Raw genomic sequence first — 57,671 nt, forward strand, 5'->3', positions numbered from 1 at the left:
TGGGTGTTGAACTGGTCGAAGGCAGGGACCTCATCTGCCGCGGAAACCGGGTGTACATGCGCACCACGGCCGGCGAGCAGCGCGTGGATGTGATCTACAAGCGGATTGATGACGATTTCCTGGATCCGCTGCAGTTCCGCTCCGATTCCATGCTCGGCTGTCCCGGACTGGTGAACGCGGCCAGGGCAGGCGGGGTGACGATCGCGAATGCGGTGGGCAACGGCGTCGCCGATGACAAACTGGTCTATTCCTACGTGCCCGACCTGATCAGGTACTACCTGCACGAAGAGCCGGTGATCGCCAACGTAGAGACCTTCAGGCTCGAGGAGAAGGAAGCCCGTGAGCAGGTCCTCGACCGCCTCGAGGAACTCGTGGTCAAGCCGGTGGACGGTTCCGGAGGCAAGGGCCTGGTGATCGGTCCGGATGCTTCACGGGAAGAACTCGATGCTTTGCGGAAGCGGGTGCTGGCGGACCCGCGCGGCTGGATCGCACAGCCGGTACTGCAGCTTTCCACGGTGCCCACGCTGTCGGGGGACCGCTTCGGGCCCCGGCACGTGGACTTGCGCCCGTTCGCGGTGAACGACGGCGACGACGTCTGGGTGCTGCCCGGCGGGCTGACCCGCGTGGCACTGAAGGAAGGCTCGCTGATCGTGAATTCTTCCCAAGGCGGTGGGTCCAAGGACACGTGGGTGCTCTCGGACTCCCCGCAACTGCCCGCCGTCGAGCTGCCCCGTTCAGCCATCACGTTGCGCGAGCAGGTCTCTGTGTGGCCCGTCGAAAGCAACTGGCGGGACCGCCAATCGGACCAGCAGCAGTGATCCGCCACGCACATGGCGCCGGAGCAGGTTACATTCATCGTCACAACGCAGGACCCGAAGGAGGCACAGCCCCATGCTGAGCCGTATTGCTGAATCCCTTTTCTGGATCGGCCGTTACGTGGAGCGGGCCGACGGAACGGCCAGGATCCTGGACGTCCATCTCGAACGCCTGAACCACCTTCCGCTCGAGGAGCAACGCAGTGTGGCGAGGGAGCTCCTGGCTGTCATGGGGGCCAGGCCGCAAAGCGAGGAATTCGGCTTGCCGGAGCTGCTGCACGCCCTCGCGTACGACAAAACGAGTGCCACGTCGATTGCCGGCTCGCTGGGCGCCGCCAGGGAAAATGCGCGGCGCGCACGCGAGACCGTGTCTTCGTCATTGTGGGAGAGCCTCAACACCACGTACTACGGGCTGAACCAGCACCGCAAGGACGTCGTGGGTACGTACCGCTTCTGCACCTGGGTCCTGGAACGCACCGCGATGGTCAGGGGACTCGCGGACACCACGGTGAGCCACGACGAAAGCTGGCTATTCCTGGTGCTCGGCCGCTCGCTTGAACGTGCCGACATGACCGCGCGGATGCTGTCCACCAGGGACGTCCTCTCCGCGGGAATGTCCTGGGTGAACATGTTGCGTTGCGCCGGCGCTTACGAGTCATTCCTGCGAACCCGCCGTGCGGCCTTCGGAGACCAACACGCCGCCGAGTTCCTGCTGCTGGACCGCCTGTTCCCGCGCTCGATCGTCTTCGCGCTGCGCGACGCCGACGAATGCCTCGCCAAGCTGGATCCTTCCGCACAGCGGGTGGGCTTCATCAACGACGCGCGCCGGATCGTCGGCCAGGCCCGTACCTTCCTCGAATTCCATCGCACCGACGATCTCATGTCCGAGCTGCCGGAACATATGGACCGGGTGCAAAAGGCCGTGACGCAGGCTTCCGACGCGATTTCCCGTAAGTACTTCAATCAGGCGGATGAACTGGCCTGGGTGGGAGAAGTTTCATGACCCGGCTGAGCATCGTCCACAAGACGGCCTACAAGTACAACCGCAGGGTCACCCTGTCGTACAACGAGGCGCGCATGACGCCGTTGACCGACCCGCAACAGGTGGTGCTTGAATCCTCGCTGAAGATCACGCCGTCGCAGGCTGCAGTGAGCACCTACCGCGACTACTGGGGCACCCGCGTCACCTCTTTCGATATGCAGATGCCGCACGAGCGCCTCGAAGTGGTCGCAACCACCACAGTGGAGGTCCACCGGGTGGAACGGGTGGCCCTGGACGAAGAGATCGTGGACTGGGATGTGATGGCTTCGGACGAGATCCGGGACCAGTACAGCGACTGGCTGCCCCAGTCGCAGCTCACCGGTCCGGGGGACGAAGTCCTTGGCATCATTCCCGGCGTCGTGGCCGGCAAGAACCCGCACGAGACGGCCATGGCCATTTTCGACTGGATGCGCGGCGAAATGAGCTATGTCAAGGGCACCACAGGTGTCACCACCAACGCCGAGGAAGCGTGGAACCAGCGCCAAGGAGTCTGCCAGGACCTGGCCCACCTGGCCATCGGATCACTCCGCAGCTGCGGCATCCCGGCCCGGTACGTGTCCGGTTACATCCACCCGCGTCCCGCGGCCGGGATCGGTGAAACCGTGGCGGGCCAATCCCACGCGTGGCTGGAATGGTGGGACGGCGAATGGCGCAGCTGGGATCCCACCAACCACAAACCTGCCGGAGACCTTCACGTCACGGTGGCTCGGGGTCGTGACTACCGCGACGTTCCGCCCTTGAAGGGGATCCTGTCCGGAGGTGGCGGCTCAGGCCTCACCGTGACTGTCGAGATCACGCGGCTCAACTAGCCGGGCCGCGGCCCTCCGCCGGACTTACCAAGGGGAGGGCTTGTAGTCCTTCAGGAAGACGCCGTACTGGTCTTCGCCGTTTTCGCCCATGACAATCGGATCGTAGACCCGTGCCGCCCCGTCCACGAGGTCGAGCGGCGCGTGGAAGCCTTCCTCCATGAGCCGGACCTTGGTGTAATGCGGGCGTTCGTCAGTGATCCATCCGGTATCGACGGCGGTCATCAGGATCCCGTCGCTGTCCAGCATCTCTTGGGCGCTGGTCCGGGTCATCATGTTCAACGCGGCCTTTGCCATGTTGGTATGCGGGTGCCCGGGGCCTTTGTAGGCGCGGGAGAACTGCCCCTCCATGGCCGAGACGTTCACGATGTACTTCCTGCGCGCGGTGGAACGCTTCATGGCTCCCCGGAGCCGGCTGACGAGGAGGAACGGCGCCGTCACGTTGCAGAGCTGGACCTCCAGCATTTCCAGCGGATCGACTTCGTCCACCACTTGGGTCCAGCTGTTGATGGTCGCAAGGTCCGGAACCAGTCCGCCGGCGTCGATCGCGGTACCTGTCGCAATCCGCTCCAAAGACGCGGAACCCGTGGACAGCGCAAGCGAGGTAATCGCATCTCCGGCAAGCACGGGATGTTCGGTGACGCTGTGGGTGAGGGCCAACGGGTGTTTGTCGTGGGCATGGCCGAACGTGACCAGCTCCGGCCCGCCGTTGGCGGCCTGGAGGGCCTCCGGCAGCGGTTCGTCCTCGGCATCTACCAGCGGTTTGTACGCATTCCCCGAACGACGGACGGTCTGGGCCGCATTGTTGATGATGATGTCAAGGGGGCCGGCTTCATTGAGGGAATCCGTCAGGGCCATGACCTGTGAGGGGTCACGAAGGTCGATGCCCACGATCCGGAGCCGGTGCAACCAGTCCGCGCTGTCCTCCATAGCGGCAAAGCGGCGAGCCGCGTCCTTGGGAAACCGGGTGGTGATCGTGGTGTGCGCGCCGTCGCGGAGCAGCCTGAGCGCGATGTACATGCCGATCTTGGCGCGCCCGCCCGTGAGGAGGGCGCGACGCCCGCTGAGGTCGGTGCGGGCATCGCGCTTGCTGTGGCTGAAGGCCGCACAGTCCGGGCACAGCTGGTGGTAGAACGCGTCTACCTGCGTGTAGTGCTGCTTGCAGATGTAGCAGGGCCTTGAGCGGATCAGGTGGCCCGCGATTTCCCCCGTGGCCGAAGTCGCCAGCTTGTTGCCGCGGGTTTCGTCGTCGATCCTGTCCGGAGCCGCTGTTGCCGTCAGTGCAATGACAGCGCGGTCGGCTTCTGCGATTTCGTCCCGCTTGGTGACCCGGCGATGGCGCTTCACTGCCTTGAACATCTTCCCCGTGGCACGGCGCACGGCGACGTAGTCGGGGTGCTCCTCGTCGTAGGCGTGGATAGTGTTCAAGACTTTGAGGCAGGCCTGGATCTCTTCAGGCGTCAAATCGGCGGGGCTCATTGTGTCGATTTTACAGGGTCGGACACAGCAAAGCCTCCCGGGCGGCAGGGGCTGGAGGCCTGCTGCCGCCTGGGAGGCCGGGGGCTGTCCGGGTCCGGGGTCCGGGTCAGACCTCTATGGAGGAAGCCTGGATTTTGGTGACCTGCTCAGCGGAGTCCCGGATGTCGGGGAATTTCTCCGTGGCGGCCTTGATGGCCTCCGGCACCGAGTGGCGGTGCTCGGCAGCCAGGGCGAGCTCGGCAGCGTCAGGCTCCGGTACCACTTGACCCTTGGAGAGGACGGTGATTCCGGATTCGGTGACCTTGAAGCCGCGGGCACGGTCCAGATCGGCGTCCAGGCCAATGGCAGCCCCGGCGGGAACCTGCACGTTCTTGTCGATGATGGCCCGCTTGACCACGGCGCCCTCTCCGATGCGGACCTTGTCCATCAGTACCGAGTCCTGGATCCTGCTGGCCGGCGCAACGTAGACGTCGTTGGAAAGGACGGACCCTTCAACTATTCCTCCGGAGATCACCGAGCCGCTGGCCACGATGGAATCCAAAGCGGTTCCGACAGTGTTGTTATCGCCGCGGACAAACTTGGCCGGCGGGGAGATGCTCTGCCGCGTATAGATAGGCCATTCCGAGTTGTACAGGTTGAACACCGGCACCGGGGAGATCAGGTCCATGTGGGCGTCGAAGAACGAATCAATGGTTCCTACGTCGCGCCAGTAGGTGCGGTCGCGGTCCGTGGACCCGGGAATGTCGTTGAGCGTGAAGTCGTACACGCCGGCCTCGCCCTGCGACACGAAGTAGGGGATGATGTCGCCGCCCATGTCGTGCTTGGTGTCGAGGCGCTCCGCATCGATGCGAAGTGCTTCCACCAAGGCGTCGGCGTCGAAGACGTAGTTGCCCATGGAGGCAAGGAATTGTGAGGGATCGGCCGCGAGGCCTTCGGTTTCGGCAGGCTTTTCCACGAAGGCCGAGATCTTCTGCGGATCGTTCTTGTCGACCTCGATCACGCCGAACTGGTTGGCCATGTGCAGCGGCTGGCGGACGGCCGCGACTGTGGCCTTGGCTCCGCTGGCGACGTGCTGTTGGACCATTTGCTGGAAGTCCATGCGGTAGACGTGGTCAGCTCCGACAACCACCACAATGTCCGGGTTGGCGTCGTGGATCAGGTTCAAGGACTGGTAAATGGCATTCGCGCTGCCGAGGAACCAGCTCTTGCCGACGCGCTGCTGGGCCGGGACCGAGGCGACATACCTGCCCAGCTGGGTGGACATCCGCCAAGTCTCGGAGATATGGCGGTCAAGGCTGTGCGACTTGTACTGGGTCAACACCACGATCTGGAGGTACCCGGAATTGACCAGATTCGAGAGAGCGAAATCGATCAATCGATACCCCCCCGCAAACGGCACCGCAGGTTTTGCCCTGTCTGCCGTCAGTGGCATGAGGCGGTTTCCTTCGCCGCCAGCCAACACAATTGACAATACTTTCTTCAACGCCATGGTTTTTGCTCTCCCTGTACGTCTTTGTAGCCCCCGAAAAAAGCCCGGGTTGCCGGACCCTTTCACACTAGAACACATACTCCGGAAGGACTACGTTAGGTAGCGTGCGCGTAGATATTGTGACTAAAGAGTTTCCACCCGAAATCTATGGCGGGGCCGGTGTGCATGTTGCCGAGCTCAGCCGCGTCTTGGCGAAGCACGTGGATCTGCAGGTGCGCGCTTTCGGCGCGCCCCGTGAGGCGGACTACCACGGCGCAACGGTGACGTCGTATTCCACACCGGATGACCTGGGCGAGGCCAATGCCGCCGTCCAGACCCTCGGCGTGGATTTGCGCATCGTGCCGGACATCGCCGGAGCGGACCTCGTCCACTCCCATACCTGGTACGCCAACATGGCGGGCCACCTCGCATCGCTGCTCCATGGGATACCCCATGTGCTCAGCGCCCATAGCCTGGAGCCGCTGCGGCCTTGGAAAGCCGAACAGCTGGGCGGCGGCTACGCATTGTCTTCGTGGGTTGAAAAGACAGCCTATGAGGCCGCCGCGGCTATCATCGCTGTCTCGGAAGGCATGCGGAAGGACATCCTGCGCAGCTATCCAAACGTGGATCCCGCAAAGGTCCGGGTTGTCCACAACGGCATCGACGTGGACATGTGGCAGCCGGACGAGGGCGAGGACGCAATCCGCGCCCTCGGGATCGACCCCGCCAAGCCGAGTGTTGTCTTCGTGGGCCGTAATACGCGGCAGAAGGGTGTTCCGTACCTCCTGAAGGCTGCCGCCAGCCTGCCGGAAGATGTGCAGCTTGTGCTTTGCCTGGGCGCGGCGGACACGCCGGAGCTCGCAGCCGAAACAGCCCGCCTCATCGAGGACCTGCAGGGCAAGCGCGAGGGCGTGCTTGTGATTGAACGCATGCTTCCGCGGCACGAGCTCATCCAGGTCCTCAGCCATGCCACGGCCTTCGCCTGTCCGTCGATCTATGAGCCCCTCGGCATCGTCAACCTCGAAGCCATGGCATGTGGAGCAGCAGTGGTGGCGAGCGCGACGGGCGGCATCCCCGAAGTGGTCCGGCACGGTGAAACAGGACTGCTGGTGGAACTGGAGCAGGTCACGGACGGAACCGGCACCCCGCTGGATCCCGAAAAGTTCGTGGCGGACTTCGCCGCCGCCCTCAACGAGGTTGTCTCCGATCCTGCGCGGGCAAAGGCCATGGGTGCGGCGGGCCGCGTCAGGGCGGAGGAACATTTCTCCTGGGAGTCGATCACGGAAACAACCCTCGACGTCTACCGATCGGTTCTCGGAAACTAGCAGACGGGCGGGAACGACGACGGCGCCGCATCCTCGCGTGAGGGTGCGGCGCCGTCGTCGTTAGCGGAGTGGGCGGATATCCACCTGCAGGGTGCTAGCGCGACTTTCCGCCCTTCAAGGCGAGGAGGCTCTTCTCGGCGGCAGGTGCGTCGCCGCTTGCCCGTTGCGCCTGGAAGTAGCCGCGGGCTTCGTCCTGGCGCTGCTCTTCCGCTCCCGAGGCGATGGGGGCCCGCAGGTGTTCGGGGCCGTAGCCGAAGGAATCCACCAGGTCCAGGGCATGGGGACGGATCTTGACGAGCAGCCTGTTGATGTAGGTGCCCACGGTGCGTCCGCGCTGCATCGAAAGGCGGCCGTTCATGAGGTACCAGGATAGGTGCTTCTCAATGAGCGAGAGCCCGAAAAGATCGCGCAGCCAGGTCAGCACTTGCAAGGTGCCCGGATCGCCGACCTTGCCGAGGGCTTCCGTGAACGCTTCCCACTGCAGCAGTTCGGCGTGGGCCTGGGCGGCTTCAATCAGATCGTCCTGGTGCTGGTTGAACAGCGCGGCGCCCTGGTGCTGCGGAAGCTTGTTCGCACCCTTCAGCGCGGAACCCACCTCCGCCACCATGGACTGCACCCGGTCCGTCAGAAGGGCTCGTTGGCCTTCTTCGTCGCGCAAGGCCAAGGCGGCTTTCTGGACTGATCCGGTGTCCGCAACGAACTGCGCCACTTGCCGCAGGCCGGTCCGGTGGATGGCGACGTCGGCAGCCTGGGCGGCCACGAAGCGGGCCAGCACGCCGAAGCCGACATTGCGGAACTCCTTGGCGTAGTCCGCCAGCAGGCGCTTGGCCACGAGCTGCAGTAGCACGGTGTTGTCACCCTCGAAAGTGGCGTAGACGTCCAGGTCCGCGCGCAGGGAGGCGAAACGGTTCTCGATGAGGAATCCTGCACCGCCGCAGGCCTCGCGGCACTCCTGGAGCGTGTCCAAGGCGTGCCAGGTGCTCATGGGCTTGAGGGCTGCCGCGAGGGTCTCGAGGTCCTGGCGGTCGGCGTCGGTGTCGTGCCGGCCGGAGAAGACGTCGTCGAACTTTTCGAGCAGCTGCTCGTGCGCGAAGCTCGCCGCAAAGGTGGTGGCGAGCCGGGTGAACAAGCGGCGCTGGTGGCGCTGGTAGTCCAGCAATACTTCCTCGTCGGTCGAGGAAGAGGCGTTGAATTGGCGCCGCTCGGTGGCGTACCGGATGGCGGTTGTCAAGGCCACTTTACTGGCCGCGACCGCGGCGCCGTCGAGGGAGACCCGCCCCTGTACCAAGGTGCCAAGCATGGTGAAGAAGCGGCGTCCCGGGCTGGCGATCGGCGAGGTGTACTCGCCTTCCGGAGAGACGTTGCCGTACCGGTTGAGCAGGTTGGTGCGCGGGACGCGGACTCCGGTGAAGTGCAGTCGGCCGTTGTCGATACCGTTGAGGCCGCCCTTGACGCCATCGTCTTCGCCGCCGATCCCGGGCAGGAACTCTTTGGTGTCCGGGTCCCTCAGTTCGACATAGAACGCGTGGACGCCATGGTTCACGTTGCGGGTCACGAGTTGGGCGAACACGACGGCGGCGAGGCCGTCCTCGGCGGCGTTGCCGATGTAGTCCTTCCACGCGGCGCGAAACGGAGTGTTGATGACGAACTCCTCGGTGGCCTCGTCATAGGTGGCCGTAGTGGCAATGCTCGCGACATCGGAGCCGTGTCCGGTTTCGGTCATTGCGAAGCAGCCCGGAATCTCCAGGCTCATGATCCCGGGTAGCCATTTTGCCTGGTGCTCTTCCGAACCGAGGTGCATCACTGCTGAACCGAAAAGTCCCCACTGGACGCCGGCCTTGATCTGAAGCGACGGATCGGCGGTGACGAGTTCCTCGAAGCCGGCGATGTTGCCGCCATGGTCATCCGAACCGCCGAGGCTGGCGGGGAATGCACGGTGTACGGCGTTGTTCTCCACGAGGTACTTCAGCTGGCCGAAGACACGCTTGCGGTGCTCGGTGTGCGTCAGGCCCTCAATCTTGTGTACCTCGGGGCGGCCCGCGAGCTCGCGCGCCGTGCGCCGGGTTTCGGCCCACTTGCCGAGCAGCAGCTCGCCCAGGGCCGCCACGTCCACGGCGGGGGCGGGCTCAACCGGCTGGGCGGGTGCAGGTGTTCCCGCGGCGACGCGGTTGGCGGAGGAGGTGCGGTCCACTACTTCAGTCATGGTGATTCCTTCTTTGGTTCCGGACAAAGTGGGGTCATTGCTGATATTCAGGGGCGTTGATTTTGAGTTCCGGGGCGATTCCGACGCACAACCAATCGGTGATCCGGGCCGCCATCGTTTTTTGGTCGGGTTTTGCAGGAGAGTCGGGACTGCCGAGCCACCTCTCGCCGGCGTTCCGGACCAGCCCGATCGCGGCGGTGGGCCAGTAGTCGATCAGCGCTTCCTTTTCCGCCCCCAGGTGTTCCCGCATGGGCCGGGCGATCATGGCGCTGACCGACTCGAAGAAGTTGCCAAGGGCTTCCGAAGCGGCGATGGCGTCTTGCGCCGACGGTTCGCCTTGCGAGAGCCGCGTGATGAACGCGTAGACGGCGGGGCTTGACTCCGCCATCTGCAGGTAAGCGGAAACCATGGCGAACAGGCCTTCGCGGGGAGTCTGAGCGCTTTCCGCCGCTTCCTGCATCCGCCGCTGCATCTGTGCAAGCACCACTTCGCCCATGGCTTGCTGGAGGCCGGCTTTGTCCCCGAAGTAGCGGTAGTAAACCGACTTGGAGGTGCTCGCCGCGTTCGCAATGTCCTCCATGGAGGCGTCGCTTCCCAGCGCATGGACGGCCTTGCGGGCGGCCTTGATGAGATCGCGGCGGCGCTCTTCGCGGTGGATCTGCCAGCGGGCGGCGCGGCCGTCGACGGCGGGAGCATCGCCCTCCGCAGGGGGCAGGGTGCCGGCCGGGGGATCGGCCGGAAGTCCTTGGTTGGGGATGTTCACGATACTCAGCGTATCAGGTACGCTGGGTATCGGTAACCCGATGTGATCCAAGGAGAAACGCATGCCTGCAGCAGCACATTCCGCGAGCGAACCACACGAATCCCGAGTAGCCCCAGGCACGGTCCGCCGGGCAGTGGTGGTTGGCGGGAACAGGATTCCCTTTGCCCGTACCGGCGGCGCCTACGCCAAATCCTCGAACCAGGACATGCTGACAGCCGCGCTGGACGGGCTGATCGCCCGCTTCGGCCTTCAAGAAGAACGGATCGGTGAAGTCGCCGCCGGGGCCGTCCTGAAGCATTCCCGCGACTTCAACCTGACACGTGAAGCGGTGCTTGGTTCGGCCCTTTCCCCCGAAACACCTGCCTACGATCTCCAGCAAGCGTGCGCCACCGGTCTGGAGACCGTTTTGGGCCTCGCCAACAAGATCAAGCTTGGCCAGATCGACTCGGCGATCGCCGGCGGCGTCGACTCCGCCTCGGATGCCCCGATTGCCGTCAGTGAGGGCCTCCGCGAAGTACTCCTCGATCTCAACCGCGCCAAGTCCCTGCCGGAGCGGCTCAAGATCCTTGCGCGCCTGCGTCCGAAGGACCTGGCACCGGATGCTCCGAACACCGGCGAGCCGCGCACCGGTCTTTCGATGGGCGAGCACCAGGCGCTGACCACGGCGCAATGGAAGATCAGCCGCGAAGCCCAGGACGAGATCGCGTTCAACAGCCACCACAATCTCGCCGCGGCCTACGATCGCGGGTTCTTCGATGACCTCGTGACTCCATACCGCGGGCTGAGCCGCGATTCGAACCTCCGGCCCGATACGTCCATGGACAAGTTGGCCACCCTCAAGCCTGTCTTCGGAAAGAGCCTGGGTGCGGAGGCGACCATGACGGCCGGCAACTCCACTCCGCTCACGGATGGTGCCTCCACGGTGCTCCTCGGCAGCGAGGAATGGGCCGACGCCCGGGGCCTGCCCAAGCTCGCCGTGGTCGTCGACGGCGAGGCAGCCGCCGTCGATTTCGTCCATGGCAAGGACGGACTCCTCATGGCCCCGGTGTTTGCGGTGCCGCGGCTCCTGGCGCGCAACGGCCTGACCTTCGAAGACATCGACTTCTTCGAAATCCACGAAGCCTTCGCCGGCACCGTCCTGAGCACGCTCGCCGCGTGGGAAGACGAGGAATTTGGCCGGACCCGGCTGGGATTGGACGGCGCCCTCGGCAAGATCGACCGCGCCAAGCTCAACGTCAATGGTTCGTCCCTCGCCGCGGGACATCCCTTCGCCGCCACCGGCGGACGGATCGTCGCTTCACTGGCGAAGATGCTCCACGACAACGGCCCGCTGGACGGCCGTCCCGCCCGCGGACTCATCTCCGTCTGCGCCGCAGGCGGGCAGGGCGTCGTCGCGATCCTCGAGGCCTACTCCGCTCCGGAAGGTCGGTAGCCGGCATGACGGACAAATACACGCAGTTCGTCAGCCACGGATTTGGAAAGGATCTGGCCAAGAAGCTCGGCCTGCCCCAACCTGCCGTGCTCCGGAGATACAAAGCGGGCGAGCCGCTGGTTCCGGGCCCGGTCCTGGTCATCGGGAGCGGCAATGGCAAAACCGCCGGCTCCGACGACTTGGCTGCCGCCCTTGCGGGCTGGGGCCTCGACGTCCGGCGTTCAGCATTGCCCAAGGAAAAGCTGGGTGCGATCGTCGTGGTGCTTGACGCCGTCGAGCACCCGGATGAGTTGGCCGGCCCAGTCCTCACCGCGGCTCCATCGCTCCGGGACTTGGCCGCCGGGGGACGGGTGGTCACGGTCTCCCGCACCTCGGCGTCTGCCGCGAATCCGGCTGTTGCCGCCGGTCGCCAAGGAGTGGACGGGCTGCTGCGTTCGCTCGCCAAGGAGCTCCGCGCGGGTGCCACGGCCAACGGCATTCTCCTCGGGGACGGTGCCGGCACGACGAGCCCGAGCACGCTGGGCGCACTGCGCTTCTTCCTGTCCGGCCGGTCTGCGTTCGTGGATGGCCAGTTCCTGACTGTCGGCTCAGGCGCAGGGCAACTTTCCGCCGACGCCGACAAGCCGCTCGCAGGGAAAGTCGCCGTGGTGACGGGAGCCGCGCGCGGAATCGGCGCGGCAATCGCGCGGACCCTGCACAGGGACGGCGCCGGGCTCGTGGTGGTGGATATTCCCGCTGCGGGGGACCACCTCGCCGACGTCGCCAACGAGGTCCACGGCACTGCCCTGCAATTGGACATCACAGCCGAGGATGCCGGTAACCGGATCATCGACCACGCTGTGGAACGCCATGGCGGGCTGGATATCCTCATCCACAACGCCGGGATCACGAGGGACAAGCTCCTGGCCAACATGGATGAAGGCCGTTGGAATTCCGTCATTGGCGTCAACATCGCCTCGCAGTTGCGGATCAACGAGGCGCTCCTCGGCGCGGAACAGCTCCGGAACACCCCGCGGATCGTGTCCGTGGCCTCGACGAGCGGCATTGCAGGCAACCGCGGACAGACCAACTACGCGGCTTCGAAGGGGGGAGTGATCGGCATGGTCAGGGCCACGGCGCCCTTGCTGGCTGAACGCGGCAGCTCCATCAACGCCGTGGCGCCCGGCTTCATCGAGACCGACATGACCGCACGGATCCCCTTCGCCACCAGGGAAGTGGCCCGCCGGCTGAATTCGCTGCAGCAAGGAGGCCTGCCCGGGGACGTGGCAGAGGCTATCGCGTTCCTGGCATCGGACGCGGCCGGTGGAATCACGGGAGAAGTGCTCAGGGTCTGCGGACAGAACCTGGTGGGTGCATGACTACGGAACAACAACCGCTCATCCTGGGGGAGTTGCCGTCCCTCTCGAAGCTGTACATGAATGCGGCGGCCACCGCGGCCCGGCGGAGGCTGATGGGGTTCCAGGCGGCCAGCGCCCTGCCCCACGGAAGCCATGAGGTCCGCGGCGTGCGGGCCGACGTCGCGAACCTCACCGCCTACCAGCACCTGATCGGCGAAACGGCAAGTGATGTGCTGCCGGCGGGCTTCATCCATGCCCTCGCGTTCCCGGTTGCCATGAGCGTGCTGAACCGGGACGACTTCCCGCTTCCCTTGCTGGGGATGATCCATTTGAAGAACCGCGTGGAGCAATTGCGCGCAGTCCAGTTCAGCGAGCCGCTCGACGTCCGGTCCTGGGCCGAGGACATGCGCGGCCACAGGGCGGGCACCCAGCTGGACGTTATCGCCGAAGTCCGGTCAAGCAAGGACGGGGCGTTGCTCTGGCGCGGCGTTTCGACGTATTTGGCCAAGGGGGTCTTCCTCCCGGGAATCGATAAGGCCTCCACGGCCGCTGCTCCGACCGCGTTCACCCCACCGGCACCAACGGCCGTCTGGCAGCTCGGCGTGGATACAGGCCGCCTCTACGCTGCCGTATCCGGAGACTTCAATCCGATCCACTTGAGCATGCTCTCGGCCAAGGCGCTTGGCCTGCCCCGGTCGATCGCCCACGGGATGTACCTGGCATCCCGGGCTTTGGCGGACGTGGGCTCGGTGAAGTCGGAAGCGTTCCGGTGGGACGTTGCTTTCGAGGCGCCCGTGTACCTCCCGGCGCGGGTGGCGCTTGAAATCGGCACCGTTCACTCCGCCTCAGGCTCGTGGGAGCGTTCGGACTACGTCGCCTGGCATCCGCGAAGCGGCAGGAAGCACTTCAGCGGATCCGTGGCGGCGCTGTAGAGAGCCGGCCTGGGGTTTCAACACAGCTGCGAACGACGACGGCGGCCACCCACCCGGGGGCCGCCGTCGCCGTGCTCGCGGGGCCCTCTTGGAGGGCAGGCCGACCGCCTCTGGGAATTGGCGGTAATGCAATTTAATAAGTGTGATGAACGCCTCATTGGCGCTTGAAAAGGGAAATTGGAATTAAACAAACAAGGCCTGGAATTGTTCTAATTCCAGGCCTTGCATTTGTGCGCGGAGGGGGACTTGAACCCCCACCCCCTTTCGAGGACTAGCACCTCAAGCTAGCGCGTCTGCCATTCCGCCACCCGCGCAGGTGGTGTCCGGAGTGTCCGTTCTGCGCCTCTCGGCGCTTCTCTTTCCTCCGAAGCAGCGAGAAAAACTCTAACACGGTTTCCGGGAAATAAAAAAACGGGAGCCGGGGGCAGTGCCGGCAATCGTAATTGGGCCCCGGCAATCCGCGCCAAAGCCCGGGAAAGCACGCGGCCAAACGGGCTTGGGTGGGTAGGCTGGTGGAAGTGCAGGAGTGTCCGAACTATGTGCCTCCCCGCCGGAGTACGCCATCCCAGCCAAGTCCCAGCCAGCAAGGAGAGTTCAGTGACTGATATCCGACCCGAGGACGAAGTAGTCAGGATCTGCCAGGAACTCATCCGCATAGACACCTCGAACTACGGCGACGATTCCGGTCCCGGGGAACGTGCCGCGGCGGAATACACCGCGGCACTGATCAGCGAAGTGGGCTTGGACGCGGAAATCTTCGAGTCGGCGCCGGGCCGGGCCAATGTGGTCGCGCGGATGGCGGGGGAGGACCCCTCAGCCGATGCCCTCGTGGTGCACGGCCACCTCGACGTCGTTCCGGCGCTTAAGGACCAATGGTCGGTGGATCCCTTCAGCGGCGAACTCAAGGACGGGCTCATCTGGGGACGAGGCGCCGTGGACATGAAGGACATGGACGCCATGATTCTCTCGGTCCTGCGTGACTTCGCCCGCACAGGACGCAAGCCCAAGCGCGACATCATCTTTGCCTTCTTCGCCGACGAGGAAGCCGGCGGCAACTACGGCGCCCGCTACGCCGTCGAGCACCGCAGGGAGCTCTTCGACGGCGCAACGGAAGCGATCTCCGAAGTCGGTGGATTCTCGGCCACCATCGGAGGTCAGCGCACCTATCTCCTCCAGACCGCGGAGAAGGGCCTGTCCTGGCTGCGGCTCGTAGCCCACGGGCGGGCCGGGCATGGCTCGCAAATCAACACCGACAACGCGATCACGCGCCTGGCCGGTGCAGTCACCAGGATCGGCGAATACCCCTGGCCGGTCGAGCTGACGCCCACCACCCGCCAGTTCCTTGACGGCGTGACGGAACTGACCGGCGTCGAGTTCGATCCGGACAATCCCGAGGTGCTGCTGAAGGAGCTCGGGACCGTTGCCCGCTTCGTCGGAGCCACCCTGCAAAACACCTCCAACCCCACGTTGCTCAGGTCCGGGTACAAGCACAACGTCATCCCTGAATCGGCGGAAGCGCTGGTGGATTGCCGTACTCTGCCCGGCCAGCAGGAGCTTGTGTTCGAAACCATCAAGAAGCTTGCGGGGGACGGCGTCGAGGTCAGCTACGTCAACCAGGACGTCTCGCTCGAAGTGCCGTTTGCCGGCAACCTGGTTGACGCCATGATCGATGCCTTGCACTCGGAAGACCCGGGCGCCAAGGTGTTGCCCTACACCTTGTCCGGCGGTACGGACAACAAGTCGCTCAGCAAGATCGGCATCACTGGCTACGGATTCGCCCCGCTGATGCTTCCGGAGGAGCTCGACTTCACGGGCATGTTCCACGGGGTGGACGAACGCGTTCCGGCCGAGTCACTCAAGTTCGGATCCAGGGTACTCAGCACCCTGCTCAGCAACTACTAGGGAGGACGGCCTTGACCCCCGAAGAGATCCTGCCTGACGAGCTGCTCGAGCGCATCCGGGGCCGCGCCGCGGGGTACGACCAGAACAACTCGTTCTTCCACGAGGATCTGGAGGAGCTCGCCTCAGCGGGCTGCCTGAAGATTTTCGTTCCGGAGGCCGACGGCGGCCTCGGGCTTGGTCTCGAAGCCGCGGCGGCGCTACAGCGCCGGCTTGCCACCGCTGCCCCGGCCACGGCGTTAGCCGTCAACATGCACCTTGTCTGGACCGGCGTCGCGCAGGTCCTGGCTGCCCGCGGCGACAACAGCCTCGGCTTTGTCCTCAAGGAGTCCGGGCAGGGCGAAGTCTTCGCCTTCGGGATTTCCGAGCCGGGCAACGACTCCATGCTCTTTGATTCAGGCACGACGGCGGAACAGCAGCCGGACGGCGGGTACAGCTTCACCGGGCGCAAGATCTTCACGAGCCTGTCGCCTGCATGGACCCGCCTCGGTATCTTCGGCAAGGACACCGGCGCGCGGGAAGGCAGCGGTGAGCTGGTCTTCGGGTTCATCCAACGCGACGCTGCCGGCCACGAGACATTGAATGACTGGGACACCCTGGGAATGCGGGCCAGCCAGTCGAACACCACGCTCCTCCACGGCGCTACGGTGCCACCCGAGCGAGTCTTCCGGAAACTGCCGGTAGGACCCAATCAGGATCCGTTGATTTTCGCGATCTTCGCGTGCTTTGAAACACTCCTCGCCGCGGTCTACACGGGCATCGCCGAGCGGGCATTCGCGCTGGCGGTCGAGGCGGCGAAGCGCCGCACCTCGGCCAAGTACGGCGGCCGGAGTCTCGCCCAGGACCCGGACATCCGCTGGAAGATCGCCGACGCCGCCATGGCAATGGATTCCATCCAGCCGCAACTGGCGTCCGTGGCCCGCGACGTGGATGCCCAGGCCGATCACGGGGCGCAGTGGTTTCCCAAGTTCGTGGGGCTCAAAGTGCGTGCCACGGAGAACGCGCGGACCATGGTGGACGTGGCGGTCCGGGTCTCTGGCGGCGCCAGCTACTTCCGCGGCTTGGAGCTGGAGAGACTGTACCGCGATGTCCTGGCCGGGATCTTCCATCCCTCCAACGATGAATCAGCGCACACCACGGTGGCCAATGCATGGCTTGGGCCGCTCGAAAGCTGAGAGGCCCGGACCACCGAAAACCAAGCCCCGCGGCTAAACGGTGCGCTGTACGTTGAGTACTCTTCGGCGCAACCAGAACCGGCGGCCGCCGCCGGTGTAGAGGATGCTCCGCTCCAGTTCCCACTTGCCGTATTCGGAGTGCTCCACGAGCCGGCGTCGTGCTTCGGGCAAGGAATCGTCAGGGCTGACAGTCAGCACGAGATACTCGTACTGCCTCGCGTAGTCCCGCTGACGCTCCACTGAACTGCTCAGAAATTGTTCTCTCATCCCTCTCCATTTTCGTCTTTTTCGGGCTAACGTGAAGTCATGAGCATCGATCCGCGTGTCGCGCTTCAGTCATTGACAGCCGCCTTGGAAGAGCACCTGATTGCCGCTTCAGCCCGCCGGGGCGAAGGAGATCCCGCCGTGGAGGCAGCGTTTTTTGCCGTCGCAGATGCCTTCGAGGTTTATGAGGACTCACTCTACGAGGCTTACTCGGAAGTCACACCCCTCCAGGTGTTCGACGACGATGAAGAAGATGACGACGAGGACAGCAACGAGCTCCTCGACGAGGACGAACTCGAGATCCTGGATCAGTAAAGCCAGCTCAATAAAGCCAGCTCAGCAAAGCCAAGTCAGTAGCGCGGTTTCGGCCGAATCAGATTGTCGAAACGTCTTCGAGCGCGCGCGAAATTTCGGTGGGAAGCGGCGAAAGCTGCGCATCGAGCAGTTCCTTGAGCTGGACCGCATTGCGTGCACCCACGATGGCCGTGGATACCCCCGGGCGGGAGAGCAGCCAGCTGAGGGCAACGTCCACCGCGGACCGTCCCAAGCCGCGTGCGGCCATGGCTGCAGCTTCGACGATCCGTGCGCCCCGCGCGTCGAGGTACTTTTCGACGTAGCCGCTGAGCCGGCTCTCGGCCGCACGCGATTCGGCGGGGATCTGTCCACGGTATTTTCCGCTCAGCACTCCGCGGCCAAGGGGTCCCCACGCCATGAGGCCGAGGCCGGCGTCTTCGATGGCGGGCACCAGTTCGTCTTCTGGCCTCCTGTGCAGGAGCGAGTATTCGGACTGGTTCGCAACTATGGTGAATCCCGCGATTGCCGCTGCCTTGGCGGTCTGCCAGCCGTTGTAGTTGGAGATCCCGACGTATCGTGCGCGTCCGGAGCGCAACGCAAGGTCCATTGCGGACAGGGTTTCATCCAGCGGAACGTTGCCGTCCCAGGCGTGTGCGAACCAGATGTCGACGTAGTCGGTTCCCAGGCGGGCGAGGCTGGCGTCGAGTGCGGACAGCATGGAACCCCGGGAGGCATCGACGCTGCGCCGGCCGTCCGACGTCGAGACGCCCGCTTTCGTGGAGAGGACGACTTCCGACCGCGCCACGACGTCCCCGAGCATGGAACCCAGGAGGGCTTCGGCCCGTCCCTCCGCGTAGGAGGCCGCTGTGTCGATCATGGTGCCGCCGGCTGCGATGAACGTGTGGAGCAGTTCCCGTGCATCCTGCTCGTCCGTTTCTTCCGCCCAGGACATAGTGCCCAGGGAAAGGGTGGACACCCTGAACCCGCTGTTGCCGACGTAACGCTGCTGCATAGCAGATAGCTTACGGGGAGATCGGAAAGATCATGACGTAGGGTCTATTGACGTGAACTGGATAGAAGCAGCCTTCCTTGGCCTGGTGCAGGGCCTGACAGAATTCCTTCCGATTTCTTCAAGCGCGCACCTGCGGATTGTCGGCTCGTTCCTGCCCAACGCGGCGGATCCCGGCGCTGCTTTCACCGCCATCACCCAGTTGGGCACGGAGACCGCCGTCATCGTCTTCTTCTGGCGCGACATCGTCAGGATTGTGCGCGCCTGGTTCGGATCGTTGCGCGGCAAGGTCTCCAGGGACGATCCCGACGCGCGGATGGGCTGGTTGGTCATCCTCGGCAGCGTGCCGATCGTGGTGCTCGGCCTGCTCTTCCAGGACCAGATCGAATCCGTTCTGCGCAGCCTGTGGATCGTCGCCACGACGCTCATCGTCTTCGGCATGGTCCTCGCGGTGGCCGACGCCGTGGGCAAGCAGGAACGCGAGCTGGACCAATTGACCTTCAAGCACGGCATCCTTTACGGGCTGGCGCAGGCCATGGCGCTCATCCCCGGCGTCTCCCGCTCCGGCGGCACCATCACCGCCGGGCTCTTGATGGGATACACCCGTGAAGCCGCCGCACGGTATTCGTTCCTTCTCGCCATTCCCGCCGTCTTCGGCAGCGGCCTGTACCAGCTGTACAAGGTGGTCTCGAAGGAAGGTATCACCGGACCCTTCGGCCTTCCGGAAACAGCCTTGGCCACGGTGATCGCCTTCGTTGTGGGCTTAATCATCATTGGCTGGTTCCTCAAGTTCATTTCCACCCACAGCTACCGTGCATTCGTGTGGTACCGGATTCTCCTTGGACTGGCCCTCTACGTCTTGCTCGGTTTCAATGTCATCAGCGCCTAGCACTATGGTTGAGGCTGTGAAATCGTGGATCTCCCGCCCTGTGCCTGAACTACCCGGCAGCATGCCTCCGTTGCGGCTGTTCGATACCTCCCGCGGGGCCCTCGTGGAGGTCGAACCACTAGCGGAGCAATCCATGTATGTCTGCGGCATCACGCCCTACGACGCCACCCACATGGGCCATGCAGCCAGCTACGTCGCCTTCGACCTGCTCAACCGGGCATGGCGGGACAGCGGCCAGCGGGTTGCGTACGTCCAGAACGTCACCGACGTCGACGACCCCCTCTTGGAGCGCGCCACGGCCACCGGCGTTGACTGGCGGGAATTGGCCGCGAGCCAGATTGAGCTTTTCCACACCGACATGGACGCCCTCAACGTGCTGGCCCCAAGTCACTACATCGGAGCGGTCGAGGCGATCCCGATGATTGTCCCGGCCATCGAGAAACTGATCGCGGACAAGCTCGCCTACCGCGTGCCCGGCACCGGCGGGGAACCCGACGGGGACGTCTATTACGACGTCGAGGCAGCCGGCAAGGCTTCGGACAGCCCGGACGCGTGGACGCTCGGTGACATTTCGGGGCTCGGCGAGGTGGAAATGCTGGAGCTCTTCGCTGAACGCGGTGGAGATCCCGGCCGGTCCGGCAAGCGGAATCCCCTTGACCCTTTGCTGTGGCGCGTCGCCCGCGACGGTGAGCCGAGCTGGCCCGGCGCGAGCCTCGGTGACGGGCGCCCCGGCTGGCATATTGAATGTACGGTCATCGCCCAGAAGTACCTGCCGGCTCCCTTCACCGTGCAGGGCGGCGGATCGGACCTTGTTTTCCCGCACCACGAAATGGGCGCCGGGCACGCGTATTCGCTCAGTGGCGTTCCCTTGGCGCGCCACTACGCCCATGCGGGAATGGTGGGCCTGGACGGTGAAAAGATGAGCAAGTCCAAGGGCAACCTGGTGCTGGTGTCCAAGCTGCGTGCAGCCGGCGAAGAGCCTGCCGCGATCCGCCTCGCGATCCTGGCCAACCACTACCGCTCGGATTGGTCCTGGACGGATGAAGGTTTCGCCCAGGCCAAGGAACGCCTCAAGACGTGGCGGGACGCTCGGGACATCGCTCCCGAAGGAACAGCGGCCGAGTTGCTGACGCGGATGCGTTCCGAGCTTTCCAACGACCTCAACGCTCCCGGTGCCGTCGCCGCCGTCGACGCCTGGGCCATTGCGGCGCTCAGCAGCCCGGGTGTCGCCCAGCCGTGCCCGTTGGACGGCGCGCTGGTGAGCGACGCGATCAACGCCCTGCTCGGGGTTGAGCTGTAGCCGTCAGGGCTTGTCCTTGCCCCTGCGTTTGAGATAGCGCTCGAACTCGCGGGCTATGGATTCGCCGCTAGCCTCCGGCAGGTCGGCCGTGTCCTTGGCCTCTTCGAGCTGCCGGACGTAAGCGGCGATCTCCGGGTCTTCAGTGGCCAATTCGTCCACGCCGCGTTCCCAGGCCTCGGATTCCTCGTTGAGGGCGTGTGTGTCCAGCGGCACCTGGAGGAGGTCCTCGATCCTGTTCAAGATAGCCAGCTGTGCCTTGGGGGAGGGAGGCTGGGCGACGTAGTGCGGCACAGCCGCCCAGAGCGACACCGTGGGCAAGCCCGCAAGCATCGCGAATTCCCCGAGCACGCCAACGATGCCTACCGGCCCCTCGTATTGCGAAGCCTCAAGGTTCAAGCGCTGCCGCAGTCCGCTGTCGTCCGAGGTGGTGCTCACGGGGATCGGGCGGCTGTGCGGGACATCGGCCAGCAGGGCGCCGATCAGCACGACGTAGTCGACGCTGAGGGTTTCGGCATGGACCAGAAGCTCGGCCGTATAGGCGCGCCAGCGGTAGGAAGGTTCGGTCCCCAGCACGAACACCACGTCGACATTGCTGTCCGGGACGCTGGCCTTGTACAGGCGGGTCGAGGGCCATTTCACCTTGCGGGTTCCCGCTGCCGTCCGGCGCACAGTCGGCCTTGTGAACTGGAAGTCGTAATAGTCGTCGGCATCAACTGATGCCACTTTCTTTCCTTGCCACAACTTGTTCAAGTAGTGCAGGGAATCGCTGGCCGCCTCGCCGGCGTCGTTCCAGCCTTCGAAAGCCGCGAGCATCACGGTGATGCGCTGGCCTTCGGCTACAGGCTGGAGAAGGCGCTCAGGCTCGGGTGTCGTGGCCTGTCCGTCAGGGGCTCCGTCCAAACTGTTCATTCACTCACCCTACGTCCAACACCGCACCCATGCATGGCCCCGCGGGTACGGCGTAGCCACACTTCGCCCCGGGCGTACAACGGTAATTTCCCTCCCTCGTTCCCCCGTAGACTTTAGGCATGCTTGCTTCAGCCACCCAGCCCTCTGTCAAAGCCGAGCTCAAAGCCGCGCTGTGGGACATGGATGGCACCCTGGTGGACACGGAACCATATTGGATTGCCGCGGAGCGCGCCCTCGTGGAGTCCTACGGCGGCGCCTGGAGCCATGAACAAGCCATGCAGCTCGTGGGGCAGTCGTTGATGCACTCGGCCGGCATCCTCCAGAAGGCCGGAGTGGGCCTGGGAAAACGCGAGATCATTGACACCTTGAGCGCCAAGGTCATCGACCGCCTCCGCGTCGAGGTTCCGTGGCGGCCCGGTGCCAAGGAATTGCTTGACGAACTCCATCAATCGGGCGTCCGGTGCGCGCTCGTGACGATGTCCGAAGGTCCGATGGCCCGGGAAGTGGTCGCCAGCCTCCCCAAGCCCTACTTCGAGTTCCTCATTACCGGAGACACCGTCAGCCAAGGCAAGCCCCACCCCGAGGCCTACCTTGCCGCCGTCGAGCGGCTCCAAGGCGCGGATCCCGGACTGACCGCCGATCACTGCGTCGCCCTCGAGGATTCCGTCCCGGGCGTTACGTCCGCGATTGCCTCCGGTGTGGTCACGGTGGGAATCCCGCACCAGATGCCGCTGCCGGAGGACCCCCGCCGGGCAACCTGGGACACCTTGCAGGGACGGACGGTCGCCGACCTTGAAGCACTCGTCGCGGCCCGGGCCCTCGCGAATGGGCCGGCCCAGGCCGCCCTCCTTGGACAGGCCAACTAAATGAGCACGTCCCGGCATGGCGGCCATAGCACCCGTAGCGGCGGCAGGAAGGACGGGATTCCGCTCGGCCGCATCGCGGGCATCCCCGTGTATCTTGCCTACTCCTGGTTCATCATCGCCGCGTTCACGGTGATCGCGGTCGGCCCAGTCGTATTCGCGCAGCACCCCTCGTTGGGAAGCGGTGCGTACTTCGTTGCCTTTGGCTATGCAGTGCTCCTGGCCCTTTCCGTGCTCGTCCATGAGCTCGCCCATGCCTTGAGCGCCAAGGCCTTCAAATGGCCCACACAGAAGATCGTGTTGAACCTCTGGGGCGGGCACACACAATTCGAGAGCTTCATCGCGTCCCCGGGCCGCTCGGTGATCGTCGCCATGGCAGGACCAGCCGCCAACTTTGCACTCGCGGTGGCTGCCTGGCCGCTCGTGGTGACGCATGTCTTCAGCGGCGTGGCGGAGGCATTGACCAACAGCTTCATGTGGGCCAATTTCCTCATCGGGATCTTCAATGTGCTCCCCGGCCTGCCTCTTGACGGGGGGCGCCTGGTGGAATCCGCGGTGTGGAAGGTCACCGGAAGCCAGGAGAAGGGCACAGTGGCGGCCGGCTGGGCCGGAAGGATCGTCGCAATTGCTTTGGCTATTGGGTACTTCGCCTCGTCGTTTATGAGCGGGAACGAGCCTAACCCCAGCCACATACTCATCACCCTCCTCGTCTGCAGCTTCCTCTGGATGGGTGCCTCCGGCGCCATCCAGCAGGCTACGCTCCGCGGACGCCTCCCGTCGGTGAGCGCCGCCGCGTTGGCCGAACCCGCCGTCGGGATTCCGAACTCGGCCACCGTCGCCGACGTGTTGCGGGTCGCCCCCTACGGAACTCCCGCGGTGGTGATCTGCGCACCGGACGGCCGGCCCCAAGGCGTTGTGGATCCGGGAGCTGCCGCAGCCGTCCCCGCCTCCCAGGTATCCACGACCCTCGTGACAGCGGTTTCCACTCCGCTTGCCGACGGGGCCTACGTGCCCTGGACGTCCAGCGGCCAGGAGCTGATCCAATATTTGGCGCAGCTCAGCGGCGCTGAATACGCGGTGGTGGACGAAGCAGGTACGGTCACGGGCCTGCTGCGCCAGCAGGCGGTAGTGACAGCCATTACAGGTAAAGTAGCCCGGCGGAGCGGACGCCCATAGGACCTTCCCGGTAGAGTTACCTGCCGGCTGTGTAAAAAAACCGGCCGGCAGTGCGCATCACCGAGCAGTAACTGCGGCAACAAATGACGGCCCAGCCGTACAGGAGCGAGGAAACACCCATGAGCAGCGAAACCGCCGCCAACGACACGGCCACCGGCGCCCCCAACACCGCCACCCAGCCGACTGGTGCGGCCCGGCGTCGAGGACCGTTCCGTGTGGGCGAGCGGGTTCAACTCACGGATGAGCGCGGCCGGATGAACACCATCACCTTGGAAGAAGGCGGCGCCTTCCACACGCACCGCGGCTTCCTGAACCACGACGAAATCATCGGCCAGGTTGACGGTTCCGTTGTGGCCAACAACATTGGCCAGCAGTACCAGACGCTCCGTCCCTTGCTCTCGGACTTCGTCTTGTCCATGCCCCGCGGTGCCGCGGTGGTCTACCCCAAGGACGCCGGGCAGATCGTCACCATGGCCGATATCTTCCCCGGCGCCCGGGTGGTTGAAGCGGGCGTCGGCTCCGGCGCGCTTTCGATCTCCCTGCTTCGGGCAGTGGGAGACAACGGCTACCTGCACTCTTTCGAGCGCCGGGAAGAATTCGCCGACATTGCCCGCGGCAACGTGGAAACCATTTTCGGCGGTCCGCACCCTGCCTGGAAGATTTCGCTCGGTGACTTCCAGGAGGAAGTGGTCCGCTCCGAAGAACCGGGATCGGTGGACCGTGTGGTGCTGGACATGCTCGCTCCGTGGGAATGCCTCGACGCCGTCGCGACTGTCCTGGCACCCGGCGGAGTGTGGATCAACTACGTGGCCACCGTCACCCAGCTTTCCCGTACTGCCGAAGCGATCCGCGCCGACGGCCGCTTCACCGAGCCGGACGCCTGGGAGTCGATGGTCCGCGGTTGGCACCTCGAGGGCCTGGCCGTCCGCCCCGACCACCGCATGGTGGCCCACACCGGATTCCTCCTTGTCACCCGTCGCCTCGCTGACGGTGTCACCGGTATCTCGGTCAAGCGCCGGCCGTCCAAGACGGAGTTCAGCGAGGAGGACCTGAACGCCTGGACGCCCGGAGCGGTGGGGGAGCGGTCCGTTTCGGACAAGAAACTGCGCCGCGCGGCACGTGACGCGATTGCCGGCACCAACGTCAAGGACGGCCCCTCGCCCGCTCAGTAGGCAAAGATCACAAACTGGTCCGCATTCCGGATGTCACAGGTTTCCCGACGCTTTTGAGGGCTATGGTCTATTTATAGAAAGCGGGAAGGAGCTGATGCTTCGTGGATACGTCGAACAATGACTTCGGGCGGACAATGCCCGAGGAGCCATCGAACAAGGCGGTGGCCGGGGGAAGCGCGGGACACGGTGGTGGTGCAATCCCACCGGTGGACGACTCCGCGGAACTTACCGTCGCGGAACGCCAGATAAACATCCTTCGAGACAAACTGCGCCACATCGACCGTCAGCTTGCCGCCGCCACCCAGAACAACACCAAGCTCGTGACCATGCTGGAGACGGCGAAGGCCGAAATCCTGCGGCTCAAGGGGGCCCTCGAGCAGGACGGCCAACCGCCGTACAGCTTCGGGACCATCCTGCAGATCAATCCGAGGCGCCAGCCGACGGCGGGCAGCACCGGCCAGGCGGCCACCGAGGAATCGGTGGACATTTTCAATGCCGGCCGCAAGATGCGGGTGGGCGTCAGTCCGCTCGTGAACATCAACCAATTGGCCGTTGGCCAGGAAGTCCTCCTCAACGAGGCCCTCCTCGTGGTAAGCGGCCTCGGCTATGAACGGGCAGGCGAACTCGTCACGCTCAAGGAGATGCTTGGCGCAGACCGTGCCCTGGTAGTGGGCAGGGCCGATGAAGAACGCGTCGTCAGGCTTTCGGGCGCCCTGCAAAAAGTGCACTTGCGCGTCGGTGATGCCTTGTCCCTGGATTCCCGCACGGGCTATGCCTTGGAGAAGGTGCCCCGGGCAGAGGTGGAAAACCTTGTCCTCGAGGAAGTCCCGGATATTACCTACGAAGACATCGGCGGCTTGGGCCCGCAAATCGAACAGATCCGCGACGCGGTCGAACTCCCGTTCCTGCACCCGGACCTGTACCGCGAGCACGGGCTCAAAGCGCCCAAGGGGATTCTGCTGTACGGCCCTCCGGGTTGCGGCAAGACGCTGATCGCCAAGGCGGTTGCCAACTCCCTCGCGGCCCGGGCCTCCGAGCGGGCGGGCAATCTGGACCTGAAGAGCTATTTCCTGAACATCAAGGGGCCGGAACTCCTTGACAAGTACGTCGGCGAAACCGAGCGGCACATCCGCCTCATTTTTGCCCGCGCCCGGGAGAAGGCCTCCGACGGCAGCCCTGTAGTGGTGTTCTTCGACGAGATGGACTCACTGTTCCGCACCCGCGGCACCGGCGTGTCTTCCGACGTCGAAACAACCATCGTCCCGCAGCTCCTCAGCGAGATCGACGGCGTCGAACGGCTGGACAACGTCATCGTGATCGGCGCCTCGAACCGTGAGGACATGATCGATCCGGCTATCCTCCGTCCCGGCCGGCTGGATGTGAAGGTCAAGATCCAGCGTCCGGACGCCGAAGCGGCCGCGGACATTTTCGCCAAATACATCACCACCGACCTACCGTTCCACGCGACGGACCTGGCCGAGCATGGCGGAGACGTCCAAGCGACCGTGGACGCCATTATCCAGCGCACCGTTGAAGCGATGTATTCGACGGAGAAGTCCAACGAGTACCTCGAAGTCACCTACGCGAACGGCGATACCGAGATGCTCTATTTCAAGGACTTCAACTCGGGTGCAGTCGTCCAGAACGTTGTGGACCGGGCCAAGAAGTACGCCATCAAGGACCTCCTGCTGACCCAGCAGAAAGGCCTGCGGATCGACCACTTCCTGCGGGCCGTCGTCGACGAGTTCCGCGAACACGAGGACATGCCCAACACCACCAACCCGGATGACTGGGCACGCATCTCAGGCAAGAAGGGCGAACGCATCACCTACATCCGCACCATCGTCCAGGGCAAGGCCGGCCAGGAGCCCGGGAAGTCGATCGAAACGACTCCCAACACCGGCCAGTACCTGTGACGGCCCGGCCGGAAGGCCTGCCTTCGGACAAGCTTCCCGTGGGCGGGGCCATGCGGGTCATGGGTTCGGAAACTGAATACGGTATCCACGCGCCCTCCGCGCCGGGGGCGAACGCCACGATGATGTCCGCACGGATCATCCAGGCCTACGCCAACCTCACGCGGCAGCGGGCGGCCGGGGGCGCCGAGACCCGTTGGGACTACACGGACGAAGAGCCCCTGCACGATGCGCGCGGTTGGACGGTTGAGCGCAGTGCGGCCGACCCGAGCCAGCTGACCGACAGGCCTCCCGTGCTCGACGCCGAGGCCGTCGCCTTGGCGTACGGGCGGCAGGAGCTGGAAGCCGACGGGAGCGACGAATCAGGATCGCTGCTGATGAACATGGTCCTCGGCAACGGCGCCCGCCTGTACGTCGACCATGCCCATCCGGAATATTCGAGTCCTGAGGTGACGAATCCGCGCGACATCGTCGCGTGGGACGCGGCCGGCGACCTCGTCGCTTTGGCGACGGTGCGGAAGGTGGCCGCCGATCCGGAGCTGCCGTCGATCAACCTGTACAAGAACAACACCGACAACAAATCGGTGTCGTACGGTTCCCACGAGAACTACCTCATGCCGCGCTCGGTGCCTTTCGGGGACATCGTCCGTGGGCTGACGCCGTTCTTCGTCACCCGCCAGATCATTTGCGGTGCCGGGCGCCTCGGCATCGGCCAGGACGGTTCCACGCCCGGATTCCAGATCAGCCAGCGTGCGGATTTCTTCGAAGCCGAGGTGGGGTTGGAAACCACCATCAGGCGTCCGATCATCAATACCCGCGATGAACCGCACGCCACCGCGGACAAATACCGGCGCCTCCATGTGATCATCGGCGACGCCAACCTGAGCCAAGTGTCGAACTACTTGAAGTTCGGCACCACGGCTTTGGTCCTGAGCCTTATCGAAGCCGGCCAGGCTCCGAAGATCGAAGTACATGAGCCGGTTGCGGGCCTGCAGGCAATCAGCCATGACACCTCCCTGACTGCAACGGTCAGGCTTCTCGATGGACGGCGCGTCACAGCGCTGGATATCCAGTGGATGTACTACGAGGCGGCGGCCAAGCTTGCCCAGGAAACCGGAGTCTCCGACTCCTTCAGTGGAGACGGCCACACCCGGGATGTCCTGGAACGGTGGGAGTCGACCCTGGGGCTCTTGGGGAGCAACCCGGCAGGTGCCGCGGGTTCCGTCGAATGGCTGGCCAAGATGTCGCTGCTTGATGGCTACCGGAACCGTGACGGCGTCGAGTGGAACGACGCACGCCTGGGCCTCGTCGACTTGCAATGGTCGGACGTGAGGCCGGAAAAGGGCCTGTATTACCGGATGCTTTCCCGCGGGCGCATGCAGACGATCGTCGACGATGCCACCATCAGCCGGGCCGTCGCCGAACCGCCGTCGGACACCCGCGCCTATTTCCGCGGGAAGTGTGTTTCCAGCTTCGGCAAGGACGTGGTCGGCGCCAGCTGGGATTCGGTCATTTTCGACGTTCCGGGCATCGGGAAACTGCAGCGTGTGCCCACCCGGGAGCCCCTGCGCGGCACGGAAGCACTCACGGGACAGCTGTTCCGGAAACACGCCACAGCGGGCGCATTCCTTCGTGAATTGCTTGGCCTGGACCCGGCCCCGCCGCCTGGACCGCAAGCCGGCTAAACGCCGTCAAACGGGTCCCCAAAACCGCAGCGTGGCGGCCCGCCCCGTGGCAGTATGGCATTACAGGAAGTCCCCGTTGCCGGGGATGGACAGAATGGAGAAGGAAATGGCAGCTCAGGAGCATCAGCAACCGCAGTCGCGGGACGTCGAGGTAGACACCGACGCCCCCGAGGCACCGCCCGCAGCGCCAGAGGCCCAGGCCTCAGTAGCCACGCAGGGCGTGGACGATCTCCTCGACGAAATCGACGGCGTGCTTGAATCGAACGCCGAAGAGTTCGTCAGGGCATTTGTGCAAAAGGGCGGCCAATAGGCGGCCGCCAGATAAGCCAAGGCCCGGCCGGCGCGAGGCCGCCGGGCATCGGATGTCAGAGTCGAAGGAGCGCAGCAATGCAGGATCCATCAACCGGCCACCTGGCCACCCAAGCAACGTCTTCGTTCATAGAGCATCTGCAACGCTCTCGGCCTGAACTCCTTCCCTTTACTCAAGCGCTGCCCGCGGGTCAGGTTCCCCCGGCGCCCCATGCCACAACAATCGTCGCCCTGAGCTACCCCGGCGGTGTCCTGATGGCGGGGGACCGGCGTGCCACCATGGGCAATGTGATCGCCAGCAGGCACATCGAGAAGGTCTTCCCGGCCGACGAATACTCCGTCATGGGAATTGCAGGCACAGCGGGCCTGGCCGTCGATATCACGCGGTTGTTCCAAGTAGAGCTGGAACACTACGAAAAGATCGAGGGAACGCTCCTGAGCCTTGACGGTAAAGCCAACAGGCTAGGAGCCATGATCCGGGGAAACCTGCCGATGGCCATGCAGGGCCTCGCGGTCATCCCGCTCTTCGCCGGCTTCGACCAGGCAGCCGGCGTGGGACGGCTTTTCTCATACGATGTCACCGGCGGGCGCTACGAGGAATTGGAGCACCATTCGGTCGGCTCCGGTTCGGTCTTCGCGCGTGGCGCCTTGAAAAAGTTGTGGCGCCCGAACCTCACCGAAGACGAGGCGGTCGCGGTCGCGGTGGAAGCCCTCTACGACGCCGCCGACGACGACTCCGCCACGGGCGGTCCGGACCCCGTCCGGCAGCTGTGGCCGGTGGTCTACACCGTCAACCGCGCCGGTGCCCGCAGGGTGTCGGAACGGGAGCTGGCGGCGATCGCGGGGACCATTGTTGAATCGCGCGCGGTTGCCGGACGGGAGGCCTGAGATGACCCAGCAGTTTTATGTCTCGCCCGAACAACTGATGAAGGACCGCGCTGATTTTGCGCGGAAGGGCATCGCCCGCGGCCGTTCCGTCGTCGTGATCAGTTGCGCTGACGGCATCGCGCTGGTTGCTGAAAACCCTTCGCCGTCGCTCCATAAGATCGGTGAGATCTACGACAAAATCGCGTTCGCGGCCGTTGGAAAGTACAACGAGTTTGAAAGCCTTCGGCAAGCCGGCGTCCGCTACGCCGACGTCCGCGGCTACTCATACGACCGCGAGGACGTCACAGCCCGAGGGCTGGCCAGCGTCTACGCGCAGAGCCTGGGTGCCGTGTTCACCGCGGAACAAAAGCCGTTCGAAGTCGAGCTTGCCGTGGCCGAGGTGGGGCACACGCAGGCGGACGACCATCTTTACCGGTTGACTTTCGACGGTTCGATTGCCGACGAGCACGGCTTTGTGGTGATGGGCGGTTTGGCCGAGCAGGTGGCAGAGTCCGTGGCCCGCGAATGGAAAGCCGACCTTGACTTGGCCGGCGCTCTGCGGCTGGCCGTCAAGGCGCTGGCCGCCGACAAAGAAGTGGACGCCTTGCCCGGCAGCGCCGTCGAGGCAGCGGTGCTCGACCGCAGCCCGGAAAGCGGGCGCGGATCCCGGCGGGCTTTCCGGCGGCTCAGGGCAGAAGACATCACGCAGCTGCTGGCAGGGGAGGCCTGAGATGGACAAAAGGATATTCGGGATCGAAACGGAGTTCGGAATCTCGTATTCGAGCCCGGATTCACGGCCATTGGCTCCCGAGGAAGTCGCCAGGTACCTCTTTCGCAAGGTAGTGAGCTGGGGACGTTCCTCCAACGTCTTCCTGACGAACGGCTCGCGCCTGTACTTGGATGTCGGATCGCACCCGGAGTACGCTACGGCGGAATGCGACGATCTCGCGCAGCTGATTGCCCACGACCGGGCCGGGGAACTCATTCTCGACGACCTCGTCGACGAGGCACAGGCGCGGCTCGCGGCGGAGGGATTCAACGGCACCGTCTACCTGTTCAAGAACAACACCGATTCCGCCGGCAATTCCTACGGAAGCCACGAAAACTACCTGATTCCGCGGCGGGGTGAGTTCTCGCGGCTCGCTGAAATCCTCATCCCCTTCCTCGTCACGCGGCAGCTGATTGCTGGTGCGGGCAAGGTCCTGAAGACACCACACGGGGCCACGTTCGCGTTCTCCCAGCGTGCGGACCACATTTGGGAAGGCGTGTCCTCCGCGACCACGAGGTCCCGCCCCATCATCAACACCCGGGATGAGCCACACGCCGACGCCGAGTTCTTCCGCCGCCTGCACGTGATTGTCGGCGATTCCAACATGTCCGAGACCACCGCACTTATGAAGGCGGGAACAGTCGATCTGCTGCTGCGCATGATCGAGGCCGGAGTGATCATGCGTGACATGCGGATGGAGAACCCCATTCGCAGCATCCGCGAAATCTCCCATGATCTCAGCGGCAAGGCCTTGGTACGACTGGCCAACGGGAGGCAACTGACCGCCCTGGACATCCAGCGGGAGTACCTTGCAAAGGTCACCGCTTTTGTGGCCTCGAACGGAGCCCACAATCCGCACGTACCGCTCATCCTGGATCTCTGGGAACGGACGCTGGACGCGATCGAGTCCGGCGACACCAGCGGAATAGACACGGAAGTGGACTGGGCCATCAAGAAAAAGCTGATGGACGGGTACATGCGGCGCCACGGGATCGGCCTCGACTCCCCGCGGATCGCGCAATTGGACCTGACGTATCACGATATCTCGCGCAAGCGCGGGCTCTTCTTCCTCCTCCAGTCCCGCGGCGCGGCCCGGCGCCTCGTGGCCGACACGGACATCAAGGATGCCGTGGATGCGCCGCCGCAGACCACCCGGGCAAAACTCCGCGGCGACTTCGTCCGGCGGGCCCAGGAACTCGGCCGCGACTACACCGTGGATTGGGTCCACCTGAAGTTGAACGACCGGGCCCACCAGACAATCTTGTGCAAGGATCCGTTCCGCAGCGTCGATGAGCGAGTGGATGCCCTCCTGGACTCAATGAGCTGACTCCCAGCTTCACCAGCTAATCTGGAGGTTGGCCTCTTAACCGGGCCTCTACGCGCATGGCCGAGCCTGGCCCGTCCATGCCCTCCTTTTGCCCCGACGAAAGTTCAATTTGTGCGACGTCTACTAGCAATTCTTATCCCCGGCCTCTTGCTGATCACCGGCTGCGGCGGAAGTCCAGCAACAACAGCAACTCCGGAGCCCACCAGCCAGTCCGCCGGCGAAGTCGCCAAGCTGGATTCCCTCAAGGTCTCCGACAATGGAGACAAGAAAGCACCCGGACTGGAATTCAACAAACCGTTGGAGGTAACGCAGCCGACCATCAAGATGGTCAGCGACGGAACCGGCGACAAGGTGAAAGCCGGACAAGTGGCGCAGATCACCTACATTGCCGTTGACGGCAAGGACGGCAAGACCCTCGAAGACACCTTTCCGTCAGGTTCCCAGCCGGTCGAACTGAACGACCAGCTCAAGACCGGCAGCGCAGTGCTTTACAACGCCCTGGTCGGCGCGAAAGTGGGTGCCGACATCGCTTTCGTGGTCCCGGGAACTCCGGCAGCAGCTGAAACGCCGGCGACGTCATCCCAGCTGGTGGTCTTCAAGATCACCGGCGCCAAAGACGCGGTCAAGCCCCTGTCCAAGCCCGAAGGCGACACCGTCACCCCGCCCGCCGGCCTCCCCACCGTGAAGGACGACGACAAGGGAATTCCGCAGATTTCCGTTGCAGGAGCGGCGGCACCGCAGGGACTCGTCGCCCAGGACCTCATCAAGGGCAAGGGCGCGGTCGTCAAGGAAACAGACACCTTGACGGTCAACTACGTCGGCGTGACCCTGGCTGACGGCAAGAAGTTCGACTCCAGCTACGACAAGGGTCAGCCCGCCAGCTTCGCCCTTAATGGCGTCATCAAGGGCTGGACGCAAGGCCTTGCAGGCAAGACGGTCGGTTCCCGTGTCCTGCTCGTGATCCCCAAGAGCCTCGCATACGGCGATACCGCAACGCAGGGCCAGCCGACAGGCGATCTTGTCTTCGTCGTCGACATCCTGGGCGCCCAGTAGCCTTCCGCAAAATTCCGCAACACTGTCCCTATCACCTTGAGGAGTACCCATGTCATTTGGTCAGCGCGATTACGACCGCACTAAGCCGGAAATCGACTTCCCGGAGGGCGACGTCCCCACGGAGCTCGTTATCAAGGACATCATTGTTGGCGACGGCCCCGAGGCCAAGGCCGGCGACACCGTCTCCACCCACTACGTCGGTGTAGCTTGGTCCACCGGTGAAGAATTCGACGCATCCTGGGGCCGAGGCGCACCGCTGGACTTCCGCGTGGGCGTCGGCCAAGTAATCCAGGGTTGGGACCAAGGACTCCTTGGCATGAAGGTCGGCGGCCGACGTCGCCTTGAAATCCCCTCCGAACTCGCCTACGGCTCCCGTGGCGCCGGCGGGGCCATCAAGCCCAACGAAGCCCTCATCTTCGTCGTGGACCTCGTAGCCGTCCGCTAGCCCGCACAGCGTGGGAAGGCGCGTCCGCAGCCGGAGCAATCCGGCCGCAGACGCGCCTTCCGCCTTTGCCGGAGGAATTTAGTAACGTAGCAAGCGTGTCCGCATCACGTACCGAACGACTCCTGAACCTGCTGATTGCCCTCCTGAACACGAAATACGGGCTGTCCCGCGCCGTTCTCAGGCAGCAGGTCTATCACGATGCCGGCGACAGCGACGTCGCGTTCGGACGCATGTTTGAACGGGACAAGGCAGAGCTGAAGCGCTTGGGGTTCGACATCGAAACCCTCCTTGACCACGGATTCGGCTCGGACGATCCCGCTTCCACCCGCTACCGCATCGGCAAGGAATCCAATCGCCTGCCCTACGTGCACCTGACTCCGGCGGAGGGAACGGTCCTGCTTCTGGCCGCCCAGCTGTGGGAACGCGCCGCGCTCGGCTCGGCAGCTGCCAGCGCGTTACGGAAGCTGCAGGCTTCAGGGGATCTTGCCGACGTCGAGCTCCCGGCCGGCGTCCAGCCGCGCATCAAGCCAGCCGGCCAGGCCTTCAACGACATCATAGTGGCCATGAACGGGCAGCACCCCGTGAGTTTCGGCTATCGTGCCGCGAGCACCGGCACTGACGAACGGCGCACGGTGGAACCGTGGGGCCTCGGCAGCCGGTTCGGGCAGTGGTACCTGGTGGGCTACGACCGGGGCCGGAACGCGAAGCGCTTCTTCCGGCTGTCCCGGATGATCAGCGACGTCCACGTCGAGACCGGGGATCACTGCGAGATACCTCCGGGGTTCGACACCCGCGCCGAACTGGACAGCCTCGATGAACTTCCCTCGCAGGAGGCCCGGCTTGAGGTAGCTGAAGGCCGCTTGCTGGGCCTTCGCAAGCGCGCGACGAGTGTTACCGCGGACACCGCGCCGGGCGGCGCCCGGCCGGGCAGGGACCGGCTCTCCGTGCCGTTCCGGGACAGCGAGTTGTTCGCCGAAGAACTGGCCTCCTACGGTCCCCACGTGCGCGTGGACGGACCTCCCGCACTGCGCGACGCCGTGGTCCGCCGCCTTGAGGCTGCCGCCGCGTTCGCCTCGAGCCCCGCCGTCGAGGTCCGCTTCCCGGACGCCGGACCGGCGCCGCGGGCGCGCAAGCGGACCTCTGAAGACCAGCTCAACCGGATGCTCCAGCTGGTTCCCTTCCTTGTCCACCACCAAGGCCTGCCCATCCAGGACGTGGCCGACCGCTTCGGTGTGACCCGCGGGGAACTGGTCGAGGACCTGAAGATCCTGATTTGCTCCGGCCGGCCCGAAGGCTATCCGGATGACTTGTTCGACATCGACTGGGAAAACGAGCACGTCTACATCCGCGAACACCTCGAGCTCAACCGGCCCATCGGCTTCAGCGTCGATGAGGCTTCCGCCCTGTTGACGGGCTTGGCGACCTTGGGCGGGCTTCCCGCCCAGGCCGGGATGTCGGACGACGAGCAAAGCAGCGCCCTGGAGTCCGTGACGCTGAAGCTCACGGGTGCCGCAGGGGAGGCCGGGCGCCTGGCGGCGGCAGTCGCAGTACCTCCCGTCACCCCGGCCGACTCCGGAGCGTTCGACACCATCACCCGCGCGATCCAAGAGGGTCAGCAATTGCGGCTTCGCTACTTGTCTCAGCAGCACGATTCGGTGTCCGAACGGGATGTCGACCCCTTCCGGCTCTACTCACTGGACAACACCTGGTACTTCGAGGCGTACTGCCACAGCAAAGCCGGGTTGCGGAACTTCCGCCTGGACCGGATCGAGGAGGTCGCGCCCAACGGGCGTCCGGTGTCCAAGAATGCGAACACTGAGGACAGCGTCCCGGTGAAGCTGTACACCCCGAACGACGACGACGTCGTCGTCGTCCTCCAATTGACCCGTCAGGGCGCAGGCCTGGCGGATGACTATTATGCGGAGCGGACGGCTGCGCTTCCCGACGGCGGCCTGCTCGCCGAGGTCCGGTTCGGAAACGTGGACTGGTTGCCGATGTTCGTTGCCCAGCACGGCGGCACGGCCCGCATAGTGCAGCCGGCGGGCCTTGCCGATGCCTCCGTGGCCTGGGTGGCGGCCGCACTTGCGCAGTACCGGCAATAAAGGCTGGTTAGACTACTCAAATGCCTTGGTGGTCCTGGATCCTGTTATGGCTCGCGCTGATTGCCGTGTCGCTGCTTTGCTACGTCCTGCTGGGCATCCGCCTTTTCCGGAAGTTCATGGCCATGGTGCATGAATTGAGTGCCGCAGGGGAGCGCCTGGGGCGCCACACGCCCCTTCCCGAACACGCCGACGACGACGGGGCTCCGGCCAAGGTGTTTGGTGCAGCCGTTTTTGCCTCACCGGAACAGATGCGTCATGATTACGTGGCGGCCAAGGCCTCCCGCCGGGAAGTGCGTCGCCAAAAGCGCGTCAAGCGCAAAGCAGAACGGGGCCAACCCCAGTCTCTGCACGACATCGATTTCAGTTAGACGTAGGATGTATTCCAACGAAAGGACTTCCCGTGGGACGACTATTTGATGGCCCTTGGCCAATTGTGATTATCATCATCGTGGCCCTGCTGCTGTTCGCGGCACCCAAGTTGCCTGCCATGGCCCGCAGCCTCGGCCAGTCGATGCGCATCATCAGATCCGAAGTCAAGGAAATGAAGAACGACGGCAAGCCGGCGGCCAAGGACGACACGGACCCCGTTGAAGGCCGAGTGGTCAACCACCCCGAAGCGAGCAAGAGCGGCAACGACACCGACGTTCCGCCTGCAAGCCGCAGCTAAGCAGTAGTGGCAACGAAGACAAGCCGCAAAGCCAACCCCGAAGGGCGGATGGCGCTCCTAGACCATCTGAAGGAGCTTAAGAACCGGCTGATCAAGTCCGCCCTTGGCGTTCTCCTGGGCGCCGTGGCGGGGTGGTTCTTGTATGAGCCGGTAGTTAACAGCCTGTCGGATCCGCTGGTCAGGATCGCCGCGGAGACCAAACGTACCGCCGTGCTGAACTTCGCGGGCGTGGGAGATCCATTCGACTTCAAGCTCCGTATTGCCATCCAAATCGGCCTTGTGCTTTCAAGCCCCATCTGGATCTACCAAGTCTGGGCATTCATCACTCCCGGCCTGACCAAGAAGGAGCGCCGGTACACGCTCGGCTACATGGCCGCCGCGGTGCCATTGTTCCTGGTTGGTGTGTACGTCGCCTGGCTGGTGATCCCGAACGTCGTGCGGGCACTGCTGCAGTTCACGCCGCAAAACGGCGCCAACAACATCGACGCCTCCCAGTACTTGACGTTCGCCACGCACATGCTCCTTTTCCTCGGCATCGCCTTCCTCGTGCCGGTGGTGTTGGTGGGCGTCAACATGGCGGGCGTTTTGAGCGGCCGGACCATCCTGAAGGCCTGGCGCATCACGGTGTTCGCCGTGTTTGTCCTGGCGGCCATCGCCGCGCCCGGCGCGGACGCGCTGTCAATGTTCATGCTTGCCGGCCCGCTCCTGGTGCTCTTCTTTGCGGCGATCGGTCTCTGCATGCTGAATGACAAACGCCGCGAGCGCCAGCAGTCGAAGATCGCTGCTGAGACGGAAGCCACGGCCGACATCGCCACCCCGGCCTCGGATCTGGAGAACCTGTAGTCCCAAGGCCACTAGGCTTGAAACATGTCCTCCAATTCAGGGGCCCTCTCGCCCTCAGAAGCCTTTCAAGCCGCAGCGCAGCGGAGTGCCGAGTCGAAAACGTATCTTGGTACCTTTGCGCGGTCACTGGACTTCGAGCTTGACCCGTTCCAGCGTGACGCGTGCCGCTCGCTTCAGGAAGGCAAGGGAGTGCTCGTGGCGGCGCCCACAGGGGCGGGCAAGACAATCGTCGGCGAGTTCGCCATCTATCTGGCGCTTGAACGTGGGCTCAAGGCTTTCTATACGACGCCGATCAAGGCACTAAGCAACCAGAAGTTCTCCGAGCTCTCGGCGAAGTACGGTGCCTCGAACGTGGGTCTGCTGACCGGTGACACCACCATCAACGGCGAGGCGCCGATTGTGGTGATGACCACCGAGGTCCTGAGGAACATGCTGTACGCCGACTCGGACACCTTGAGTGATCTTGGCTACGTCGTGATGGATGAGGTCCACTACCTGGCGGACCGTTTCCGCGGCGCAGTCTGGGAAGAAGTGATCATCCACCTCCCCAGCGAAGTCCAAGTGGTTTCGCTGAGCGCCACGGTCTCCAACGCCGAGGAGTTCGGCGCGTGGCTGGACACCGTGCGCGGAGACACCGACGTGATTGTCTCCGAACACCGTCCCGTCCCCTTGTGGCAGCACGTCATGGTGGGGCGTGAGATCGTCGATCTCTTCGCGGGGGAGACGAGCTTTGACGAGATCGCTCCGGAGGTACCGGACGGCGCCGCGTCCGTGCCGGAATCGCTGCGGGAGCCCGGGCGGGATGCCCCGCGCAGGGACTTCGAAGTCAACCCGGAGCTGCTTTCCATGGCACGGGCTGAAAGCCAGATGAACTTCCGGGGCCGCTTCGGCCATGGCGGACGCAGCCGGCGCCGGCAGGACCGGCAACGGGACAACACCGCCGGAGAGCAGCGCAGCCCTGTGCGCAAGGCGAGCCGGCCGCAGATCATTGCGAGCCTGGACCGCCAAGGGCTGCTTCCGGCGATTACGTTCATCTTCTCCCGGGCCGGTTGCGACGGCGCCGTCGCGCAGTGTGCCGCGGCCGGGCTGTGGCTCACGACGGAACGGGAACAACGGATCATCGCGTCCCGGGTGGACGAGGCGAGCCGCGAGATTCCTTCGGACGACCTCGATGTCCTGGGTTTCTGGAGTTGGCGCGACGGACTGCTCCGCGGGCTCGCGGCCCACCACGCCGGGTTGCTGCCGACGTTCAAGGAAGTCGTGGAGAAACTCTTCGCCGAGGGGCTGGTGAAAGCCGTTTTCGCCACAGAGACCCTCGCCCTGGGCGTCAACATGCCCGCCCGTTGCGTCGTGCTGGAGAAGCTCGACAAATTCAACGGCGAGGCCCACGTCAACATCACAGCGGGGGAGTACACCCAGTTGACGGGGCGCGCCGGACGGCGCGGAATTGACGTCGAAGGCCACGCCGTGGTCCTTTGGCAGCCGGGCACCGATCCGGCTGCCGTGGCCGGCCTCGCTTCCCGGCGCACCTATCCGCTCAACTCCAGCTTCCGGCCAACCTACAACATGAGCATCAACCTCATCGCCCAGTTCGGGCGGCCGAGGGCGCGTCAGATCCTTGAATCGTCGTTCGCCCAGTTCCAGGCTGACCGGTCAGTCGTGGGGCTTGCCCGGCAGGTTCGTAGCCGCGAAGAGTCATTGGCCGGCTACGCCGAAGCCATGAAGTGCCACCTGGGCGATTTCAGCGAGTACGCCAAACTCCGGCGGGACCTTAGCGAGGCAGAGCAATTTGCCTCGAGGAGCACCTCGCGGGCCCGCAAGTCGCTGACCGTGGACTCCCTGAGCCGGCTTATGCCCGGCGACATCGTCAAGGTGCCGGGCGGACGCGCCCCGGGTTACGCCGTCGTACTCAACGCCGATCCGAATTCGCGCGAACCGCGGCCCGCAGTGCTTTCGGAAGACAACCAACTGCACAGGATCGGCGCCCACGAAGTCGAGGGGCCCGTTTCACCGGTGTCCTGGATCCGGATCCCCAAATCGTTCAACGCGAAGCTGCCCAAATCCCGTCGCGATCTGGCATCCGCCATGCGCAATGCGGTCCGCGACGGACGTCCGCCGGCCCGGGGCACGAACCGCAGCGAGGACTTTGGCAGGGCCCGCTACATGCCGGACCAGGAAAAGAAGATCGCAGACCTCCGCCGGGCACTGCGCGCCCATCCCTGCCATGGCTGCAGCGAACGTGAGGACCATGCACGTTGGGCTGAACGCTGGTGGAAACTGCGTCATGAGACCGACGGGCTCGTCCGGCAAATCCAGGGCCGCACCAACACGATCGCGAAGACATTCGACCGTGTCTGCGATGTCCTCACGGCCTACGGTTACCTCCAGACGTCCGACGCCGGACATGTCACCATCAGCGCGGACGGCCAGCGCCTGCGGCGCATCTACGGTGAGAAAGACCTGCTGATTTCCCAATCCATCCGCCAAGGGGCCATCAAGGACCTCGACGCCGCCGAACTGGCCGCCCTGGCCAGCACAATGGTGTTCCAGGCCAAGCGCGACGATCGCGGCCTGAGACCCAAGATGCCGTCCGTGTCCCTCGAGACATCCGTGGACATCGTGGTGCGTGAGTGGTCCGCGTTGGAAGACATCGAGGACAAAAACAGGCTGCCCCTGACCGGCGAGCCGGAGCTGGGACTTGTCTGGCCCATTTTCAAGTGGGCGAAGGGCCGCCATCTCCAGGAGGTCCTCAGCGGAACCGACCTCGCAGCAGGCGACTTTGTGCGCTGGGCCAAGCAGGTCATCGACCTGTTGGACCAGATGGCAAAGATTCCAGGGCTCGAACGGCGCCAAACCAAGATGTGCCGTGACGCGATCGATCTCATCCGCCGCGGCGTCGTCGCCTACTCCAACGTCTCCTGACACTCCACAGATTCCCAGCAAGGAGCATAACCATGACTCATCCAGGCGCGCCCGCCGAAAACCCGGCCCGCAAGGTCACGATGTACCGCAACGGCTCCGTGTACACAGCAGCTGACCCTTTCGCGACGGCAATGCTGGTGGACGGAGGCACTGTTGCCTGGGTTGGCTCGGAGCAGGCCGCCACATCGATTGCCGATTCTTCGATGGAAGTCATCGATCTGCGGGGAGCCTTGCTCGCACCCGGTTTCGTTGACTCCCACATGCACCTCACCGAGACGGGAATCGCTGCCGATTCCGTCCAGCTTGCCGGTGTCCACTCGGCACGTGAACTGCTCGACGCCGTCGCCCTGGCCGGCAAGGCACCGGGCACCACCGGCGTCGTACTCGGGCACGGTTGGGACGAGTCGGCGTGGCCCGACAAGACGCTTCCCGCGCCGGAGGAGCTCGACCGCGCCGCAGGCGGGCGCCACGTGTACCTCGCGCGGGTCGATGCGCACTCTGCCCTCGTTTCAGCGTCCCTGGCATCCTCGGCCGGGCTGGACGGCCTCGATGGCTACGACGGTACTGCGCGCGTCGTTAGGTCGGCCCATTCAGCGGCCCGGCTGGTCGCCAGGCAGTTCCCCGATTCCGAACGGCGCCGGTACCAGGAACTGGCCCTTCGCGAGGCTGCGGCCAACGGTTACGTCGCCTTGGCCGAGATGGCGGCCCCGCACATTTGCAGCGTCGACGACCTTCGGATGTCCGCATCCTGGAACTCCGCACCTTGGAACTCCGCAGCTTGGAACGAGGGCGGCGCGGGCGGCCCCGGGATCCTTCCCTATTGGGGTGAACTCGCCACATCGGCCGAACATGCCTCCGCCATCCTGGAAGGCTTGGACGTGCCCGTTCTTGGCCTCGCGGGGGATTTGAACATCGACGGTTCCATTGGTTCGCGAACGGCGGCCCTCAGCGCAGATTACACCGATGCTCCGGGCCACCGCGGAAACCTCTACGTTTCGGTCGACGAGGCCGCTGCCCACATCGTTGCTTGTTCGGCCCTCGGTATCCAAGCAGGCTTCCACGTCATCGGGGACGCAGGACTGAAGGCAGCACTGGATGCCTTTGACGTTGCCGCAGCGGAAGTGGGGGAGCAGCGGGTCCGCGCCGCCGCGCACCGGCTCGAGCATGTGGAAATGGCGGATGCCGGCGATCTCGCCCGGCTTGCGAAGCATTCGATTACAGTGAGCGCGCAGCCCGCCTTCGATGCCATCTGGGGCGGAGCCGGAAAGTTGTACGAGCAGCGCCTGGGCGCGCGAAGCACGGCAATGAACCCCTTCGCTTCGTACTACTCCACAGGCGTGCCGGTGTGCTTCGGCAGCGACAGCCCCGTCACCCCGTTGCGCCCATGGTCAAGCGTCAGGGCATGTCTGGAACACAGCAATCCGGATCAACGCATTTCGGCGCGGGCAGCGTTCCTTGGCCACACCCGGGCCGGTTGGCGGGCCGCCAAAGAGCGCAATCCGCTGATGGGACAACTGGTTCCCGGGGCCCCTGCCAATTTTGCTGTGTGGGAGGTTGAAGAACTGATGGTGCAAGTGGCGGATGACCGCGTTCAGTCCTGGTCCACCGATCCGCGTGCACGAACGCCTCTTCTCCCCGCGCTGGACAGTGGCAACGACCCCGTTTGCCTACAGACCGTGCGTGAAGGCCGTGAGATCTTCGCAAGCGAAATTTTGCGGTCATAGTTGCAGCGAGCTTCCCTCGTCCCGAGGGCTTCTGACCTGCGGGTTTAGACAAAGCCCCTGCTCAGGCGGCGCTTGACAGGATTTGTGGGATCCGTAGCATTTAGGGTCAACAGGCTTCCACAGCAAATGACCGGTTGCCTGGCCGCGGTGGGGTACGGTGCAGAAAACAAGCAACGGGCCCGTTTCCCAGACCGCGGCACTCGTAGTGGGCAGGTCCACTGTGCCGCAGAAAACGGTTCGGCCTCGAGTTCAGCACGCGGGCCGGCACTGGACCTGGGCTGGTGGACCTGCCCGCGGCCAAGCGCGCACGTTGTGGCGCAGCCCACACGCGTCCCCGGACTGGGCAAGTTGTCGTCCTATAATGGAGAGTTGCGCCTGAATGCCAGCCACGCTGCTGCTCCGGCGCACTGACCGCTCCATCAAGGAAAGGCCTCTTCTTGCGTGTCCTGACGATCATCCCCACGTACAACGAGCTGGAATCGCTACCCAAGACCCTCGGACGGCTGCGCGCGGCTGTGCCCGCCTCCGATGTCCTGGTTGTCGACGACAACAGCCCAGACGGGACGGGACAGCTCGCCGACAGCATCGCCGCCGAGGACAGCCAGGTCCACGTCCTGCACCGCAAGGGCAAGGAAGGCCTCGGAGCTGCATATATCGCCGGATTCAAATGGGGAATGGCTGCTGGATACGACGTCCTCGTTGAGATGGATGCCGATGGTTCGCACCAGCCCGAGCAGCTGCCGTTGCTGCTTGAGGCGATCAACGACGGCGCCGACCTCGCGATGGGATCACGCTGGGTTCCCGGTGGCGGAACAGTGAACTGGCCGCTCTACCGTCAAGCAATTTCGCGCACGGGCAGCACGTATGCCCGGCTCATGCTCGGCTTGAAGATCAAAGACATTACCGGCGGCTACCGCGCGTTCCGCCGCAGCACGCTCGAGGCGCTCAAACTGGACGAGGTCGAATCGGTTGGCTACGGCTTCCAGGTGGATCTTGCCTGGCGGGTCGCCAAGCTCGGCCTGAAGATCGTCGAACGCCCCATCACGTTCGTTGAGCGCGAGCTCGGAGCCTCCAAGATGAGCGGCAATATTGTTGTTGAGGCCATGATCAACGTGACCAAGTGGGGGCTCGCCGCACGGTGGGCCGCGCTGACCGGGAAAAAGACCCCCGTCTCAAAGTAGCTTCAACGGCGAAGGCCGGTTCCGCGCTCTCGTGAAGAGTGCGGAACCGGCCTTCGCAGTTAACTGCGGCGTTATGCCGAGCGGCGTTCCCCGCGGCGTTCGCGCAGGATGTTCAGGCGGTCTTCGAGGATCTGCTCGAGCTCGGGAAGGCTGCGGCGTTCAAGCAGCATGTCCCAGTGCGTGCGGACGGCCTTCTCGTTCGCGTCCACCGGGCGTTCGCCGTCAACCAGGAGCGCTTCCTTGCCGGTCTTGGAAATCCAGACGGGAGGGATCTCGGCTTCGGAGGAGAAGGTAACGAAGACCTGCTCACCGTCCGCGCAGCGGTATTCAACCCTCTGACGCGGCGCCGGCTCCACGCCGGATTCAGTTTCCATGCTCTGGGCGCCAAGACGCATGCCCCGCAGGCTGCGATCGCTCATGATTACTCCCTCTGTCGGTTCGCGGAACCATGTTCCGCGCTAGCCGGACGCCTCAGGGCGGCGCCCGGACTACTGTTCTGCACACGTTGCATCACTAGATGAAACGCCTCACCAAGCGTTAATGTTCCGTTCGGATTGAACCGGCCGGACAAATACACCATTATACGCGGATCGGAGATGGCAGGACAAAGCGACGGGGACCGGCCGGAGAGTGGCCGGTCCCCGTTCAGGTTATTCGTCGTTACGCGGACGGCTCCTGGGCAGGGTGCTCGTGTGCGGAATCGCCGAACAGTCCGGGAGTGGCTGATCCGCCGTTGGCGCCGCCGAGCGCACTGCCGATGCCCTTGAGTGCCTCACCAACCTCGCTGGGAACGATCCACAGCTTGTTGGATGTGCCCTCCGCAATCTTAGGCAAGGTCTGGAGGTACTGGTATGCCAGGAGCTTTTGATCCGGGTTGCCTTTGTGGATGGCGTCGAAGACCTTCTGGATGGCCTGGGCTTCGCCATCGGCGCGGAGGATGGCCGCCTTGGCGTCACCCTCTGCGGCCAGGATCGCTGCTTGCCGTTTGCCTTCCGCCGTCAGGATCTGCGATTGCTTGGTGCCTTCGGCGGTCAGAATCGCAGCACGCCTGTCGCGCTCGGCCCGCATCTGCTTCTCCATTGAGTCCTGGATGGAGTGCGGCGGGTCGATTGCCTTGAGTTCCACGCGGGAGACACGGATTCCCCAGCGGCCTGTGGCTTCGTCCAGGACACCACGCAGCTGGCCGTTGATCTGATCGCGCGAGGTGAGCGCTTCTTCAAGGTTCAAGCCGCCCACGACATTACGGAGCGTTGTGGTGGTCAGCTGTTCAACAGCCTGGATGTAGTTGGCAATCTCGTAGGTCGCGGCCCTGGGATCCGTGACCTGGAAGTAGACCACGGTATCGATCGAGACAACCAGGTTGTCCTCGGTAATCACCGGCTGCGGCGGGAAGGAAACCACTTGTTCCCGAAGATCCAACAGCGGCAGCAGGCGGTCGACAAACGGGATCAGGATGGTAAGCCCGGGGTTGAGCGTGCGCTGGTACTTACCGAGGCGTTCCACGACGCCGGCACGCGCTTGCGGGATGATCCTGATCGAACGGACCAAAACGATGATCACGAATATGACGAGAACCAGCAGTACGATCCCGGCTGCGGTTCCTCCCAAGCTGTCCATACATCTCCTTCATTCCCCAGTTACGTGTTTGATGCGGTTATTTGCCGAGCGGGACGCTGCTCAGTGCGGGCTGTCTTCCGAAGCAAGGGAGACTACCGCCGTCGCGCCGTCGATCCTGGTGACTTGCACGGTCTGGCCGGCGTCGATGATCTCAGCCGCGCTGCGCGCGGTCCACACGTCGCCGCCGATCTTGACCAGCCCGGTGGTCGCGCTGACGGGCTCCATGACAAGCGCCGATTGGCCGATCAGGCGGTCCACATTGGTTCGTTGCTCGGCGGGTCCCTTGTGCAGATGCCTCAGCGCGATGGGACGCACGAACGCGATCATGAGCAGGGACACGATGCAAAGGACGACGATTTGCAACCAGAGATCGGCTCCGGCAAGGTCAGCGACGAGGGCAGCGAGGGCGCCGGCCCCGAGCATGATGAAGAAGAAGCTGAGCGTCAGCATTTCAACGACGGCGAACGCCAGAAACACCGTGAGCCAAAGGGCCCACCAGTTGCTGCCAAGCCATTCAAACATCGTTTCCCCCTGTTTTCGGACTTGCGGTGGCAGCCGGCCCGGGCCGGACTGTCGGCAAGATCACAGTCGCTGTTTTCTCCATCCTAGCCCGGCGTGGAGGTTCCCGTTAGGAGCTGCGATCCGGTGCTGTGAAGACGCTCAGGGTGAACTTCGCGGTGGCATGGACCGACCGTTCCGTGGCCGTTGCTGCCAGGAGCGCGGAGCGTTCGAGGTGGTGGCCCGCCGGTCCCATGAAGGCGACATTGGCAATGTCCGGTCCGTCGAGCGTGAGGTCCACGTCGAGGTGAATGACGTCGGCGAGGGTGAAGAACTCCTGCATGGTGTCCGCAAGGCGTTCTTCCTTGCCTTCCTCGATGCCCAGCATTCCGGTCCGTTCGGCGATCTCTTCCAAGTGCCCCGCGCGCGGAGTCACCACGATCACCCGGCCGCCTGGACGCAACACGCGGGCGAATTCCGGAGGATTCCGAGGGGCGAAGACCACGATGATGGCATTGACGGCACGATCGGCGATCGGCAGTGGGCGCCAGATATCCCACACCAGATTGACGGCGCCGGGATTCAACCGTGCGGCCCGGCGCAGGGCAAATTTGGAGATGTCTATGCCGACGGCTGCGGCGGGGGTACGGTCCAGCACAGTCCGCAGGTAGTGGCCGGTTCCTGTCCCCGAATCCAGGACGACCGACCCCGGCGCCGTCAACACCGGTGCCGCCAGGTCCGCGACCGCCTCAGCGAGCGGGGCATAGTGGCCCGCGCCCAGGAAGTCGTTACGGGCCGCGACCATTTCTGCCGTGTCGGATTCGAAGACTGTGCCCTTGCCCGTCAGCAGGTTGAAATAGCCCTGTTTGGCGGCGTCGAAACTGTGGCCGGAGATGCAGACCAGGGAAAGCGGCGCAGCTCCGCCCAGTTCGAAAGGGCCCTGGCAGACCGGGCAGCGCAGGATAGCGGCGGCGTCGGTATGCATAACGACAATCCTACGGCGGCCGGAGTGGCATATATCGCCACGCCGTGACGGCGGCTAGGCTCACCAGCGTGAAAGCCGAACAACTCCCGCTGCTGAATTCCGTCTCCGCTCCTGCCGCCCACCCCGACGGGACCCGCGCCGTCGTGTCGGTCACGCGGCCCGATTTCGACGCCGACGCCTACGTCGGGCAGCTTTGGAGCGTCCCGTTCGACCCCGCGGTACGGCCCCGTCGGATTACCCGCGGCTTCCGTGACACCGCACCAGCATTCTCGCCCGACGGCAAAGTTTTGGCTTTCCTTCGTGCGGTTCCGGACGGCAAGCCGCAACTGCACGTCGTGGAGGCCGACGGCGGGGAGCCGCAAGCGATCACCGATCAAAAACTGGGTGTCTCCGAGTTTTCCTGGGCACCCGATTCGAGCAGGATCGTCTTCTCTTCGCGGGTCCCCGAGGAAGGGCGTTACGGAACGGTCGACGGCGTCGGGCCGGGCAGTGAAGACCCCAGGTTAATCACCGACAACCAATACAGGCTCAATGGAGTGGGCTACACCGCGGACAAGCCCGCCCAGCTGTTCGTCGTCGACGTTCCCGAGCCCGGAGCGGAACCTCCGGTGACCCCTGTCGGGAGGGCCGCGAAGGCCCGCGGAACCGAAGCGGTGAGCCTTGTGCCGGAGGCCAGGCAGTTGACCCACGGCGATGTCGACCATGCTTCGCCGTCCTTCAGCCGCGACGGCGAGAGCGTGTACTTCGTCGCCCCGCTCCATGAAGGGCACGACGCCGACCTTGTCTCGGGCATCTACCGCGTCCCTGCCGTGGGCGGGGAGGCCACCGCGCTGCGTCCGGACGCAGCGCCGCAGTCCGTCCGGGAAGCCCGTGAGTCCGCGGACGGTGAATGGCTCTTCTTCACGGCGCAGGACCTCGGCGACGACGGCCTGGATTTCGTGGCGAGGAACACCGCCCTGTACGTCATGCCGGTCCGCGGCGGCGAGGCAACGATGCTGAGCGACGTCGAAAGCCAGGACATCGGCGGCCCCCTCGAAGCCTTCGGGGCGGACGGGGTGCTCGCGCTCAACACCAGCCGCGGGAGCGTGGAGCTGATCCACTGGAGCGCCGATGGCGGGACTGAGGTCCTGGTCAAGGGGTCCCGGATGGTGATCGGCGCTTCAGCGGCGGGAGACAGCGTGGCTGTCGCTTACAGCGACCCTTCCAGCAACGGCGAACTCGGCGTTCTTCGCGGGGGTGAATTCAGGGCGCTCACTGATTTCGCCAAGCCGCTCCGCGACGAAGCAACCATTCTTGAACCGCGCGAGTTCACAGCCACCGGCCCTGACGGCTACCCGGTCCATGGCTGGGTGGTCCTGCCGGAGGGACCCGGCCCGCACCCCGTACTGCTTACCATCCATGGCGGACCGTTCGCGCAGTACACCGGGGCCTTCTTCGACGAAGCCCAGGTGTACGCCGACGCGGGATACGCCGTACTGATGTGCAATCCGCGCGGTTCCGCCGGGTACGGCCAAGGGCACGGTGGAGCCATCAAGGAGAAGATGGGCACCGTGGACATGGCGGACGTGCTGACGTTCCTCGATGGTGCACTGGAAGCCTTCCCTGTGATGGACAAAGAATCGGTCGGGATCATGGGCGGGTCCTACGGCGGCTATCTGACAGCCTGGGTCATCGGCCACGAGCACCGCTTCAAGGCAGCCATTGTGGAACGTGGATTCCTTGACCCTGTCAGCTTCACCGGTTCCTCGGACATCGGATGGTTCTTCGGCGAACAATACACGGGAAGCTCGCCCGCGCAGATGGCGGCACAGAGCCCCATGGCAGTGGTAACCGCAGTGCGAACGCCCACTTTGGTGATCCACAGCGAAAACGATCTCCGCTGCCCGGTTGAACAGGGCCAGCGCTACTTTGCCGCGCTCAAGGCACAGGGCGTGGAGACGGCGTTGCTCCTTTTCCCCGGTGAGGACCACGAGCTGTCCCGCTCGGGTACGCCGCACCACAGGCGACAGCGTTTCCAACAGATCCTCGCGTGGTGGGCAAAGCACCTGCCTTCCGGAGCCAACCCGCCCCGCGAGATCGGTTCAACTACGGATTGAGGAAACCAAGCCCGCGGCGTGCCTCGTCGACTCCGGGGTAAGCCCAATGGGCTGCGTACTCCGCATCGTTCGCCAGCGACCGTAGCTCGGCGCGGTCCAAGTAGAGTCCGCCGTGCAGGTGGTCGGTCTCGTGCTGGACTATCCGGGCCTGCCACCCGGAGAACCCGGCCGAGGCCGCGCTGCCGTCAGGACGCTGGTAGTGCAGGCGGACGTCGCGGTGCCGCGTGACCACGGCTTGGAAACCGCGCATGGACAGGCAGCCTTCGTAGAACGACGCCGTTGCGGTCCCCTCAGGTTCGTAGCTGGGATTCAGTATCGCGAAGAAGCCCAACGGGGTCCTGTGGCGGACCTCCGAGGCGACAGGGTCGACGTCGAAATGGTCTTCGAGCACGGCCAGCTGCAAGGGAATGCCAAGCTGCGGGGCCGCGAGGCCAACGCCGGGGGCGGCGTGCATGACGTCGCGCATCCGCTCGACCAGTTGTGCCAATTCGGTGTCGTCGAGCTGGCCGTCATAGGCCGCGGCGCGCTGGCGCAACACCGGATGGCCGACCTGCACGATGGGCGGGAGGCCTTCAAGGCTGAGCAGGTCCTGGACCGCCCTGCGGATTTCCGCGGCAGTAAACGTGGTGTCCGGGCCGGCAAGCAGGGGGCGCGTCTCAAAGTCCATGGATTGAGCATAGTGTCAGTGCATCGTGAATCTCCGGGCAACAAGCTCCGAGAACATCGGCAGGGTGATGGCTCGGCCGATCAGGGCATTCCGGGCGTTGAGGACCTTCGGGGGCAAAGGCCGGCCCAGCGCCATGTTGAGGCCGGCCTGCCAGATGGCTTTCTTCGCCGCGCGGCGCCGATCCTGCTCGAATTCCTCGAGCTGCTTGCCGGCAGGTCCTCCCGCGGACGTTCGCAATGCTTCACCGACGATCGGCGCCAAGGCGACGGCGTCAAGCCATCCGAGGTTCATCCCTTGGCCGCCGATCGGGCTGATCTCGTGGGCGGCGTCGCCAATCAGGGCGACCCGTCCGTGAACCATGCGGGCGACGAGCCTCGAGGTGACGCCGAAGGCGCTGATCATCGAATTGCTTCCGGGGTCCACCGCGCTGGCAGTCCGCTCCTTGATGAGCGCGGCGAGGACATGGGGAGTGGGTTCCCGGCAGGGGGCGCCAAGGCGGACCACCCACCGGCGGATGCCGTCAGGCAAGGGGAAGGACTCCACGATTCCGCCAGACTCAAGGAAAAGCACAGCGCTATTGCCGTGTTCCGACTCATCCCGGAAGTCGCCCATGACGTAATAGTCGGGATACGTCCGCAAGCGCGGCTCGAGCCCCAGCCCTTCGCGCACTGCCGAATGCACACCGTCGGCTGCCACCACAAGACGGGCCCGGAACTCCACTTGAGCCCCGTCGCGCCGTCCGCGCAAACGCAGGTGCCCGCCGTCGTCGACGACTTCCTCAACCTGCACCCCGCGCTGGAGGGCTCGCGGATCGAGGTCGATGACCCGCGACTCGAGCGTCTGGGTGGTGAGGTATTGCGGAACGGCAAGGATGAAAGGGTACTCGGCCGAGGGGCGGGCGAAGTCCATGTCGGCGACTTTCCTGCCACCGCTGTATGCTGCACCGCGGGTGATGCGGACCCCTGAAGCGACCAAAGGACGGGCGGCGCCTACGGCGTCCAGTGCTGCCAGGGCAGGCGGGTGGATTCCTATGGCGCGGGTCTGGCGGCCCGGCGTGGCGCGCCGTTCCAAGACCGCCACGCGGTGTCCGCCTTGCAGCAGAAGGGCCGCCATGAACAGTCCGACAGGCCCGGCTCCGACCACCACGACGTCAAACATCCGGGACGCCCCCGGGCAGGTAGACCAGGAGATTGTGCCACAAACCGCTCGGTTCGACCGCCCAGGCCGGGGGAGCAGCGGCCCTGAGTTCCGCTGCGGTATAGCTCCGCCTGATGGACGTGAGGCCGTCGCCGTGGATATAGGACCCGATCCCGAGGGGCCAGGATCCGGCCCAAAAAAGTGCGTATGCCACGCGGCTGCGCTTGAGGTCGTTGTGCAAGGCGATCCGGCCGCAGAGCTTTTCGGAATCGTGAAGGAACGCCGCCAGTTGCGGGGAGGTCAAGTGGTGGAGGACATGGTTGGAGATCACGACGTCGAACACGCGCCCCTCTGCCACGAGCTCGGAACTGAGGGCTTTCCGGTAGCTCACACCCTCCACCTTCGGGGCAGTGCTGGCGTAATTGAAGGCACGCTCGTCCGGGTCGATTCCGGTGGCTTCCAGCCGATATCCGTCCGCCGCTGCACGGCGGGCGAGGCTACGGGCGACGTCTCCGCCGCCGCAGCCGATGTCGAGGACCGTGGTGGGCGCCGCCGTCGTGAGCAGTGGCTTGATCCATGAGCTGTAGGTGGCACGCCAGCCGGAGACCGCCGCGTTGACGATCGGGAACCGCGCATAGCTCCTGTTGAGCCGGTCAAGATCGCAATCCGGGCGGTCCATGTCTTCCACCGCGGCCACATCGCGTTCGCGGAGAGAACCGCCTGGAAGGGGGAGGACGGGCATCACAGCTCCGGCATTACAGATCCGGTGAGACGCGGGTGAACAGTCCGGTCTCCACCGTGAGGCCGGGCCCGAATGCCATGGAACAGATGCGTTCCTCCCGCTCTGCCGGCGCTTGTCCCAGGATGTGCTTCAAGACGAAGAGCACGGTGGAGCTGCTCATGTTGCCGTACTCGCGAAGGACGTCGCGTGCCGGAACCATCTGCTCTTCAGTGAGTTCAAGCTTCGACTCAACCTTGTCGAGGATGCTGCGGCCGCCTGGATGGATGGCCCAGTGCGTGATGTCCCGGTAGGGGAGCCCGGCCAGGGAGGGGTCCCGGGCGAGCAGCGGTTCGAGCGCTCCGGTGATGTGGTCCTCAATGATGTGCGGCACATACGTGCCAAGAACCATTTCGAACCCTTCGTCCCCGATGTTCCAGGCCATGGCTTCTTCGCCCACCGGGGTCAGGACAGTCTCGAAATGGTCGAGCCGGATTGCGGGGTCAGGCCCTTCCGGTTCACGGGACGTCACGACGGCGGCCGCCGCTCCGTCCCCGAAGATCGCCGACCCCATGATGGTGTCCGGATCATTTGAGGTCCGGACGTGGAGGGAACAAAGCTCCGCGCAGATGACAAGGACGACGGCGGAGGGGTCGGCCTGACAGAACTGTCGGGCTGCGCGGAGGGCGGGGAACGCGGCGTAGCAACCCATGAAGCCGAGGTGATAGCGCTGCACGGAGGGGCTCAATCCGAGGGCCCGGACCACTTTGTAGTCGGGGCCGGGATTGAAGAATCCCGTACAGGAAACGGTGATGACATGGGTTATGTCGCGTAGATCGATGTCGGGGCATTTCCCGACGGCGGCTTTGGCGGCCTCGATGAACAATTTGGTGGCCTCGACGGCAAAAATTTCGTTGCGCACTTTGGTGCTGGGGCTCAGTACCTGACCCGTGGCGGGGTCGAAGAAGGAAGGGTTCTCGGAGTGGTTATCCAGTGACAATTCGGCGACAGCGGTGAATCGGGTGTCGATGGCTGCTGAATCAAAGCAGGTCCGCACCAGGCGGGATCCAAGCCGCGTCAGGCCGGGTTGTGATGCAAATACGTCGCGCGCCTGCGGTTGCACAAGCACGGTGGGCGGTACGGCAGTTTCCAGAGACCTCACGTAGACCGGCATGCTTCATTCTTGGCGACGATGCTGGCGTTGACAATGGCAGAGCGTGGAAATGTGGACGTTTTATGGTCATCGCCGCTTTCCCGCGGGGCGGGTCTCTACCGGCCCCGCGCGATTTCCGGGGCTTCCGCGTCATGAATCGAGGCGACGGGCCACTGTTTTTAGTAACAGCCCATTTTTCCGTTTGGCCGCGCGGCTGCACGGTGAACGGGGGTGGTCCTTTGTGCTTTTGGGGAGGTGCGCAGGTATGCAACGGGAGCTGGATGTCGGGAGTGCCCGCGTCAAAGTGAACCGGTTGCGGCTGCGTTTGGCTGAGCTTGACCGACAGGTGGGCGTGGTTGACCGTTTGCTCGGCCAAGTCGTGAACCTGGCGCTGGAGCTGTATGAGGCGAGGGCGTGGAAGGCCTTCGGCCTGGACACGTGGGCTGAGTTGGTGGAGGCCGAACAGCTCGTCCTTCCTGGCCTGAGGCGCAGTGCCCGGGTGAGCGTCGCCATGGAGTTGGCTGCAGGAAATTTGTCCCTCCGTGCCATCGCACCGGTCTTGGGCGTATCCCATGAGACCGTGAAGACGCTGCTCGCACAGGGCGTTGCCGAAGGTGGAACGCTGCCGCCCGTCAGATTGTCATTGGACGGCAAAGTGCGCCGCATTGCGCCTTCCGTGCCACTGGGGTTCGACGTGGTTCACCCGGCATCCGGCACCCATTCCGACGAGGGAGTTTTCGATGCGGAGGGCTTCCTGAGCGATGTGGGAGCCTTGGGCGTGGATCACGGCCCTTCCGACGCCGCCGTACTGGCGGAGCTCCAACTGCGGGAGTTGATGGATTCCATCCGGAAAATGGGAGCCTCTGAGCTTGTGGTCCAGCGACTGCCGGAGGCCCATCCCGCGCGGCGCCGCCGGCTGGCCGCCCAGTTCCACGCGGCTGCGGAACTGATGAGCGATGTTGCGAAGCGGTGGGGCGTCGCCGCATGACTCCCGAAATCCGTGGCCGGTTTTCGACGTCGTCTGAACGGGACGCCTTCCTGCGGGACTTGGTCTTGCGATGGCAGCAGGAAGGCCGGGACGGTCCGTCCGGCCGGGAGCTGTTTGGTTCGTTCCTTCCCGCGCTATTGTGCCGGTTCCGGCACGAGTTCCCGTCAGTTGCCCCCGAAGATCCGCTGTCCTGCGCTGCGGAAGTTCTCTGCGGCCGCGGAATACCCGCGGACGTCCCGGCTTGCGCATGGCTGCTGACGGTTGTGCGCAACGAGCTCCGAACCTGGACTGTTGCCCAGCGCCACTGGCTCTCAGAGCGGGACGTCCGCGACGGCGTGTGGGCGGATATGAAGAAGAACCAGGCGGCGGGGGAAGGCCCGCCACTGGTCTCGGTGTTCGGAGATGAAGGCGAATGGCCGCACATTCCGTTCCGCACCTCGAACATGCCTGCCGGTCCATCACGTCTCTGGGACGAACTGAAGGCGCTGTTGATCAGGGCGGGCTGGGATCCCGACATTGCGGAGCAAGGCCTGCGGGTGATTGAACAGCGGGCATCCCGGCACATGGAGGAGATTTCCTTCGCATCCGAGCCGGGGGCCGCGCTCTCCCGTTTGGAGACAAACAGGGCCTTGAGCTGCGTGCCCAGGGGACACAAGAGGGCTCTCGTGGACTTCGTCTGCAGCGAACGCGGTTACCTTTGGGGCCGCCTCCGCGGAATTTCCCCGGTCAACGCCCTTGCCTTGCCCGGCGTCCGGGAGGCGTTGGAATCGCTGGTCTGGAACAAAGCAAGACCCAAGAACGCCCGGACCCGGAGGTATGCAGCTTGAAACGTGCAGCCCTGTGCGGCATCCCTGCTTGATCGCGCCAACCCGCCTTGGACCGTAAGCGGTAAGTCATGGCCAGGGGATTGCGGTGGCCACGATGTTGTTGGCGAACTGGTCCTGTCCGGCGACGGCGACGAAGGGGCTGGCAAGATCACACGTCACCACCCGAATTACGGGTGGGCCTTCTGTGGCAGTAGCATCTGCCGGCAGGGACGTTTTGGCCAAGGATTCCAGGCCGATGATCTTGTACCTGCAGGTCACGCCGGAGTTGTCTGACACAAAGAGCGGCATGCCCTTGGTCGCCCGGACGAGGGAAGCCATCGGAGCGGGCGACCCGTCCGGGAAGTTGACGTGCCCGGCCAGGAGGGTCGATCCCGTCGCGGCGCAAACGGCCGCGGACCCTGTATAGCGGGCTGCTTTGGAGGCATGCGGGACCACCAGGTAGCCGGAATCGTCATGGCCTTCGTCGACGAGCCCTACTGTGAGGCCTATTCCTGGGATGGCGAGCATATTGGGCCGAAGGCCGGGAGCCGCGGTTGGCCCGGTGTACGTGTCGGGTTCGGCGGAAGCAAACGGCGCTAGCGGAGGTGTTTGCTGAGCGGGCGGGGGAGCGGATGGTGCTGTAAAGGCCAAGACGCCTGCGATCCCACCGGCCAAGCCCAATAGGACAAGGGCAGTCGCTGCAGAGCGGTTCCGCAGGACGCGACGAATGCCGCAGGGTTCGATCATTGGATGGTCCTCGGGTATGGGGCGGGACACCCGGTGATTAGCCGGGGTGGCTGGATCCGGGTGCCCCGCTCCAATCTGACAGCTGGGTGGTTCTAGTCAGTGTGTTCGTCCGCTGTGAGGCTGCCCGCTTCGCCTCGGCGCTTGTTGAAGTGTTTGCGGTACAAAAGCCCTGCTCCGCCAAGGGCCGCCAACGCGGTGGCAGTCCCGCCTGCGAGCAGGAGCGGCAGGTTCGGACCGGCTTCCTGTGCCGTGCCACTGCCGGGCGCAAATCCGGTGTTGACCATCAGTGCCGGCTTATTCGGGGCCGGCTCCTTTGGCGGCACGGTGGCTGCTTCCGGATAGGCGATTACGGTTTCGTTCTTTTCGCCGCAGTTGCCTTTGTGCAGCTGTGCGGTGAATGGTGCCTTGCCCCGGCCCTTGTCGATGGTCAGGTTAAGTTCCTCGACGTATCCGTAGGTGCCCTTGTAGGCGATGGTATGGCTCGGGTAGGTGATTTCACCTGGTGTGGTGACATCCTGATCCGTGGAGGTCCAGGATGGGTTGGCGCAGACGGCCTGGGCGGACCCGTCGGTCGAGTCGTCAAACTTGTACTGGCTCACTTTGGTGGTGACTTTGATCCCGGCGCCGGAAGGGATGGTGCCCGAGACTATTCCGATGTCGTGGGCCACGAGCGGAACGGTGCCGCTTTCGGAGGCCTTCGTGACGATCGAAGGTTTCGCGACCGTGACGGTTTCGTTGGGCAGCAGTTCTTTGCCGTCCCAGGGCTTGGTTGACTCCGTAGCGTCGATCCTCTCGGAGAAGTACAGATATGCATTCAGGCCTTTGGCCCATTTCTCGGCGACGATTTTCTCCCACGGAACCTCGACGGCCGCAGTCTTGAATTCGCCGTTCCCGGTGACCTTCGTGCTGATGGTAGCGACGACCTCGGCGTCGGCAGGGGCGGTGTCGGTGCCGCCGGCAATGGGGGAGGCAGAGGTCAGCACGAAGTCCGTTGAGATGGAGAGTTCCTTGTGAGGTTCGTTGCCGGTGACAGTGATGATGTCGTGGACCTTGCCGTTTTCAATGGCGGATGCCTTGGTCGCTACTTCGGGCTGGTACTTCTGGATCGTCTCCTCGTTCGGATCATTGAATCCAGCGGTCCAGTCGCCACGGAAGTACTGCTGCACCCCGGTGGGCTGCGCCGCCTTGGCGAAGCGGGCCACCGGGTAGTAGTAACCTGCTTTGTCCGCCTTCTTGTCCGCGGTCACCGTGACGTCGCCGGGTCCCGTCGCGGTGCCGGTTCCCGAAGCAAACTTCACCACCCCAGCCGGGACCTGGGCGGCCGGGGCGAGTTTGACCGGGCTGTAGTACCAGTCGAGGTCGAATCGGCCAGGAATGTGGGCGCCGTCCACCAACACCCAGTCACTGGCATTTCCCGTGGACGTGTTCACGTGCAGTGCATCCAACAGTGGCTGGCCTGCTTCCACGTAACGGCTGGCCGTCGACGTCGCTACCGGCTGAAAATCGAAGATCACTCTGGCATCGGCTGACGTCCCCGCGACGGGTTGGGCCCCGCCTGCAACGAGAAGGTTCTGGTACCCCGGCACGGAATATGTCGTCGCTGACACGCCGGGCGCGTCGATTGTCAGCGTGACGGACACCGTTCCGTTTCCGGTGGCCGCGAAGCCGGGCTGATCTCCGCTACTTAGGTTGATTGACTGTGAGTTCGTTCCCGCCCATACGGCCGGCCCGTTCAGCACTGCGCGGGCCGGGAAGCCGCTCAATTTGTTCCCGGCTGCGGAAATCAGTTCCGTCGATGTGACTGTGCCGCTGCGACCGTTCGCGTCCATCGAAAGCTTCGGTTGGGTGGAGTAGGGGCCTGAATTGGCCTTGGCGTCGGCCAGCATTCCCGCCGCCTGGGCGCGGATTCCGGGCAATTGCGGATCGGATGAGTCCCGGAGGTTGGCATACGGAGCCCCCGTTCCGTTCCACGGAACGTTGAACCTCGGATCCGCGAGCTCGTGTGCCAGATACGCCAACGCGGCATGGTTGGAAGGATCACCCTGGTACTTCTGAATTACATAGTTGAGCTGCGGGTTTCCGAGGGAACCCACGGCCCCCGACCCGGCCGGACCGGCCGGGATCCCGACGTCGAAGCAGAATGCCGTTGGACCTCCGGCAGCGCCGTTCAGGTTCAGGGATCCCAGCCACATCGACCAGTCCCCAAACCCCCGGGGCGGCGGGGCCTGGACGGTGATGCCCGATTGGTGCATTCCGGGCAGGTCTGTTGCGGCGTGCGCCGCTGACGCGTCCATGACGCTGCCGGTTCCTATAGCGGAAAGGACCAGGGCACCGGCGGCTGCCAGAGCCCTTGTCCTGGCGAGCGCCAGCCAGCCCTTTACCTGTCCCGGCGCTCTGGCTGGGTCTCGTTCTAATCTTCTTTGACTCACTTAGGTTCCCTTCTCTTCAAACGCGCCTGATACGCGATGACCACGCCTCGGTGGTCCCGTTTGTAGAGAGCCGGACAAATCGCAGTTCGTGAGAGAAGGGCTTCGGCCAAGCTTTCAGGGTTGCGCGAGACGTTTTCAGCGCCGTCAACTGTCAAGAATTTGACAGTTGACGCGTCCAGGCGGAGTTGAAAAATTGCGCCGATTTCCTGCGCTTTTGTGCCATAAATCCAGGCGACGGGCCACTAGGTCTAGTAGCAGGCCATTCGACCGTTTCTCCGAGCGGCTGAAAGGCAAGCGGGGGTGGTGCTTTCTACTTTTGGGGGCCCATCCATCGGTAGAGGCGAATCGTCTCTCCGCAAGGGCCAACTCTGGCCGCTAGAAGAATGGGGATTGTCATGAAAGTTAAGCGTGTGCTCGCCGGGGGAGTCCTGGTCGGTTTGTTGACGGTCGGGGCCGCGGCTCCTGCGTTGGCGGGAACGATCACCAACGTCGGTGGCGGCACCTGGAGTTATGGGACCGCGTTCCAAGCACCATGGTTCAAGAACGTCTGGTCTCACTACGTTCATCCGGCCGCATACCACTCAGCTACGGCTATCGGCGGCCCGAACACCATCAAGGTCTACGCAACCGCCAATAACTGGGCTAAAGCAAATACCCAGTGCGGCGCAGGCGAGAATGCCGCCCAATACTGGAATACCTACTGAGCAGCAAGCATCCCAATTTGCGCGTGCGGTCAGCGCGGTTGTCGGTCGGCGGGTCCCGTTTGGGGCCGCCGGCCGGCTTGTTTGTGCGCGGCAAGCGGAAACGTCGACAAGCTGAAGGGGTGGTAGGTCGATGAAGCACGTCCTGCTGGGACTGGTGATCGCAGTCTGCGCTGCAACGTTTGGAGCAAGCTTCGTCAACGGAATCAACGGACAACGCACGGCTGCGGCGCGGGCGGCAGCCGATGCCGGGCAGGCGTTTTCAGTCCCGAGCGATGCAACGGATCCTGATGCAGTGCTGTCTGCGTTGAGAAGTGCAGCAGAAGCCACCCGCAGCAACGTCTTCAGGACGGTGGTCGGGGTGGATGAAAACGACCGTGCGTTCGTGACTCAGTACGTGCTCTTGACCCGGCCCGATACCCGCGTCTTTGGCGCTGCAAATCTCTCATCAGGGAGATTCCTTACAGTCCAAGAGTCGCAGGAAGGCGACGCTTCGGTCGCATCAACAGACACCAGCCCGAACACGGTGGGCGTTCTGCGTGTCCTGGGGGAGGGGGAGCGCTTCTCGTTCCGTCCGTTACGGACGGCGTTCGACACCCTGCCTGCGCCGGGAACCTACTATGCCGAGTGCGGACCGGCAGGGTGCGCAGCCTTTGTTGATGCAGCGGCTGCGTCACTCACAGCTCACGTTGCTGGGCGGACCTTCGTGGCGTCGGATTTGCGCGCACCGAATCAGCAGTTGGTTGTCCCCACAAATGTCCCGCCGATCT

Annotated in this window: 52 protein-coding genes and 1 tRNA gene (2 of these 53 cut by a window edge); 35 read left to right on the forward strand and 18 right to left on the reverse strand. The window is 64.4% G+C overall.

What is annotated here, in order from left to right:
* The 3 genes from L0B83_RS05995 to L0B83_RS06005 form a co-directional block, all read left to right on the forward strand.
* Nucleotides 1-818, forward strand: the 3' portion of a protein-coding gene (locus tag L0B83_RS05995; RefSeq protein ID WP_234757495.1) for a circularly permuted type 2 ATP-grasp protein. The gene continues 739 nt to the left of window position 1, outside the view; the window shows 818 of its 1,557 coding nt (coding positions 740-1,557); the start codon falls outside the window, past its left edge; its stop codon occupies nt 816-818.
* 73 nt (nt 819-891) lie between these two features.
* On the forward strand, nt 892-1,818 hold the full coding sequence (locus L0B83_RS06000; protein WP_234757496.1) for an alpha-E domain-containing protein: 927 nt from the start codon (nt 892-894) through the stop codon (nt 1,816-1,818).
* Entirely contained in the window at nt 1,815-2,666 is an 852-nt protein-coding gene (locus tag L0B83_RS06005; RefSeq protein WP_234757497.1) for a transglutaminase family protein, read from the forward strand. Before L0B83_RS06000 ends, L0B83_RS06005 begins: the two co-directional genes overlap by 4 nt.
* A gap of 24 nt (nt 2,667-2,690) precedes the next feature.
* Here L0B83_RS06005 and L0B83_RS06010 read toward each other — a convergent pair whose 3' ends face one another.
* Nucleotides 2,691-4,142, reverse strand: a complete 1,452-nt coding sequence (locus L0B83_RS06010; RefSeq protein ID WP_234757498.1) for an SDR family oxidoreductase — start codon at nt 4,140-4,142, stop codon at nt 2,691-2,693.
* Nucleotides 4,143-4,248: 106 nt separating this feature from the next.
* Nucleotides 4,249-5,631: a glucose-1-phosphate adenylyltransferase gene (gene glgC, locus L0B83_RS06015; RefSeq protein ID WP_234757499.1), complete on the reverse strand. Its 1,383-nt coding sequence runs from the start codon at nt 5,629-5,631 to the stop codon at nt 4,249-4,251.
* A 104-nt stretch (nt 5,632-5,735) separates the two neighbouring features.
* Here glgC and glgA point away from each other — a divergent pair, with 104 nt between their 5' ends.
* Nucleotides 5,736-6,935: a glycogen synthase gene (gene glgA, locus L0B83_RS06020; RefSeq protein ID WP_234757500.1), complete on the forward strand. Its 1,200-nt coding sequence runs from the start codon at nt 5,736-5,738 to the stop codon at nt 6,933-6,935.
* A gap of 94 nt (nt 6,936-7,029) precedes the next feature.
* On the opposite strand, the gene L0B83_RS06025 is transcribed toward glgA, so the two are convergent.
* Nucleotides 7,030-9,138, reverse strand: coding sequence for an acyl-CoA dehydrogenase family protein (locus L0B83_RS06025; protein WP_234757501.1), 2,109 nt, complete (start codon nt 9,136-9,138; stop codon nt 7,030-7,032).
* 34 nt (nt 9,139-9,172) lie between these two features.
* Nucleotides 9,173-9,964, reverse strand: a complete 792-nt coding sequence (locus L0B83_RS06030) for a TetR/AcrR family transcriptional regulator (RefSeq protein ID WP_234757502.1) — start codon at nt 9,962-9,964, stop codon at nt 9,173-9,175.
* Between L0B83_RS06030 and L0B83_RS06035 the strand changes: the two genes are divergently transcribed.
* The 3 genes from L0B83_RS06035 to L0B83_RS06045 are packed head-to-tail and all read left to right on the forward strand — an operon-like array spanning nt 9,963 to nt 13,602.
* Nucleotides 9,963-11,333, forward strand: coding sequence for an acetyl-CoA C-acetyltransferase (locus L0B83_RS06035; protein WP_234757503.1), 1,371 nt, complete (start codon nt 9,963-9,965; stop codon nt 11,331-11,333). The genes L0B83_RS06030 and L0B83_RS06035 overlap by 2 nt on opposite strands.
* Nucleotides 11,334-11,338: 5 nt before the next feature.
* Nucleotides 11,339-12,691, forward strand: coding sequence for a 3-oxoacyl-ACP reductase (locus L0B83_RS06040; protein ID WP_234757504.1), 1,353 nt, complete (start codon nt 11,339-11,341; stop codon nt 12,689-12,691).
* On the forward strand, nt 12,688-13,602 hold the full coding sequence (locus L0B83_RS06045; RefSeq protein ID WP_234757505.1) for a MaoC family dehydratase: 915 nt from the start codon (nt 12,688-12,690) through the stop codon (nt 13,600-13,602). The genes L0B83_RS06040 and L0B83_RS06045 overlap by 4 nt, the downstream gene beginning before the upstream one ends.
* A 231-nt stretch (nt 13,603-13,833) precedes the next feature.
* Here L0B83_RS06045 and L0B83_RS06050 read toward each other — a convergent pair.
* Nucleotides 13,834-13,916: transfer RNA gene (locus L0B83_RS06050), tRNA-Leu, on the reverse strand.
* A 283-nt stretch (nt 13,917-14,199) separates the two neighbouring features.
* On the opposite strand from L0B83_RS06050, the gene L0B83_RS06055 reads away from it, so the two are divergent.
* Nucleotides 14,200-15,504 (forward strand): M20/M25/M40 family metallo-hydrolase, encoded by a 1,305-nt coding sequence (locus L0B83_RS06055; protein ID WP_234757506.1) that lies wholly within the window; start codon nt 14,200-14,202, stop codon nt 15,502-15,504.
* 11 nt (nt 15,505-15,515) lie between these two features.
* Nucleotides 15,516-16,676: an acyl-CoA dehydrogenase family protein gene (locus tag L0B83_RS06060; RefSeq protein WP_234757507.1), complete on the forward strand. Its 1,161-nt coding sequence runs from the start codon at nt 15,516-15,518 to the stop codon at nt 16,674-16,676.
* Nucleotides 16,677-16,709: 33 nt separating this feature from the next.
* Here the strand turns inward: L0B83_RS06060 and L0B83_RS06065 are convergent, their stop codons facing one another.
* Complete coding sequence (locus L0B83_RS06065; protein WP_234757508.1) at nt 16,710-16,943, reverse strand: DUF5703 family protein; 234 nt, start codon at nt 16,941-16,943, stop codon at nt 16,710-16,712.
* A gap of 39 nt (nt 16,944-16,982) precedes the next feature.
* On the opposite strand from L0B83_RS06065, the gene L0B83_RS06070 reads away from it, so the two are divergent.
* On the forward strand, nt 16,983-17,255 hold the full coding sequence (locus tag L0B83_RS06070; RefSeq protein ID WP_234757509.1) for a hypothetical protein: 273 nt from the start codon (nt 16,983-16,985) through the stop codon (nt 17,253-17,255).
* Between the two features lie 58 nt (nt 17,256-17,313).
* On the opposite strand, the gene L0B83_RS06075 is transcribed toward L0B83_RS06070, so the two are convergent.
* A complete protein-coding gene (locus tag L0B83_RS06075; protein WP_234757510.1) occupies nt 17,314-18,246 on the reverse strand; it encodes an aldo/keto reductase in 933 nt (310 codons plus the stop codon).
* A gap of 52 nt (nt 18,247-18,298) precedes the next feature.
* Here L0B83_RS06075 and L0B83_RS06080 point away from each other — a divergent pair, with 52 nt between their 5' ends.
* Together L0B83_RS06080 and mshC are read left to right on the forward strand one after the other, a co-directional pair.
* On the forward strand, nt 18,299-19,132 hold the full coding sequence (locus L0B83_RS06080; RefSeq protein ID WP_234757511.1) for an undecaprenyl-diphosphate phosphatase: 834 nt from the start codon (nt 18,299-18,301) through the stop codon (nt 19,130-19,132).
* A gap of 16 nt (nt 19,133-19,148) precedes the next feature.
* Entirely contained in the window at nt 19,149-20,432 is a 1,284-nt protein-coding gene (gene mshC / locus L0B83_RS06085) for a cysteine--1-D-myo-inosityl 2-amino-2-deoxy-alpha-D-glucopyranoside ligase (protein WP_234757512.1), read from the forward strand.
* 3 nt (nt 20,433-20,435) lie between these two features.
* Here mshC and L0B83_RS06090 read toward each other — a convergent pair whose 3' ends face one another.
* Complete coding sequence (locus tag L0B83_RS06090) at nt 20,436-21,341, reverse strand: PAC2 family protein (protein WP_234757513.1); 906 nt, start codon at nt 21,339-21,341, stop codon at nt 20,436-20,438.
* Between the two features lie 119 nt (nt 21,342-21,460).
* On the opposite strand from L0B83_RS06090, the gene L0B83_RS06095 reads away from it, so the two are divergent.
* From L0B83_RS06095 to L0B83_RS06180, 18 genes are all read left to right on the forward strand, one after another.
* Nucleotides 21,461-22,207, forward strand: coding sequence for an HAD family hydrolase (locus L0B83_RS06095; protein WP_234757514.1), 747 nt, complete (start codon nt 21,461-21,463; stop codon nt 22,205-22,207).
* Entirely contained in the window at nt 22,208-23,380 is a 1,173-nt protein-coding gene (locus L0B83_RS06100; RefSeq protein WP_234757515.1) for a site-2 protease family protein, read from the forward strand.
* A gap of 119 nt (nt 23,381-23,499) precedes the next feature.
* The gene (locus L0B83_RS06105) at nt 23,500-24,552 is read left to right on the forward strand and encodes a tRNA (adenine-N1)-methyltransferase (protein WP_234757516.1); all 1,053 of its coding nucleotides are present in this window, start codon (nt 23,500-23,502) and stop codon (nt 24,550-24,552) included.
* A 101-nt stretch (nt 24,553-24,653) separates the two neighbouring features.
* On the forward strand, nt 24,654-26,468 hold the full coding sequence (gene arc / locus L0B83_RS06110) for a proteasome ATPase (protein WP_234757517.1): 1,815 nt from the start codon (nt 24,654-24,656) through the stop codon (nt 26,466-26,468).
* Nucleotides 26,469-26,518: 50 nt separating this feature from the next.
* Nucleotides 26,519-28,150 carry a depupylase/deamidase Dop gene (dop, locus tag L0B83_RS06115; RefSeq protein WP_234757551.1) on the forward strand — a complete coding sequence of 544 codons (1,632 nt, stop codon included), beginning with the start codon at nt 26,519-26,521 and terminating at the stop codon, nt 28,148-28,150.
* A 106-nt stretch (nt 28,151-28,256) separates the two neighbouring features.
* Nucleotides 28,257-28,460, forward strand: a complete 204-nt coding sequence (locus tag L0B83_RS06120; protein ID WP_234757518.1) for a ubiquitin-like protein Pup — start codon at nt 28,257-28,259, stop codon at nt 28,458-28,460.
* Nucleotides 28,461-28,537: 77 nt separating this feature from the next.
* Nucleotides 28,538-29,347, forward strand: coding sequence for a proteasome subunit beta (prcB, locus tag L0B83_RS06125; protein WP_234757519.1), 810 nt, complete (start codon nt 28,538-28,540; stop codon nt 29,345-29,347).
* Nucleotide 29,348: 1 nt separating this feature from the next.
* On the forward strand, nt 29,349-30,056 hold the full coding sequence (prcA, locus tag L0B83_RS06130; protein ID WP_234757520.1) for a proteasome subunit alpha: 708 nt from the start codon (nt 29,349-29,351) through the stop codon (nt 30,054-30,056).
* Between the two features lies 1 nt (nt 30,057).
* Nucleotides 30,058-31,422, forward strand: coding sequence for a Pup--protein ligase (pafA, locus tag L0B83_RS06135; protein WP_234757521.1), 1,365 nt, complete (start codon nt 30,058-30,060; stop codon nt 31,420-31,422).
* Nucleotides 31,423-31,533: 111 nt separating this feature from the next.
* Entirely contained in the window at nt 31,534-32,475 is a 942-nt protein-coding gene (locus L0B83_RS06140; protein ID WP_234757522.1) for an FKBP-type peptidyl-prolyl cis-trans isomerase, read from the forward strand.
* 49 nt (nt 32,476-32,524) lie between these two features.
* Nucleotides 32,525-32,920 (forward strand): FKBP-type peptidyl-prolyl cis-trans isomerase, encoded by a 396-nt coding sequence (locus L0B83_RS06145; protein ID WP_234757523.1) that lies wholly within the window; start codon nt 32,525-32,527, stop codon nt 32,918-32,920.
* 95 nt (nt 32,921-33,015) lie between these two features.
* Entirely contained in the window at nt 33,016-35,022 is a 2,007-nt protein-coding gene (locus L0B83_RS06150) for a helix-turn-helix transcriptional regulator (RefSeq protein ID WP_234757524.1), read from the forward strand.
* 20 nt (nt 35,023-35,042) lie between these two features.
* The gene (locus tag L0B83_RS06155; RefSeq protein ID WP_234757525.1) at nt 35,043-35,390 is read left to right on the forward strand and encodes a hypothetical protein; all 348 of its coding nucleotides are present in this window, start codon (nt 35,043-35,045) and stop codon (nt 35,388-35,390) included.
* Nucleotides 35,391-35,422: 32 nt separating this feature from the next.
* A complete protein-coding gene (tatA, locus tag L0B83_RS06160) occupies nt 35,423-35,689 on the forward strand; it encodes a Sec-independent protein translocase subunit TatA (RefSeq protein ID WP_234757526.1) in 267 nt (88 codons plus the stop codon).
* 48 nt (nt 35,690-35,737) lie between these two features.
* Nucleotides 35,738-36,532, forward strand: a complete 795-nt coding sequence (gene tatC / locus L0B83_RS06165) for a twin-arginine translocase subunit TatC (RefSeq protein ID WP_234757552.1) — start codon at nt 35,738-35,740, stop codon at nt 36,530-36,532.
* A gap of 24 nt (nt 36,533-36,556) precedes the next feature.
* Nucleotides 36,557-39,454: a DEAD/DEAH box helicase gene (locus L0B83_RS06170; protein WP_234757527.1), complete on the forward strand. Its 2,898-nt coding sequence runs from the start codon at nt 36,557-36,559 to the stop codon at nt 39,452-39,454.
* Between the two features lie 32 nt (nt 39,455-39,486).
* Complete coding sequence (locus tag L0B83_RS06175; protein ID WP_234757528.1) at nt 39,487-41,178, forward strand: amidohydrolase; 1,692 nt, start codon at nt 39,487-39,489, stop codon at nt 41,176-41,178.
* A gap of 437 nt (nt 41,179-41,615) precedes the next feature.
* A complete protein-coding gene (locus L0B83_RS06180) occupies nt 41,616-42,359 on the forward strand; it encodes a polyprenol monophosphomannose synthase (RefSeq protein WP_234757529.1) in 744 nt (247 codons plus the stop codon).
* 71 nt (nt 42,360-42,430) lie between these two features.
* On the opposite strand, the gene L0B83_RS06185 is transcribed toward L0B83_RS06180, so the two are convergent.
* The 4 genes from L0B83_RS06185 to L0B83_RS06200 form a co-directional block, all read right to left on the reverse strand.
* Complete coding sequence (locus L0B83_RS06185; RefSeq protein WP_234757530.1) at nt 42,431-42,778, reverse strand: RNA polymerase-binding protein RbpA; 348 nt, start codon at nt 42,776-42,778, stop codon at nt 42,431-42,433.
* Between the two features lie 241 nt (nt 42,779-43,019).
* Nucleotides 43,020-43,976, reverse strand: a complete 957-nt coding sequence (locus L0B83_RS06190) for an SPFH domain-containing protein (protein ID WP_234757531.1) — start codon at nt 43,974-43,976, stop codon at nt 43,020-43,022.
* A gap of 60 nt (nt 43,977-44,036) precedes the next feature.
* A complete protein-coding gene (locus L0B83_RS06195) occupies nt 44,037-44,498 on the reverse strand; it encodes an NfeD family protein (protein WP_234757532.1) in 462 nt (153 codons plus the stop codon).
* A 106-nt stretch (nt 44,499-44,604) separates the two neighbouring features.
* Nucleotides 44,605-45,459: a putative RNA methyltransferase gene (locus L0B83_RS06200; protein WP_234757533.1), complete on the reverse strand. Its 855-nt coding sequence runs from the start codon at nt 45,457-45,459 to the stop codon at nt 44,605-44,607.
* Between the two features lie 68 nt (nt 45,460-45,527).
* Here L0B83_RS06200 and L0B83_RS06205 point away from each other — a divergent pair, with 68 nt between their 5' ends.
* Nucleotides 45,528-47,555 carry a S9 family peptidase gene (locus L0B83_RS06205; RefSeq protein WP_234757534.1) on the forward strand — a complete coding sequence of 676 codons (2,028 nt, stop codon included), beginning with the start codon at nt 45,528-45,530 and terminating at the stop codon, nt 47,553-47,555.
* Here L0B83_RS06205 and L0B83_RS06210 read toward each other — a convergent pair.
* The 4 genes from L0B83_RS06210 to L0B83_RS06225 are packed head-to-tail and all read right to left on the reverse strand — an operon-like array spanning nt 47,545 to nt 51,251.
* Nucleotides 47,545-48,222: a peptide deformylase gene (locus L0B83_RS06210; RefSeq protein ID WP_234757535.1), complete on the reverse strand. Its 678-nt coding sequence runs from the start codon at nt 48,220-48,222 to the stop codon at nt 47,545-47,547. The genes L0B83_RS06205 and L0B83_RS06210 overlap by 11 nt on opposite strands.
* A 15-nt stretch (nt 48,223-48,237) precedes the next feature.
* Complete coding sequence (locus L0B83_RS06215) at nt 48,238-49,380, reverse strand: FAD-dependent oxidoreductase (protein WP_234757536.1); 1,143 nt, start codon at nt 49,378-49,380, stop codon at nt 48,238-48,240.
* Entirely contained in the window at nt 49,373-50,101 is a 729-nt protein-coding gene (locus L0B83_RS06220) for a class I SAM-dependent methyltransferase (protein WP_234757537.1), read from the reverse strand. Before L0B83_RS06220 ends, L0B83_RS06215 begins: the two co-directional genes overlap by 8 nt.
* Before the next feature lie 13 nt (nt 50,102-50,114).
* Nucleotides 50,115-51,251: a type III polyketide synthase gene (locus L0B83_RS06225; RefSeq protein WP_234757538.1), complete on the reverse strand. Its 1,137-nt coding sequence runs from the start codon at nt 51,249-51,251 to the stop codon at nt 50,115-50,117.
* A 244-nt stretch (nt 51,252-51,495) separates the two neighbouring features.
* Here L0B83_RS06225 and L0B83_RS06230 point away from each other — a divergent pair, with 244 nt between their 5' ends.
* Both L0B83_RS06230 and L0B83_RS06235 read left to right on the forward strand, forming a co-directional pair.
* On the forward strand, nt 51,496-52,218 hold the full coding sequence (locus L0B83_RS06230; protein ID WP_234757539.1) for a hypothetical protein: 723 nt from the start codon (nt 51,496-51,498) through the stop codon (nt 52,216-52,218).
* Nucleotides 52,215-53,045: a hypothetical protein gene (locus L0B83_RS06235; RefSeq protein ID WP_234757540.1), complete on the forward strand. Its 831-nt coding sequence runs from the start codon at nt 52,215-52,217 to the stop codon at nt 53,043-53,045. Before L0B83_RS06230 ends, L0B83_RS06235 begins: the two co-directional genes overlap by 4 nt.
* A gap of 66 nt (nt 53,046-53,111) precedes the next feature.
* Here L0B83_RS06235 and L0B83_RS06240 read toward each other — a convergent pair whose 3' ends face one another.
* Nucleotides 53,112-53,771 (reverse strand): class F sortase, encoded by a 660-nt coding sequence (locus L0B83_RS06240; RefSeq protein ID WP_234757541.1) that lies wholly within the window; start codon nt 53,769-53,771, stop codon nt 53,112-53,114.
* Nucleotides 53,772-53,863: 92 nt separating this feature from the next.
* The gene (locus tag L0B83_RS06245) at nt 53,864-56,065 is read right to left on the reverse strand and encodes a hypothetical protein (RefSeq protein ID WP_234757542.1); all 2,202 of its coding nucleotides are present in this window, start codon (nt 56,063-56,065) and stop codon (nt 53,864-53,866) included.
* Nucleotides 56,066-56,595: 530 nt separating this feature from the next.
* On the opposite strand from L0B83_RS06245, the gene L0B83_RS06250 reads away from it, so the two are divergent.
* Together L0B83_RS06250 and L0B83_RS06255 are read left to right on the forward strand one after the other, a co-directional pair.
* Nucleotides 56,596-56,904 carry a lactococcin 972 family bacteriocin gene (locus L0B83_RS06250; RefSeq protein ID WP_234757543.1) on the forward strand — a complete coding sequence of 103 codons (309 nt, stop codon included), beginning with the start codon at nt 56,596-56,598 and terminating at the stop codon, nt 56,902-56,904.
* Nucleotides 56,905-57,034: 130 nt separating this feature from the next.
* A protein-coding gene (locus tag L0B83_RS06255) for a bacteriocin-associated integral membrane family protein (protein ID WP_234757544.1) crosses the window boundary here: on the forward strand, nt 57,035-57,671 show its 5' portion. The gene runs 1,595 nt beyond the window's last position; the window shows 637 of its 2,232 coding nt (coding positions 1-637); the start codon lies at nt 57,035-57,037; the stop codon falls past the right edge of the window.

The sequence above is a fragment of the Arthrobacter alkaliphilus genome, from assembly GCF_021483235.1.
Taxonomy (GTDB): domain Bacteria; phylum Actinomycetota; class Actinomycetes; order Actinomycetales; family Micrococcaceae; genus Arthrobacter; species Arthrobacter alkaliphilus.

Coding starts and splice junctions, on each gene's coding strand:
- L0B83_RS06100 (WP_234757515.1), top strand. CDS start 22,208: ATGAGCACGTCCCGGCATGGCGGCCATAGCACCCGTAGCGGCGGCAGG.
- L0B83_RS06105 (WP_234757516.1), top strand. CDS start 23,500: ATGAGCAGCGAAACCGCCGCCAACGACACGGCCACCGGCGCCCCCAAC.
- L0B83_RS06185 (WP_234757530.1), bottom strand. CDS start 42,778: ATGAGCGATCGCAGCCTGCGGGGCATGCGTCTTGGCGCCCAGAGCATG.
- L0B83_RS06035 (WP_234757503.1), top strand. CDS start 9,963: ATGCCTGCAGCAGCACATTCCGCGAGCGAACCACACGAATCCCGAGTA.
- L0B83_RS06175 (WP_234757528.1), top strand. CDS start 39,487: ATGACTCATCCAGGCGCGCCCGCCGAAAACCCGGCCCGCAAGGTCACG.
- tatC (WP_234757552.1), top strand. CDS start 35,738: ATGGCGCTCCTAGACCATCTGAAGGAGCTTAAGAACCGGCTGATCAAG.
- dop (WP_234757551.1), top strand. CDS start 26,519: ATGCGGGTCATGGGTTCGGAAACTGAATACGGTATCCACGCGCCCTCC.
- L0B83_RS06065 (WP_234757508.1), bottom strand. CDS start 16,943: ATGAGAGAACAATTTCTGAGCAGTTCAGTGGAGCGTCAGCGGGACTAC.
- L0B83_RS06245 (WP_234757542.1), bottom strand. CDS start 56,065: ATGGACGCGTCAGCGGCGCACGCCGCAACAGACCTGCCCGGAATGCAC.
- prcA (WP_234757520.1), top strand. CDS start 29,349: ATGACCCAGCAGTTTTATGTCTCGCCCGAACAACTGATGAAGGACCGC.
- glgC (WP_234757499.1), bottom strand. CDS start 5,631: ATGGCGTTGAAGAAAGTATTGTCAATTGTGTTGGCTGGCGGCGAAGGA.
- L0B83_RS06155 (WP_234757525.1), top strand. CDS start 35,043: ATGCCTTGGTGGTCCTGGATCCTGTTATGGCTCGCGCTGATTGCCGTG.
- prcB (WP_234757519.1), top strand. CDS start 28,538: ATGCAGGATCCATCAACCGGCCACCTGGCCACCCAAGCAACGTCTTCG.
- L0B83_RS06120 (WP_234757518.1), top strand. CDS start 28,257: ATGGCAGCTCAGGAGCATCAGCAACCGCAGTCGCGGGACGTCGAGGTA.
- L0B83_RS06220 (WP_234757537.1), bottom strand. CDS start 50,101: ATGCCCGTCCTCCCCCTTCCAGGCGGTTCTCTCCGCGAACGCGATGTG.
- L0B83_RS06045 (WP_234757505.1), top strand. CDS start 12,688: ATGACTACGGAACAACAACCGCTCATCCTGGGGGAGTTGCCGTCCCTC.
- L0B83_RS06250 (WP_234757543.1), top strand. CDS start 56,596: ATGAAAGTTAAGCGTGTGCTCGCCGGGGGAGTCCTGGTCGGTTTGTTG.
- L0B83_RS06225 (WP_234757538.1), bottom strand. CDS start 51,251: ATGCCGGTCTACGTGAGGTCTCTGGAAACTGCCGTACCGCCCACCGTG.
- L0B83_RS06025 (WP_234757501.1), bottom strand. CDS start 9,138: ATGACTGAAGTAGTGGACCGCACCTCCTCCGCCAACCGCGTCGCCGCG.
- L0B83_RS06010 (WP_234757498.1), bottom strand. CDS start 4,142: ATGAGCCCCGCCGATTTGACGCCTGAAGAGATCCAGGCCTGCCTCAAA.
- L0B83_RS06200 (WP_234757533.1), bottom strand. CDS start 45,459: ATGCATACCGACGCCGCCGCTATCCTGCGCTGCCCGGTCTGCCAGGGC.
- L0B83_RS06095 (WP_234757514.1), top strand. CDS start 21,461: ATGCTTGCTTCAGCCACCCAGCCCTCTGTCAAAGCCGAGCTCAAAGCC.
- pafA (WP_234757521.1), top strand. CDS start 30,058: ATGGACAAAAGGATATTCGGGATCGAAACGGAGTTCGGAATCTCGTAT.
- L0B83_RS06040 (WP_234757504.1), top strand. CDS start 11,339: ATGACGGACAAATACACGCAGTTCGTCAGCCACGGATTTGGAAAGGAT.
- L0B83_RS06070 (WP_234757509.1), top strand. CDS start 16,983: ATGAGCATCGATCCGCGTGTCGCGCTTCAGTCATTGACAGCCGCCTTG.
- L0B83_RS06075 (WP_234757510.1), bottom strand. CDS start 18,246: ATGCAGCAGCGTTACGTCGGCAACAGCGGGTTCAGGGTGTCCACCCTT.
- L0B83_RS06230 (WP_234757539.1), top strand. CDS start 51,496: ATGCAACGGGAGCTGGATGTCGGGAGTGCCCGCGTCAAAGTGAACCGG.
- L0B83_RS06210 (WP_234757535.1), bottom strand. CDS start 48,222: ATGGACTTTGAGACGCGCCCCCTGCTTGCCGGCCCGGACACCACGTTT.
- L0B83_RS06000 (WP_234757496.1), top strand. CDS start 892: ATGCTGAGCCGTATTGCTGAATCCCTTTTCTGGATCGGCCGTTACGTG.
- L0B83_RS06145 (WP_234757523.1), top strand. CDS start 32,525: ATGTCATTTGGTCAGCGCGATTACGACCGCACTAAGCCGGAAATCGAC.
- L0B83_RS06215 (WP_234757536.1), bottom strand. CDS start 49,380: ATGTTTGACGTCGTGGTGGTCGGAGCCGGGCCTGTCGGACTGTTCATG.
- L0B83_RS06195 (WP_234757532.1), bottom strand. CDS start 44,498: ATGTTTGAATGGCTTGGCAGCAACTGGTGGGCCCTTTGGCTCACGGTG.
- L0B83_RS06235 (WP_234757540.1), top strand. CDS start 52,215: ATGACTCCCGAAATCCGTGGCCGGTTTTCGACGTCGTCTGAACGGGAC.
- L0B83_RS06090 (WP_234757513.1), bottom strand. CDS start 21,341: ATGAACAGTTTGGACGGAGCCCCTGACGGACAGGCCACGACACCCGAG.
- L0B83_RS06190 (WP_234757531.1), bottom strand. CDS start 43,976: ATGGACAGCTTGGGAGGAACCGCAGCCGGGATCGTACTGCTGGTTCTC.
- L0B83_RS06005 (WP_234757497.1), top strand. CDS start 1,815: ATGACCCGGCTGAGCATCGTCCACAAGACGGCCTACAAGTACAACCGC.
- L0B83_RS06170 (WP_234757527.1), top strand. CDS start 36,557: ATGTCCTCCAATTCAGGGGCCCTCTCGCCCTCAGAAGCCTTTCAAGCC.
- L0B83_RS06240 (WP_234757541.1), bottom strand. CDS start 53,771: ATGATCGAACCCTGCGGCATTCGTCGCGTCCTGCGGAACCGCTCTGCA.
- L0B83_RS06030 (WP_234757502.1), bottom strand. CDS start 9,964: ATGCGTTTCTCCTTGGATCACATCGGGTTACCGATACCCAGCGTACCT.